Origin of the sequence: Sphingomonas sp. Leaf38, assembly GCF_001421825.1 — a bacterium.
In the GTDB taxonomy this organism is placed as follows: Bacteria; Pseudomonadota; Alphaproteobacteria; order Sphingomonadales; family Sphingomonadaceae; genus Sphingomonas.
Genome location: NZ_LMLD01000011.1, coordinates 656,443 through 699,393 on the forward strand (window position 1 = coordinate 656,443; position 42,951 = coordinate 699,393).

Annotated in this window: 35 protein-coding genes and 1 pseudogene; 19 read left to right on the plus strand and 17 right to left on the minus strand. The window is 67.0% G+C overall.

Going from position 1 to position 42,951, the window contains the following annotated elements:
• Positions 1–196: 196 nt before the first annotated feature.
• From ASE88_RS10410 to ASE88_RS10420, 3 genes are all read right to left on the minus strand, one after another.
• Positions 197–721 carry a thioredoxin family protein gene (locus ASE88_RS10410; protein WP_056477954.1) on the minus strand — a complete coding sequence of 175 codons (525 nt, stop codon included), beginning with the start codon at positions 719–721 and terminating at the stop codon, positions 197–199.
• The gene (locus ASE88_RS10415; RefSeq protein ID WP_056477956.1) at positions 721–2,364 is read right to left on the minus strand and encodes a DEAD/DEAH box helicase; all 1,644 of its coding nucleotides are present in this window, start codon (positions 2,362–2,364) and stop codon (positions 721–723) included. The genes ASE88_RS10410 and ASE88_RS10415 overlap by 1 nt, the downstream gene beginning before the upstream one ends.
• Positions 2,365–2,754: 390 nt before the next feature.
• Positions 2,755–3,222 (minus strand): hypothetical protein, encoded by a 468-nt coding sequence (locus tag ASE88_RS10420; RefSeq protein WP_055873530.1) that lies wholly within the window; start codon positions 3,220–3,222, stop codon positions 2,755–2,757.
• Positions 3,223–3,329: 107 nt separating this feature from the next.
• Here ASE88_RS10420 and ASE88_RS10425 point away from each other — a divergent pair, with 107 nt between their 5' ends.
• The 3 genes from ASE88_RS10425 (at position 3,330) to ASE88_RS10435 (ending at position 6,189) form a co-directional block, all read left to right on the plus strand.
• Complete coding sequence (locus ASE88_RS10425; protein WP_056477957.1) at positions 3,330–4,757, plus strand: FAD-binding oxidoreductase; 1,428 nt, start codon at positions 3,330–3,332, stop codon at positions 4,755–4,757.
• Between the two features lie 61 nt (positions 4,758–4,818).
• Positions 4,819–5,604 carry a SapC family protein gene (locus ASE88_RS10430; RefSeq protein ID WP_056477959.1) on the plus strand — a complete coding sequence of 262 codons (786 nt, stop codon included), beginning with the start codon at positions 4,819–4,821 and terminating at the stop codon, positions 5,602–5,604.
• Positions 5,605–5,613: 9 nt separating this feature from the next.
• Positions 5,614–6,189, plus strand: a complete 576-nt coding sequence (locus tag ASE88_RS10435) for a cytochrome b (protein ID WP_056477961.1) — start codon at positions 5,614–5,616, stop codon at positions 6,187–6,189.
• 372 nt (positions 6,190–6,561) lie between these two features.
• On the opposite strand, the gene ASE88_RS10440 is transcribed toward ASE88_RS10435, so the two are convergent.
• The 8 genes from ASE88_RS10440 to ASE88_RS10475 all read right to left on the minus strand — a co-directional run bounded on the left by ASE88_RS10440 (position 6,562) and on the right by ASE88_RS10475 (position 16,120).
• Positions 6,562–7,632, minus strand: a complete 1,071-nt coding sequence (locus ASE88_RS10440; protein WP_056477963.1) for an AI-2E family transporter — start codon at positions 7,630–7,632, stop codon at positions 6,562–6,564.
• Between the two features lie 97 nt (positions 7,633–7,729).
• Positions 7,730–8,014, minus strand: coding sequence for a hypothetical protein (locus ASE88_RS10445; RefSeq protein ID WP_056477965.1), 285 nt, complete (start codon positions 8,012–8,014; stop codon positions 7,730–7,732).
• Positions 8,015–8,094: 80 nt separating this feature from the next.
• A complete protein-coding gene (locus tag ASE88_RS10450) occupies positions 8,095–9,360 on the minus strand; it encodes a multidrug effflux MFS transporter (RefSeq protein ID WP_235527902.1) in 1,266 nt (421 codons plus the stop codon).
• Positions 9,361–9,472: 112 nt separating this feature from the next.
• Positions 9,473–9,745 (minus strand): hypothetical protein, encoded by a 273-nt coding sequence (locus tag ASE88_RS10455; protein ID WP_056477968.1) that lies wholly within the window; start codon positions 9,743–9,745, stop codon positions 9,473–9,475.
• A gap of 25 nt (positions 9,746–9,770) precedes the next feature.
• A complete protein-coding gene (locus tag ASE88_RS10460; protein ID WP_056477970.1) occupies positions 9,771–10,889 on the minus strand; it encodes a glycosyltransferase family 61 protein in 1,119 nt (372 codons plus the stop codon).
• A 139-nt stretch (positions 10,890–11,028) separates the two neighbouring features.
• On the minus strand, positions 11,029–14,070 hold the full coding sequence (locus tag ASE88_RS10465; RefSeq protein ID WP_056477972.1) for a glycosyltransferase: 3,042 nt from the start codon (positions 14,068–14,070) through the stop codon (positions 11,029–11,031).
• A gap of 126 nt (positions 14,071–14,196) precedes the next feature.
• Positions 14,197–15,354 carry a polysaccharide biosynthesis/export family protein gene (locus ASE88_RS10470; RefSeq protein WP_056477974.1) on the minus strand — a complete coding sequence of 386 codons (1,158 nt, stop codon included), beginning with the start codon at positions 15,352–15,354 and terminating at the stop codon, positions 14,197–14,199.
• Positions 15,355–15,448: 94 nt separating this feature from the next.
• Positions 15,449–16,120: an ABC transporter ATP-binding protein gene (locus tag ASE88_RS10475; protein ID WP_055873498.1), complete on the minus strand. Its 672-nt coding sequence runs from the start codon at positions 16,118–16,120 to the stop codon at positions 15,449–15,451.
• 92 nt (positions 16,121–16,212) lie between these two features.
• Here ASE88_RS10475 and ASE88_RS10480 point away from each other — a divergent pair, with 92 nt between their 5' ends.
• The 7 genes from ASE88_RS10480 to ASE88_RS10510 are packed head-to-tail and all read left to right on the plus strand — an operon-like array spanning position 16,213 to position 24,870.
• Positions 16,213–17,400: a glycosyltransferase family 4 protein gene (locus ASE88_RS10480; protein ID WP_056477976.1), complete on the plus strand. Its 1,188-nt coding sequence runs from the start codon at positions 16,213–16,215 to the stop codon at positions 17,398–17,400.
• A complete protein-coding gene (locus ASE88_RS10485; RefSeq protein ID WP_056477978.1) occupies positions 17,390–18,736 on the plus strand; it encodes a glycosyltransferase family 4 protein in 1,347 nt (448 codons plus the stop codon). The genes ASE88_RS10480 and ASE88_RS10485 overlap by 11 nt, the downstream gene beginning before the upstream one ends.
• Positions 18,737–18,796: 60 nt before the next feature.
• Complete coding sequence (locus ASE88_RS10490; RefSeq protein ID WP_235525563.1) at positions 18,797–19,540, plus strand: ABC transporter permease; 744 nt, start codon at positions 18,797–18,799, stop codon at positions 19,538–19,540.
• 54 nt (positions 19,541–19,594) lie between these two features.
• Positions 19,595–20,758 carry a lipopolysaccharide biosynthesis protein gene (locus ASE88_RS10495; RefSeq protein WP_200910202.1) on the plus strand — a complete coding sequence of 388 codons (1,164 nt, stop codon included), beginning with the start codon at positions 19,595–19,597 and terminating at the stop codon, positions 20,756–20,758.
• Entirely contained in the window at positions 20,748–22,298 is a 1,551-nt protein-coding gene (locus ASE88_RS10500) for a hypothetical protein (RefSeq protein WP_082466481.1), read from the plus strand. Before ASE88_RS10495 ends, ASE88_RS10500 begins: the two co-directional genes overlap by 11 nt.
• Positions 22,298–23,587: a capsule biosynthesis protein gene (locus ASE88_RS10505; RefSeq protein ID WP_056477982.1), complete on the plus strand. Its 1,290-nt coding sequence runs from the start codon at positions 22,298–22,300 to the stop codon at positions 23,585–23,587. Before ASE88_RS10500 ends, ASE88_RS10505 begins: the two co-directional genes overlap by 1 nt.
• Before the next feature lie 23 nt (positions 23,588–23,610).
• Entirely contained in the window at positions 23,611–24,870 is a 1,260-nt protein-coding gene (locus ASE88_RS10510; protein WP_056479370.1) for a glycosyltransferase family 4 protein, read from the plus strand.
• 26 nt (positions 24,871–24,896) lie between these two features.
• Here ASE88_RS10510 and ASE88_RS10515 read toward each other — a convergent pair whose 3' ends face one another.
• A complete protein-coding gene (locus ASE88_RS10515) occupies positions 24,897–26,225 on the minus strand; it encodes a class I SAM-dependent methyltransferase (RefSeq protein ID WP_056477983.1) in 1,329 nt (442 codons plus the stop codon).
• A 152-nt stretch (positions 26,226–26,377) separates the two neighbouring features.
• On the opposite strand from ASE88_RS10515, the gene ASE88_RS10520 reads away from it, so the two are divergent.
• Genes ASE88_RS10520 through ASE88_RS10535 form a run of 4 tightly spaced genes read left to right on the plus strand, consistent with a single transcriptional unit; the run spans position 26,378 to position 34,302 of the window.
• Positions 26,378–30,655: a glycosyltransferase gene (locus ASE88_RS10520; RefSeq protein ID WP_056477985.1), complete on the plus strand. Its 4,278-nt coding sequence runs from the start codon at positions 26,378–26,380 to the stop codon at positions 30,653–30,655.
• Positions 30,652–32,814 (plus strand): glycosyltransferase, encoded by a 2,163-nt coding sequence (locus ASE88_RS10525; RefSeq protein ID WP_056477987.1) that lies wholly within the window; start codon positions 30,652–30,654, stop codon positions 32,812–32,814. Before ASE88_RS10520 ends, ASE88_RS10525 begins: the two co-directional genes overlap by 4 nt.
• A 52-nt stretch (positions 32,815–32,866) precedes the next feature.
• Positions 32,867–33,691 carry a formate/nitrite transporter family protein gene (locus ASE88_RS10530; RefSeq protein ID WP_056477989.1) on the plus strand — a complete coding sequence of 275 codons (825 nt, stop codon included), beginning with the start codon at positions 32,867–32,869 and terminating at the stop codon, positions 33,689–33,691.
• The gene (locus ASE88_RS10535; protein ID WP_055873472.1) at positions 33,691–34,302 is read left to right on the plus strand and encodes a phosphatase PAP2 family protein; all 612 of its coding nucleotides are present in this window, start codon (positions 33,691–33,693) and stop codon (positions 34,300–34,302) included. Before ASE88_RS10530 ends, ASE88_RS10535 begins: the two co-directional genes overlap by 1 nt.
• Before the next feature lie 148 nt (positions 34,303–34,450).
• Here ASE88_RS10535 and metK read toward each other — a convergent pair whose 3' ends face one another.
• A complete protein-coding gene (gene metK, locus ASE88_RS10540; protein WP_056477991.1) occupies positions 34,451–35,668 on the minus strand; it encodes a methionine adenosyltransferase in 1,218 nt (405 codons plus the stop codon).
• A 71-nt stretch (positions 35,669–35,739) separates the two neighbouring features.
• Positions 35,740–37,299 (minus strand): apolipoprotein N-acyltransferase, encoded by a 1,560-nt coding sequence (gene lnt, locus ASE88_RS10545; RefSeq protein ID WP_056477993.1) that lies wholly within the window; start codon positions 37,297–37,299, stop codon positions 35,740–35,742.
• Between the two features lie 280 nt (positions 37,300–37,579).
• Here lnt and ASE88_RS10550 point away from each other — a divergent pair, with 280 nt between their 5' ends.
• A complete protein-coding gene (locus tag ASE88_RS10550; protein ID WP_056477995.1) occupies positions 37,580–37,999 on the plus strand; it encodes a VOC family protein in 420 nt (139 codons plus the stop codon).
• Positions 38,000–38,010: 11 nt separating this feature from the next.
• A complete protein-coding gene (locus tag ASE88_RS10555) occupies positions 38,011–38,313 on the plus strand; it encodes a polyhydroxyalkanoic acid system family protein (RefSeq protein ID WP_055873460.1) in 303 nt (100 codons plus the stop codon).
• Positions 38,314–38,315: 2 nt separating this feature from the next.
• Here the strand turns inward: ASE88_RS10555 and ASE88_RS10560 are convergent, their stop codons facing one another.
• Genes ASE88_RS10560 through ASE88_RS10570 form a run of 3 tightly spaced genes read right to left on the minus strand, consistent with a single transcriptional unit; the run spans position 38,316 to position 41,073 of the window.
• Positions 38,316–38,843: a biliverdin-producing heme oxygenase gene (locus tag ASE88_RS10560; RefSeq protein ID WP_235525557.1), complete on the minus strand. Its 528-nt coding sequence runs from the start codon at positions 38,841–38,843 to the stop codon at positions 38,316–38,318.
• Positions 38,834–39,022, minus strand: coding sequence for a YbdD/YjiX family protein (locus ASE88_RS10565; RefSeq protein WP_056477997.1), 189 nt, complete (start codon positions 39,020–39,022; stop codon positions 38,834–38,836). Before ASE88_RS10565 ends, ASE88_RS10560 begins: the two co-directional genes overlap by 10 nt.
• A complete protein-coding gene (locus tag ASE88_RS10570; RefSeq protein ID WP_056477999.1) occupies positions 39,019–41,073 on the minus strand; it encodes a carbon starvation CstA family protein in 2,055 nt (684 codons plus the stop codon). The genes ASE88_RS10565 and ASE88_RS10570 overlap by 4 nt, the downstream gene beginning before the upstream one ends.
• Positions 41,074–41,251: 178 nt before the next feature.
• Between ASE88_RS10570 and ASE88_RS10575 the strand changes: the two genes are divergently transcribed.
• From ASE88_RS10575 to hslV, 3 genes and pseudogenes are all read left to right on the plus strand, one after another.
• Positions 41,252–41,788: a glycoside hydrolase family 108 protein gene (locus ASE88_RS10575; protein ID WP_056479373.1), complete on the plus strand. Its 537-nt coding sequence runs from the start codon at positions 41,252–41,254 to the stop codon at positions 41,786–41,788.
• 92 nt (positions 41,789–41,880) lie between these two features.
• Positions 41,881–42,108: pseudogene (locus ASE88_RS10580) on the plus strand (3TM-type holin); the annotation flags it as partial.
• Positions 42,109–42,309: 201 nt separating this feature from the next.
• A complete protein-coding gene (hslV, locus tag ASE88_RS10585; protein ID WP_055875241.1) occupies positions 42,310–42,852 on the plus strand; it encodes an ATP-dependent protease subunit HslV in 543 nt (180 codons plus the stop codon).
• The last annotated feature ends 99 nt before the right edge of the window (positions 42,853–42,951 follow it).

The following is a 42,951-nucleotide window of genomic DNA, read 5'->3' on the forward strand; positions in this document are numbered from 1 at the left end:
GAAAGTCAGGATCCAGAGCCCCGCGCGCTGGCGGTTGCTACCTTGGATCCTGACTTTCGTCAGGATGACGGCAGGTCGGACATCGAAGTCGGACGCATCGAGCCTCATCCGGCCCAAGCAGCAGCACGGCAATCCCGCTCAAACACACGTGAAGAGCCGGCCCAAAGCCAGCCCCGCACCCGTCAGCAAACCCCGATCAGGCCGCCCATTTCGCCAGCCAGTCGGCCAGCGCCTGCGGTCCCATCGAGCGCGCATCTGCCAGCTCGGTCTCGTGCCCCGCGTTCAGCAACCGGTTGCTGCGCGGATCGACCACGAGCACGGCAGGAACGCCCTTCAGCCGCCCCTTGACGCCGTAGCGTGCCGCGACCTGCCCGTTCTTGTCGAACCGGCCGATATCGACCGTGACGACGACGAACTTGCTGTCGACGAACCGCTTCATCTCGGGAAGGTCGATCGTCCCCGCGAGCAGCCGGCAATCGAGGCACCAGTTGCCGCCGAGATCGATCAGCAGCCGCTTGTGCGACCGTACCGCGCGCGCCCGCGCCGCCGCGACCTGCGCGTCGGCATTCGCCTTCTCGTCATAGGGCAGCGGCAGCGGCGTCGGCAGCCGGTCGAAGCTCGTCGCGCTGATCCGCGGTGCCGAGACCGCACCGCGCGGCGCGGCAGGCGCTGCAACGGCGGTGGCGAGCAGCGCGAGCGTGGCAAGACGCTTGATCAACATTATTCATATCCTCCGATGACGGCATTGAGGAAGCTCGGGAACGGCCCGTTCCAGCGGTCATCGGCCGCCGGGTTGACCGGCTCGCGACGACCACGGTTCGCTTCCCCCTGCGGCGCACGGACGGGCTCGGCCCGCGGCGCGTCCTGCGGCGCGGCCTTGGAGCGTACCGGCTCGGCGGGCACCGTCACAAAGCGCGGCGTCGCGACCGGAGCGGGGGCGGGGGCAGGGGCGGGCGCGGGTGCGACTCGAACCGGCTCCACCGGAATCGCGACGGGCGCGGCCACGGCACGCGCGGGCACGATCGCCGCGACCGGCTCGTCGATCGGCGTACGCTGCCACCGCGAGCGTTTCACCTCCGGCACGGGCACGGCCGCAACCGGCTCGGCGGCGGCGGCCAGCACCTCGGCGACGATCGCCGGCGCGACCGTATCCGCGCGCGGGGCACGACGGTGCCGCGACCGCTCGCGACGCGGCGCCTGCACGTCGTCCTCGACGACGGGCGCAGGCGCGGCGGTCTTGGGCTCGCCGCCCATGCTCAGCCGCTCGATCGTCTGGCCGGTCAGCTTCTCGATGTTCTGGATATTCTCCGCATCGTCGGGCGCGACGAACGTGTATGCGGTGCCGCTGGCCCCGGCGCGGCCGGTGCGGCCGATCCGGTGGACGTAATCGTCGGGATGCCACGGCGCGTCATAGTTGAAGACCGTCGACACGCCCTTGATGTCGAGCCCGCGCGCCGCGACGTCCGATGCGACGAGGATCGTCACTGCGCCCGTCTTGAACAGCTCGAGCTCGGCGAGACGCTGCGGCTGTTCCATGTCGCCATGGATCTCACCCGACTTGTAGCCCGCCTGCTTCAGCACCTTGTTCAGGTCGCGCACCGTCGTCTTGCGGTTGCAGAAGATGATCGCGTTGGTGACCTCTTCCTGCGCAAGGATGCGGCGCAGCGTCTCGCGCTTGGCGGTCTGGCTCGGCACCGGCACCAGATACTGCTTGATGTTGAGGTTGGTCGACGCCGGGCGCGAGACCTCGATCGTCTTGGGATTGGTCAGGAACTTGTCCGCCAGCTTCTTGATCGGCGGCGGCATCGTTGCCGAGAACAGCAGCGTCTGGCGCTGTTTCGGCAGCTTGGTGCAGATTTCCTCGATGTCGGGGATGAAGCCCATGTCGAGCATCCGGTCCGCCTCGTCGATTACCAGCATCGAACAGCCGTTGAGCATGATCTTGCCGCGCCCGAACAGGTCCATCAGCCGGCCCGGCGTCGCGATCAGCACGTCGACACCCTTCTCGAGCGCCGCGAGCTGGTCGCCCATCGACACGCCGCCGATCAGCAACGCCATCGAGAGGTTGGAATTCACGCCGTATTTTTCGAAATTCTCCGCCACCTGCGCGGCGAGTTCGCGCGTCGGCTCGAGGATCAGGCTGCGCGGCATCCGCGCGCGGCTGCGGCCATGCGCCAGGATGTCGATCATCGGCAGCACGAACGACGCGGTCTTGCCGGTGCCCGTCTGAGCGATGCCGATGATGTCGCGCATCATCAGCACGGACGGGATCGCACCCGCCTGGATCGGGGTCGGCTCGGTATAGCCGGAATCGGTGACTGCCTTGAGCAGTTCGTCGGAGAGGCCGAGATCGGCAAAACTCATGCAAATGTCCGGTAAATGGAGGGTGAAATGCACTGCCCTCAAGCGTTCCGGCGCTCGCTGATTTGTCGACAAATGTCAAGGAAACGTCGGTGGATTGCGACTGACGCGGATATCGCGGCACCGTCCCGCGGCGCCGCCATTCCCGATGATGGCCGGTCCCGATGATGGCCAGCCCCTATGATGGTCGGTCCATCCCCTCGCCGCGACGAAGCCCCGTCATCCTAACGAAACGCCGTTATCCTGACGAAAGTCAGGATTTAGCGCCGCGCACCTCCAGCTTTGGTTACCCCGAATCCTGACTTTCGACGGGCTGACGGAGCGAAGACGGGGAGTGCAGGGGGCTGTGCTGCTGCCAATGCTGCAGGCTATCGTTCTCCGATGTGCCCCGCGTTATTTCTTTGGCCGCAAGCTCTTGAATCCGTCGATCTCGCAGCGCGCGCCGGATCGCATCCGGATCGCATCGCGATCCTTGCAGATCAGACCGTCGGGCCCCGGCCTCAGATAGAATCCCGAATAATAATCGAGCGGCTTGCAGTCGCCGTCGAGCCGCGCGCGCAAGCGCGTCTGGTCGTCCATGACCAGATCGACCGCGCCTTCCTTGTTCAGCATGGCGCCGGCGATCTCTGCGACCGCGATGCATTTCGGGCCCTTATGCTCCTTCCATTCCCGCGGCGGCGCATAGGTGCGCGCGGGCATCCGGCTCATCCGCGGCACGCGGATGATGACGCGTTCGTGGATCGAAAGCTGCGTGATCTGCACCCCCGCCAGCGAGCCGGCAGGGGGCGGCACGTCGCGCATCGCCGCGGCGAACGGTCCCGCAAGGGCGAGCAGGGTGGCGGGAATCGCGGGATGGATCATGTTGACGTAACCGTTAGGGCCAATCGTTGAACGCGCGATGAATTTTGTCTAGCACTTCGACCGTGCCGCAAAATCAGACAGCAACCCTGACATCTTCGCAAGCCGCGATGCTGGCCGCACTCGCGCCGCTGCTCGACGCCAAGGCGATCGTCACCGACCCCGCGGCCATTGATCCCTGGCTGCACGACTGGCGCGGCCGGTTCCACGGCGCGGCACCCGCGATGCTCGCGCCCGGCTCGACCACGGAGGTCGCGCTGATCGTCAAGGCGGCCGCCGCGCACCGCGTGCCGCTCGTCGCGCAGGGCGGCAACACCTCGATGGTCGGTGGGGCGACCGCGCCAGCGGATGGCCATGCGCTGATCCTGTCGCTCCGCCGGATGAACCGCATCCGCCGCGTCGACGCCGACGCCGGGCTCACGATCGCCGAGGCGGGCGTCATCCTCGCCGACCTCGATGGCGCGGCGCAGGGGCAGGGGTGGCGCTTCCCGCTGACGCTCGGCGCACGCGGGACCGCGACGATCGGCGGGCTGGTCTCGACCAACGCAGGCGGTACGCAGGTCCTTAAGTTCGGCACGATGCGCGGGCTGGTCGCGGGCGTCGAGGCGGTGCTGGCCGATGGCAGCATCCATGACGGCCTGTCCGCGCTCAAGAAGGACAATCGCGGCTATGACCTCGATCAGCTATTCATCGGCGCGGAGGGGACGCTGGCGATCGTGACCGCCGCCACGCTGCGGCTCGCGCCCGCAATCGCCGCGCGCGGCACCGCCTGGGTCGGCATCGACTCCCCGCAGGCGGCGCTGCGGCTCCTGCGCAGGATGCAGGCACGGACCGACGCGATCGAGAGCTTCGAGATCCTCCCCGCCGAATCGCTCGACGCAGCGATCGCGCACCTCCCCGACGCCCGCGCGCCGCTCTCCGGCCGGCACCCCTGGCATCTCCTGATCGAGGCGACCTCGCCGACTACCGCGGGCGAATCCCCGTCCGCGCTGCTCGAACGACTGCTCGGCGACGCGCTCGCCGATGGCGCGCTCGCGGATGCGACGATCGCGGCGAGCGAAGCCCAGTCCGCGGCGTTCTGGCTGCTGCGCGATTCGCTGTCCGCGGCCGAGCGCGCGCTGGGCCCCGCGACGCAGCACGACATCTCGATCCCCGTCGAGACGATGCCGGACTTTATGATCGAGGCGGCGGCGGCGTGCGATGCGCGCTTCCCCGGCACGCATGCGAGCGGGTTCGGGCATCTCGGCGACGGCAACGTCCATTTCCACGTCCGCGCCGCGCCCGGCACCGACCCCGCGCGCTGGTATGCCGAGGATGCGCCGGTCGTCACCCGCTTCGTCGGCGATCTCGTGACCGCGGCGGGCGGGTCGATCTCCGCCGAGCACGGCATCGGCCAGATGAAGCGCGACGAGCTCGAACGGCTGTCGTCGCCCGCGCGGATGACCGCACTCCGCGCGATCAAGGCCGCGCTCGATCCGCTCGGCATCCTCAACCCGGGCAAGCTCGTCACACTTGCACGCCCGCCCGGCGCACCATAGAGCCTCGCCCCAATCGGTGGCACCAGCCACCGGCGTTTGAACGACCGATCCGGAGAGTAACATGGCCAGCACCGCGCAGCTTCCGCTTTTCTATAATGGCCTCGAGCCGCTCTCGAGCGATACGCACGCCAACTACAAGGTCCGTCCGCAGGACAGCGCGCCGTTCCTGGTCGGCCAGCACGCGATCCCGATCACCGTCGACGAGTTTCCGCTGGTCCAGCGCCACATGCCGATCGTCTTCTCGACCGGCGACGACGCGATCCCGCTCGCGCTGATGGGCCTGAACGAGGGCGTCAACGTGTTCGTCGGCGACGACGGCAAGCTGACCGAGACCACCTTTTACGTCCCCGCCTATGTCCGTCGCTACCCGTATATGCTCGCGCGCCTGCACCCCGACGCGCAGGAGCTGTCGCTCTGCTTCGATCCGACCTCGCCGACGCTCGGTGAGTTTGAGGACGGCGATGCACTGTTCGAGAACGGCCAGCCGACTGAGCTGACCAAGAACATCCTCGGCTTCAATGAATCGTTCGAGCAGGCCGGCGCGCGCACGCAGAACTTCATGAACGAGCTGCGCGAGCTCGAACTGCTGATGGACGGCGAAGTCACGATCCAGCCCGACGGCGCCGATCAGCCGTTCGTCTATCGCGGCTTCCAGATGATCAACGAAGAGAAGCTGGTCGACCTGCGCGGCGATGCGCTGCGCAAGATGAGCAAGTCGGGCATGCTCCCGCTGCTCTACGCGCACCTGTTCTCGCTGTCGCTTATGCGCGATATCTTCGCGCGCCAGGCACAGCTTGGCCAGACCCCGCAGCCGCAGATGGCCGCACCCACGCCGTTCAACGTCTGAGGACTGGCCATGGCAGCGCAGGATCGTTCGGACCGGTCTTCGCCGGAACGCTATTCGAGGGTGGCGATCTGGCTCCATTGGACGATCGCGCTGCTGGTCATCGTCAACCTTGCGGTCGGGCTGTTACACGAGTCCGTGCCGGCTTTGCGTGCCTGGATGGGCGCGCACAAGGCACTCGGGATGCTCGTGCTCGTCCTGAGCCTCGCGCGGCTCGCCTGGCGGGTCGCGCATCGCCCGCCGCCGCTGCCAGCGCCGATGCCTGCGTGGGAAAAGGGGATCGCGCACCTCGCTCACGCTGTCCTTTACGGCATGATGATCGGCATGCCGCTGACCGGATGGCTGATGGTGTCCGGCGCGGCCAGGCGCGGTCCGTTCAATTGGTTCGGCCTGTTCGACATTCCGTATCTGCCGGTGTCGACCGCGACCGGGCGCTTCGGTCACGAGGCGCATGAGATTGTCGGCTGGATGATGCTCGCGCTGATCGTTGCCCATAGCGCCGCGGCGTTGCGCCATCACCTGGTGCTGCGCGACGAGATCCTGGCACGGATGGCCCCGGCCTTGTCGCGGACGAAACCGCGGGTTTGAAAAAAATCTGCGGTGCGGCGCAACAAGGGTTGAACCAAATCGGGGCTCACCCATTTAGATCCTGTACGGCATCGTGTCCCCCCCTTTCGCGGCGCCGTACGGTACGCTTCTAGCGTACCTCCTCCCTGAACCTAGGCCACTCCGTGCTACGCACGGGGTGGTTTTTTTTGCGTGATTGCAATCGAGCGAAGGCGCGCGCCGCGCGTTCGGCAACGGCGCGAGTGGATAGGGCGCGAGTGGAGAGGGCGCAGGAATTGTACTGAGGGCGGGTTCCGTCGGGCCGCGCCCGTCACCGCGCTTGGGCGGGCAATGACACACCGCCTTGTCGATTAGCTTGTTGCAACGCCGGGGCCATGCTCCGGCGCGCGCTGGTCAGGCCTCCGGCGCCGCCTCGCCCAGTCGCTGTTCGGTCAAGATCTGCCAGCCCGCCAGGAACAGCGCGGCGACCAGCGGTCCGACGACGATGCCGCTCAAGCCGCAGACCTCGATTCCACCCAGCGTGCTCACCAGGACGATGTAATCGGGGATGCCCGTGTCGCGCCCGACGAGGATGGGCCGCAGGATATTGTCGGCAAGCCCGATCACAACGATGCCCGAGACGATCACCGCGATCCCCTGCCAGATGGCCCCGGTCGCGAGCAGATAGACCGCCACGGGCACCCACACGATCGCCGGTCCCAGCGCGGGCAGCAGCGACGTCAGCGCCATCAACAGGCCCCACAGCAGCGCCGCGGGGACGCCGACGAGCCAGAAGGTCAGCGCGCCGAGCCCGCCCTGAACGAGCCCGACGATGACCGAGCCCTTGATCGTTGCGCGAACCACCGCGACGAACTTGCCGACCAGCCGCTCGGTTACCGAGCGTTCGAGCGGCAAGCTGCGGCAGATCGCCGGTCCGATCCGATCGCCGTCGCGGAGCAGAAAGAACGTCACGTACAGCGCGATCCCGAACGCGAGCAGGAAACCGGCCGCGTTGCGACCGATCGACAAGGCCTGCCCGGCGATCGTCCGGACGCTGTTACCCAGTGCGTCGGATACGCGCGCCTGCAGCCGTTCAAAGCTGGTGAGCCCGGACTTGTCGACCAGATTCTGGAGGCGCTCGGGCAGGGCGTCATGGATCTGCTGGAAATAGGCGGAGAAGTTGATCTGCCCGCCCTGCATGCTGGTGTAGACGGAGGTCGCCTGGTCGATCATCATGCTGGCGATCAAGAGTGTCGGCACGACGACGGCGACGAAGATGATCAGCATCGCCAGCGACGCGGCGAGATTGCGGCGGTCTGGGTTGCGCGCGAGCAGCCATTGGTACAGCGGCTGGAACAGGATCGCCGCGAGCGCGCTCCACAACAAGGCGGCGGCGAATGTCGACACCACGATGCCGAGTGCGATCGTGATGATCGTCAGAAAGACGAGGAATCCCCCCGTCTCGATCCGGCCCCGGTTTACCATGTCGCCTTACCCTGTTCGTCCGACCCGGCTAAATGTCCGGTGCCAGCGTCTCAATTCATTCGAAAAATCCCCCCGGATGCATCCGGGGGGATCATAATCAGCGCAGCTTCTCAGAACCGTTGATCAGCGCGGCCTTCTGGTCTGCGGGCATCGCCTGCGCGTTGACGTCGGCGTCGTCGATCGCATCCGCCTGCTGGTCGCCGCTCGTGCGGACGGCCTCGGCCTGGTCCTCGAGATTGTCGGCGGCGGCCTCCAGCGCGTCGGCGCGGTTGTCGGCTGCTGCCTCGACATTGCTGCCGAGCTTGTCGTCACCCTTGCCGCCGCAGGCTGCGAGCGAAACGGTGAGAGCGGCCATCATAACCGCGGCGGTGAGCTTCTTCATTATCGAATTATCCTGTTGGTGTGTGACGACGCAAACCGTCACGGTGACGTAACGGTTCCCGACGCCACGATCGTTCTGTTTTAGTGTGATCTTTTTGCAATAGGCGAGCGCGGCGCCGCGTTGCGCGCCTGAAACCAGAAGCCGCCTTCGACCAGATAGACGCACCCCAGCGCACCGAGGCCGATGCCGAGATAGCCGATCGCGAGCGGGACGGTGGAGCCGTCATACGCCTGGCCGATCAGCGATCCGACCGCCACCGCACCGAGGCTGGTGATGAACCCCTGCACCGACGATGCGGTGCCGGCGATATGCCCGACCGGCTCCATCGCCATCGCCCCGAAATTCGACCCGCACAGGCCGATGCAGGTCATGCTGAGCGCCTGGATCGCGATAAAGGTCCACAGCGTCTCGATTCCGCCGGCGATCACCGCGAGGTGCACCAGCGACAACGCGATCAGCGCGAACACCCCGGCCTGCGAGATCAGCCGCGTGCCCAGTCGCTCGACCAGCCGGCTGTTGGCGAACGATGCGCAGCCCATGGCGAAGGCGCAGACCGCGAACAGCACCGTGAACCGATCGCCCGCGCCGAACTGCTCGCCGAAGACCTGCTGTGCCAGCGATACGAACGCGAGGATTCCGCCGAACGTCAGCGACGCGGCGACCGCATAGCCGATCGAACTGCGATTGGTGAGCGTCAGGCGATAGGCGCTGCGCAGCGATCCCAGCGAGAGCGCGGTCCGTCGCTCGACCGCGAGCGTCTCGGACAAGCGTATCGCCGCCCATGCCAGCACGAACGCGGCGAACCCGGCCAAGACGTAGAAGATGAACCGCCAGGGGCCGAACGCGAGCAGCACCTGCCCCAGGCTGGGGGCGAGGATCGGTACCAGAAAGAAGATCATCTGCGCGATCGACAGCGTCTTTGCCATTTGTCGGCCGGAAAACCGGTCGCGGACGATCGCGACGGCCAGGACGCGGGTCGATGCCGACATCAGCCCCTGCAGGATCCTGGCGCAGATGAGCGCGGTGAAGGTCGCCGAACTCGCGGCGAATATGCTCGCGCCGACGAACCCGGCCAGCGTCGCGAGCAGGATCGGGCGGCGGCCATAACGGTCGGCGAGCGGCCCGTAGACCAGCTGGCCGATCCCGAAGCCGAACATGTACGCGGAAATGATCCACTGTCGCGAATTGGCGGTCGCGGCATGCAGCTCGGCGCCGATCGCGGGCAGCGCGGGAAGCATCAGGTCGACCCCGAGCGCATTCACCGCCATCATCGCGGCGATGAAGACGATGAATTCGCGGCGGCCCAAGCCGGCCTGGGCAGTTGCATGGGGAGTCGGGTGCATCATCGCTTGCGCCTAGGGGTTTATGCCGCACCGCACCATGCCAGATCGCAGCGCGAGCTAACTCCGCCGAGACGAGGAGGATCGCATCGACGCGGCGGCGGGCGATCGGCTCGCCTCACCCCGCGATAGGCGTCTCGGTCCGCTCGACCGCGACGATATCGACATGGTGGCTTTTCCAGCCCCGCGTCGCCGCTGCCTCGACGGCAAGGTTCTGGGTCCTCTTGGCCTCGGCGAGCGATTTGCTGTGCCCCCAGAAGACCTCGGTCTTGCCGCTCGCGAGCACGGCGACGACCCGCCAGTAATGCGTCAGCGCGAGCGCGGTCGGGCCGATCGTCTTGACGTACCCGTCTGGCAGGCGGGCGGTGAGATAGACTTTACGCTTCGCCATGATCGCTCCGCTACAGGCGCCGTGGTCAGTCGAGCTGAGCGAACAGGTCTCGCATGATCTCGACATCGATCGCGAACTCGCGGCGGTCGATCGGCCGGGGATCGTCCGCCACCGTCGGGCCGACCGCGGCGAAATAGTCGAGCTGGCGATGATGCGCGAGATTGGCGAACAGCGTGGCATCGCCTTCGCGGCCTTCGGGCGCAATCTCGATAAACGCGCTGCCCGGGTGCATGAAGACCGCATTGGCCAGCCCCGCGCCGAGCGGACCCGCGATCGCATCGGCGCCCGAAAACAGTTCGACCTGCTCGCGAAAGCTGAGATATTGCGGTTCGATCGGCTCGAAGCCGTGCTCGGCGGCGATCGCCATGACGGCAGCCTCGTTGGTCAGCTTGCGCGAGGACGCAGTGCTGCGGCTGATGAAGAAGCGACGGCCCGAGCGGGTTTTCGTCGCATAGCGATCGCGGATATCGTCCGCCATCGCGAAGGCGTGTGCGCTGAACGTATGGATGTTGGCGAGCCCGCGCGCGGGCATCAGCAATCGCTCGCACCGGGTGACGCTGTCACCCTGCGTGGCGATCCGGCCGATCGGCGGCAGCGCGTTGAGCATCTGATCCATCCACGGCCGCAGCGGTGGCAGCCAGATCGTCGCATCCGCGGCGAGCCCCTGACGTTGCGCCAGCCAGAGCCGCGGCAATGCCTCGAGCAGCCAGTGGAAATAATTGAGGTTGGTCTGGATGCCGACGACCAGATGCGTGCCCGGCCGTTCGGCGCTCTCGGGGAGCGCGCTCGAGAAGACACGATCGGGATGCTCCTCGAACCCGTACCGCGCCAACGATCCGAACGCACGGAAGCTGTCGCTGAGGATGCGATTGTCCTGATCGGCGACCAAAAACCCCTCGGTCAGGATCGCGCCATGCGGGAGGGCTACCAGGAATGACGGCGCCAAGCGGGTCGTGCCGGTCGCCCCGGATCGTACGTCATGTTCGCGCGGTGTATCGACGACCCTTGGATCGACCGCGAAGAATACCGGCGCCTGTCGCGCGATCGGTGCATCACCCGGCAGGATAACCTGCACCGCCGCTCCGGTCGCAGAGGACAGATCATCCGTTGCCGGGATGCCGTCGCGATGGAACAATCGGTACATGGTACGAGTAACGAGTAGAGGCGCCGTAATCTTCGGTTCCTTGTAAAAAAAACCAGTCTTACCCGTGTCTAGCGGTGTCGTCCAATCCCAAAAAAGCGGCATGTACGCCGCTTGAATAGGCGACCATTCAAGCGCCTGTTCAAGCAATTCGCTCGTCGCTGATCGTATGTTCGTGATCGGCGAAGGTCAGGCGGTTGCGGTTCACGCGTCCGTACAAGGCGACGTAGCGATCGGCCATCGCGCGCGTGTCGTAGTGCCGACCGACCTCGTCCTGCCAGCGCTGCGTCGCCGCGCCTGCCGCATCGATCGCCTCGGGCAAACCGGCAAGGTGCGCGAGCCACTGCGCGAGATCGGTGGCCGGAATACGGACGTCATGCAGCCACCCCGCGCCCGACTCGCGAATCCGGTCGCCGACCGCGCCGACGTCGAAGCCGACCACCGGCAGCCCCGCCGCCCAGAGTTCGGTCAGCGTATGGCAATAGGTTTCTGCCCAGATCGAGAAGATCGCCCCGACATGCGGCGCGATCTCGGCGACGCGGTCGGCGAACGCGTCGCGCTGATACCGGCCATGCAGGACGAGTCCCGGTCGCGCGGTCATGTGGCCCGAATCGCCGAGCACGTGAAACTCGAAACGACGGCCGGCATCGATGTCCGCGGCCGCCTCGATCAGCGCCGCGCCTTTCGCGGCGGATATGTTGCCGGGCACCAGGATCCTCAGCGGGGCGCCCGGTTCGCGCGTGGCGGCGGTGGCGAAGCCGGTGAAGGTGCGACCATGCGGGATGATCTCGAACGGGCGGTCCGCCAGGGCGGGCAGTGCGTCGAGGATGATCGTCCGCGCGGTCGGACTGGTCGTCACATAGGCATCGCACTGCGTCAGCGCCGCGGTCATCATCGCGCGCCAGCGATGGACGAACTCGTGCTTGAGGTGCGGGAACGCATCGCTCGGCCATAGTTCGGGGCGGCACCGGCCTGGTCCCGGCGTGCACCGCCCGCCGCAGAATACCATGTCCTGATCGAGCAGCTTGACGGTCGGGCAGACGGTATAGAAATCGTGGAACGAGAAGATCGTCGGAATGCCCAGCCGGCGGCAGGTTTCGATCAGCGTGGTGCTGTGCCAGGCGATATGCCGGATATGGACGATCTCGATCGCGTGCCGGGTGAGCATGTCGGCGACGACCATGTCGTATTCGCTCGATCGGTGGACGAGCGGATCCAGCCCGCGGTGCAGCTCCGCGGTTTCGACGGGCACGAGCGTGCCGTCCTGCAGGCGCGACATCTCGACCTGCACCGTGTCGCAGCGTAGCAGCCACGGGTCGAACCGGTCCGACACCGCGCTCATCAAATCCTGGTTGGTCTGCGGGGTGCCGCCCGATTGCGTTGCGATGACGTACAGGATGCGCGCACGCGGCGGCGCCGGCGTCGCGCCGACCGCGCGGCGGATCCGCCACCGCATCGCGAGCATGTCGCGCCCGCGCGTGAACACGCCGATCCGCGCCTTGTATTCGGGGTAGCGGTCATCGATCACCGCGCGTCCCGCCGCGTACAGCGCCGCCTTGGTCTCGCCGAAGCTGGCCGATCCCTCGTGATGGACGAAGGTCCGGTCGTCGATCACGTTGCGCAGCCCGGCATGATCGGCGCGCATCGAAAAGTCGTTTTCCTCGCCGTATCCGCGCGGAAATGCGGCGTCGTCGAGCGCGCCGATCCGGTCGATCGCATCACGGCGGATATACATGCAGAAGCCGTTCCCGGTCGGCACCTCGGGACGCAGCGTCATGGCCGCCTGCCGCACCAGCCGGCCCATGTCGTCGAACGAAAGCTCCGCTGGAACCGGATTGGGAACGCCCGGCTCGGGCACCGAAAACGCTCCGGCATTGTCCGAGACCGCCGTGGCGGAGGCGACCGTGCGACCGCTATACGCGGCCAGCCGCAGACCCTGCAGCCAGCCGGGCGTGACCTGCGTGTCCGAATTGAGCAGGACCACGTCGTCGCTGCCCGCCAGTGCGATCGCGCGATTGACGGTGCGCGTGAAGCCCAGGTTTTCGGAATTGCGATGCACCGCGACGTTCGGCATCTGCGCGGCGGCGTCCAGGATCGCGTCGATCGCGCGATCGGTGCTGCAATCGTCGATCAGGATCAGCCGGCACGGTAGGTCGGTGCCGCGGCGCAGCGCGTCGATACAGGCCGCGGTATCGCGCGCCGCATTGTACACCGGCACGATGATCGTCACGCCGCGCTCGGCAACGTCGGGCAGGATGTCGAGCGCGACCGACGGCAATGCCGCGCGCCGGTCGGGGATCGGCATGTCGATCGCGCCGCGAATCGGTGCGGACTGACCGCTTGCATGGACCGCGACGCGCGCGCTCGTTCCACCGGTCATGCTGACTGTCGGCATCTCGAAGCGAAACCCGCCGCCGGCAGCGACGATACCCTTGGCGAGCAGGTCGGCGCGATGCCGGTTGGCGATCGTGGTGGCATAGCGGATGCCGTCGATCCGTAGTTCGATCGGCAGCATGCCGTCGGAGCGATTGACGTCGGCCGCCCAGCCCCGCGCCTCGCTGGCCGTGACGCGTTCGAGCTTGCCCTGGACCAGTTGCGTGCGGATGATCGTCTTGTCGTCGACGATGACCGCGCCGGCGCGCAGCACGATCATGTCGGGCCCCAGCGGCGCATCGGCCGACGGCGTGGCGCGCGCGCGCAGATCGCGCAGCGAGACGCGAAAGCCGTATTCGGGTTCGGCCCCGGGCAGGATGCCGGCCAGGTCGGGGCGGTGGATCGAGGGCATGATGGTCGCGCTCAGCACGCCGTCGAACTGGAGCGTCACCGGCATCCCCACCGAAAATACCCAGCCCGCGATCTCGTCCCCGCCGGCCACGTCGATATGACCGAGCGGCGCCATCGTCCGGATCGCATCGCTGGCGATCTCGAGCGGCGTGCCCGCGATCGCGGCGGTGACATGCACGCCGGTCCCGATCGCCACGGGCAGCAGGACGCGGAATGCCCGTGCGTCGATCGCGGCGAGATCGCCACGGTAGGACGAAGCCGCGATCCGGATCACGGGCTGTGCGACACCATCGAGCGACAGCGTGAGTTCGCCGGACTGGAGCAGCGCGTTGGTCGCCCATCCTTGGACGATTGCGCCATCCCGCATGCATTCCAGTGCTTCGATATAGCCTGCAGTCATAGGTCGTCGTCGCTCCGTCCGTGCGATGTGGACCGGGCGGACGCAGCGCCGACGATCGGTGTCGTCACGGCTCGCACGCCCGATCGTCGGTGTCTCGCGTTGCGCCAAGGCGCATGGTCGCCAATCCTAGCGCGTCAGGCTGCGGCCGATCGCCAGCGGCGTGAAGAGCTGCCCGATGATCTGCGTCATCTTGGCGGGCGCATTGGCGGCGGCGCTCGAGACGTAGATGACGTCCTTGTCCTGCATTTCGACGCGCTGCGACAGGAAATAGCTGTCGGCACGGATCATGTTGAGGCGGTAGATGATCGGCTTGGGCTCGGCACCGAGCGACGTGTCGTAGCGGAACAGATAGACCGCCGCCGGGTCCGCAGTGCGCTCGCTCGGGCCACCGATCCGCGCCATCGCTTCGGCCAGCGACAGCGCGCTGGCGCCGAATGCGACCTGCGATACCTTTTCGGTCGCGCCGAACACCAGGAAGGTCCGCGGCCGGTTGAACAGCTCGATCCGGTCGCCCGGCAGCAGCGCGATGTTCTGCGCGCCCGACGCGTCGATCTCGCTCAGCCGCGTCTCGGCGGAGCGCGTCCCCCGCGTGACGCGGACGATCATGTCGTTGGGCTGGTTGGTCGTTCCGCCCGCGCGCGCGATCGCATCGAGCAGCCGTTCGCGCGGCAGGCCCAGCTCGAACCGCCCCGGCGTCCGGATATCGCCCGAGACGTAGAAGACGTTGAACGCATTGGTCTTGACCGACACGACGACCTGCGGACGTTGCGACAGGCCGACCATCCCGCGCTCGATCGTGCGCTCCACCTCGCCGGGCGTCTTGCCGACCACCGAGACCCGGCCGACATAGGGCAATTGCACGTTGCCTGCCGAATCCACCCGGACGGTGAGGTCGGTGCCCGACGCGGACGGCGTGAAGCTGCTTTGCGCGGTGGCGCCGTTGCCGCGCGAGAACAGCGTCACGCCGACCTCGTAGATGCCGATCGACAGCGTGTCGCCCGGCCCCAACGTGTCGGTGCGGCCGACCTCGTCGAGCGTGGCGAGCGGCGCCGCAGCGATGGCATGCGCAGCAAGCCGCGCGGTCGTCGTCGCATCGATGTCGACGATCTGGAAACCGGTGCTGTTGTCCTTGGTTTCGGCCCGCCGGATCTGCGCGCTCGTCGGCCCCGCGGCAGGCAAGGTCGAGCACCCCCCGAGCAGCGCAAGACCAACAGATATCCCGGTCATCCGGCCGAGAACTTCCGTGTATCGCCGACGCGCATTGTAATTTTCAAACGATGGCATCGATCAATCTTCCAGTAAAGCAGGGGCAGCGGGAGAGCATTGCGCCGTCAATCGGCGCCATCGTTAAATGAGCCCGAAGTCGAACACAATCGAGTCAGCGCGGTGCTGGCGGAAAGCTTTGCAATCTGTGATGGACATCGGCGGCTTCTTGGATCGTATCGTACAATGTGACGACGCCACCGAACACGACCGCCCCGCGCTCGCAGTAGCGGAACAGCGCATGCGTATCGTGCGAGACCATCACCAGCGTGCCCCGCTCGCGCCGGGCGGTAAGTGCTTCTTCGGACTTGACCCTGAAGCGTTCGTCGCCGGCACCGGTTATTTCGTCGACGATGTAGCAGTCAAAGTCTATGGCGAGCGAGACGCCGAAGGCAAGTCGGGCCGACATGCCCGCGGAATATGTGTTGACAGGCTCGTGAAGATAGGACCCGAGTTGCGCAAAGTCCTGGACGTAGTCGAGCATTTCTTTGGGATCCCGGCCATAGATCCGCGCGATGAAGCGGGCATTGTCGGCACCGGTCAGTCCAGGCTGGAACGCGCTGGAATATCCGATCGGCCAGGACGTCGTCATGGTTCGCCTGATCACGCCAGAGGTCGGGCGCTCGACGCCAGAGATCATCCGCATCAGCGTCGACTTGCCGACCCCGTTGGCACCGCAGACGCCGATGCTGTCGCCACGTTTGATCACCAAGTTCACATCGTTGAGCACAGCATTTTCAAACCCGCGCCCGTGATATTTCTTGTAGACGTTTTCGAAGGCGATCACGGCGTCGAATGCTCCACATGACAGGAATGACGTCTCCGGCTGTACGCGACCGTCGCGTCCATCAAAAGGTCCAGATTGGGGTTGATGCCAGATTGGCAGAATCTACCGGCACCGGCGTCGCCAGCTATCGTCACGCGGTACTTGGCGCACTGGCCGCGATCGGTCGGTCTACAGTCGATCTGCGTGATATTACGGTCGGTCGTTTCGGCGAGCCAAGTTCCCGGCTGGAGGCGCTGACCCGGTGGTTGGCGGCATCCTCGTCGCATCCGCGCAAACTCTTGGCGCAGGCCACCGATGCCGGGTCCGATATGCTCTGGCGGCGCGATATCTTCCGGCTCGCGCATGTCCATTTCCGTCGCCACGGCACGCTGTTGCGGCTGACCCCGCCGCAGCCGGTCGGCGTGATGCACTGGACGTACCCGTTGCCGGCGATCGTCGACGGGTGGATCAACCTGCATACCGTCCATGACGCGATCCCGATGCGCCGGCCCGATCTGTCGCCGGTCGATCCGGCCCGGCTGAGGGCATGCCTGACGGCGATCGCGGCACAGACCGACGGGATTGTCACGGTCTCCGACTGGGCGCGACGCACGATCCTCGAATCGCTGGCGATCCGCCCCGACCTGGTCACCAATTGCGGGGGCGGGCTGGCCGGACTCGTCGGCGCGGGTGGCCGCCTGCCGGCGGGGTTGAAGCGCGGCGGATACCTGCTGTTCTGCGGTCTGATCGAGCCGCGCAAGAATCTCGTGCGGCTTGCCGCTGCGTGGACGTCCGCGACCGGGACGGCGGGCGGGTACGCGATGCCGCTGGTGGTGGCGGGCCCCGATGGTGCAGGCTGCGGCGCGTTGCGCAGCGAACTGGAGGCCGCCGGCGTCGTGGTGCTGCCCTATCAGGACAGGCCGGTATTGATGGACCTGATCGGGCAGGCGCGCGCGTTCGTGTTTCCTTCGCTCGAGGAGGGGTTCGGGCTGCCCGTCGCCGAGGCGATGGCGCTGGGTACGCCGGTGTTGACCGCTGACCGCGGTGCGTTGCAGGAAATCGCGGGCGGCGCGTGTCTGCTCGTCGATCCGACCGACGAACAGTCGATCGCCGACGGAATACGGCGGATCGTCGCCGACGATGCGCTATGCGCCACGCTGACCGAGCGCGGTGCGGTCCGCGCGCGCGCGTTCGCGCCGACCGCGTTCGGCGCGCGCCTGGCTGTCCTGTACGATCGGTTGATCGATGCCCGGATCGCCGATGGCCTATGGCCCTATTTGGAGACTGCGGATGAGATCTGACGTGCGGATCGGGATCGATGGATTCAACCTCGCCATGCCGCACGGCACCGGCGTCGCGACCTATGGTCTGGCACTGGGCGAGGCGATCAAGTCGCTCGGGGCGCAGCTCGACGGGGTGTTCGGCATCCCCGTCGGCGTCCGTCCCGAACTGCGCGAGATCCTGTTCTATGAGGCGCTCGGGCGCGGGATACCGCAGGAGGCGGGCCTGCCTGCCGTGCGCGCGGTGCGACGGTGGATCGGCCAGTTTCGCCGGACGCGGGTGTTCGACGTGGCGAAGAGCGGCCTGATCGTCCAAGGCGCGCTGGAACGGCGGCTGCCGCAATTCGATCGGATCGTGAGTTCTGCCCGGCTGTTCGAGAAGGCGGACCGGCATTTCGCTCGGACCGGACGGTTTTTGACGCTGCGCCTGCCCGATCCGCCCGCGATCATGCACTGGACCTACCCGGTACCGATCCGGATGGCGGGCACGAACAACGTCTATACGCTGCACGACCTCGTGCCGCTCAAGCTTCCCTACGCGACGCTCGATCGCAAGCGGCTCTATTACCGGATGATCGAGACGATCGTGCGCGATGCCGAGCATGTCTGCACCGTGTCGGAGTCGAGCCGGACAGACGTCATCGAGCAGTTCGGTATCGCCGCCGATCGGATCACCAACACCTATCAGAGCGTCTCGACCGCGCAGCCGGTCGGCGACCGGCGCGGGGACGTCACCGCGTTGTTCGGGCTCGAGCCGCGCGGCTATTTCCTGTATTTCGGCGCGATCGAGCCGAAGAAGAATGTCGGCCGGCTGATCGAGGCCTATCTGGGCAGCCAGGTCGACACGCCGCTCGTGCTGGTCGGCGCGCGCGCGTGGCAGGCCGACGAGGATCTCCGCTTGCTGAGCAGCGGGCTGGCGGGATCGCGCAACGTGTTCGGCAACCATGTCGCCAGTCATATCGTCCAGCTCGAATACCTCCCGCGGGCGCTGCTGCTGCGACTGATCGAAGACGCGAAGGGGGTGATCTTCCCGTCGCTATACGAGGGGTTCGGGCTGCCCGTGCTCGAGGCGATGCAGCTGGGAACGCCGGTGATCACGTCGGACCGGAGTTCGTTGCCGGAAGTGGCAGGCGCCGCGGCGCTGGCGGTCGACCCTTATGATGTCGGTGCACTGACCTCGGCGATCCAGCGGCTTGATCGCGACGATGACTTGGCGCGCCGACTGGCCGCGGCGGGTACCGAGCAGGCGCGGCTGTTCACGCAGGACCGCTATCGGGAACGGCTGTTTACGATGTACGACATGATATTGGCGAAGAACAGGCGTACGCGCAGCACTCCGCACATGGGATCGAAATAGATGGCGACGCTCAATCTGAAACCCGGAAGTCTACGCCGCGGGCTGAAAGTCCAGGGCAATGTGCTGGGCGCGCTGGTGATGCGCGAGCTGCACACGCGCTATGGGCGCGACAACATCGGCTATGTCTGGCTCATCCTCGAGCCGATGATGCTGGCGACCATGATCGCGCTGCTGCACCAGCAGACCGGCGGGCATTTCGGTAACGACGTCAAGCCGGTGCCGTTCGCGCTGATCGGCTACTGTATCTTCATCATGTTCCGCAGTATTTTCGGGCGCGCAGAGGGGGCACTCGAAGCCAATCTGCCGCTGCTCTACCATAAAACCGTTACAATTTTCGACGTCCTGCTCGCAAGGGCATTGCTCGAAGCGGCCGGATGCATATTGTCGTTTCTGATCCTGATGGGGCTGGCTATGGCGACGGGTCTGGCGGACCTGCCGGCACGACCATTGTACGTTTGTCTGGGTATTGCCTGCATGTTCTTTCTGGCGTTCGGTCTGTCGCTCGTCGTGTGTGCGTTCACATTCGACAATCGTGCGATGGGCCGGCTGGTTCATCCGCTGGCCTATATCATGTTGCCGCTGTCCGGTGTCTTCGTGATGATGCAATGGGTGCCGGTAAAGTTCAGGCCGTTCTTTTCGGTAATTCCGATGTCGCATATCTTCGAGATGTTGCGATATGGCTGGTTCGTCAGCGCGGTGCCATATTTCATCGACGGCTGGTATCTTGCCGGCTGGATATTTGGATCGACGTTGATTGGACTGCTGGCGATCGCCACGGTCAAGGGCAAGATCCATATGCCGTGACGAGATCATGCGGCTATACTCGAAGTTTAGGGGTCTCTACCCCCGGAGAAATTGATGGTGCACGGTTTCATGTCCCCGGCAACGGCCGAGCCGGAGGCGCCGCCAAGCCTTTCGGAACGGTGGCACTATGCGCGCACCCATTATGGCTGGTTCTTCGTCGTCGTGGCGTTGCCGTGTCTGATCGCGGCGATTTACCTCTATGGCTTTGCCGCCGACCAGTTCGAATCCGAGGCGCATTATCTCGTCCGCGCCCAGGGCGCGCCGGCATCGAGCGGGTCGGGGATCGAGAAGCTGCTGGGCTCGGGTGGCGGCGCGGGCGGGCAGGGCGAGGCCAATAGCGTCGCGGACTTTCTGCTGTCGCATTCCGCCGTCGCCTCCCTGACGAAGCAGAGCGATCTGATCGATCGCTTCCGTCGTCCCGAAGCCGACGCGTTGAGCCGTTTGCCGACCGCCGATCCGACCCCCGAGGCGCTGCTCAAATATTACCGCAAGCAGGTCGACGTCCATTACGACACCGACACCGGCATCACCTCGCTGAAGGTCCGCGCGTTCCGACCGAACGATGCCTATATCATCGCGCGCAAACTGCTCGCGCTCGGCGAGGGCCAGGTCAACACGATGAACGTGCGGTCCTATACCGATGCGGTGAAGCTGTCGCGCCAGCAACTCGCCGAAGCCGAGCAGGCGCTGAGCCAGGTCCAGACGCGCATGACGAGCTTTCGTCAGAGCAACCGCGACGTCAATCCGCAAGGCACCGCCGAGGCCCAGATCGGCCTCGTCTCGAAGCTTGAGGCCGAACTGTCGGCGGCGCGCTCGCAACTGGCCACCACGGTACAGCTGATCGGGACGCGCAATCCGCAATATGCCGCGCTGTCGCAACAGGTAAGGTCGTTGCAGGCGCAGGTCGCCGCGCAATCGGGCAAGCTGACCGGCGGCGGCGATGCGATCGCCGCGGGGCTCGGCGATTATGAGCGCCTGCGCATGCAGCAGGAGTTCCTCTCGAAGCGCTATGACGCGGCATCGGCGGCGTTCGAGGCGGCCCGTCAGCAGGCCGTACGACAGCAATTATATATCGTCCGGATCGTCGATGCGAACATGCCGGTCCGCTCGGAATATCCCAAGCGGGCGCTGTCGCTGCTCACGCTCTTCATCGCGCTGATGGTTCTGTACGGGCTGGGCTGGCTGATCGCAGCCGGCGTTCGGGAACATGCGAGCTAGCATCGGTCGCCTGCCATTGTCCGGCGTCGGCGACCAGACCGCGTCCGTCGTCGAGCCGTTGCTGCGGGCGCCGCCGTTTCCCTGGGCGGCCCCGGCGTCGATCGCGCGGCCGGCCCCTGACCCGGCCGCGAACGATGCGGCGATCCGGCATGACGGCGTCGAGCGCGTGTTCGCGGCGTTGCGGCAGGCGCGGGTCGGCGGTGCGTTCTGGCAGGGCGAGGACGATCCCTGGATCAGGGTCGGGCAGCTTGCGGTCGTGCGTGCCGATCCCACCGAGGATGTGGCAATCGTCGCGTGGCTCTCGGATGTCGCGGTCTGCGATGCAGCGGGCACGTCCGTCGATCCGGCGCGGATCGAGCGGGCCTGCCTCGCACGGCTCGCCGGTTTCGCCTATCGCGATCCGTTCGAGGGGCGGCCGGCGACGCTGCTGGACACGATCGCGTTGCTCGCGGCGTGGCGGCGCACGCTCGATGCCAATCGCCGGATCGGCGTGATGACCGGAATGGCGGCGTGGAAACGCGCTGCGATCGGTCGGTTCCTGTGGGACGGACGCCGCGTTCCGGACAATCTCCCGCCGGACAAGGCACGGATCGCCGCGCGTCGGTCGGGACATGCCATCGCCGGCTGGGCGTCGCGCATGCCGCCGAATTTCGTGGCGGAGGCGCGGGCGGCAGGCGACGCGGTTCATATCGTCGAGGACGGCTTCGTCCGGTCGAGCGGGCTCGGCGCGGATGGCCATGTGCCGAGTTCGATCACGGTCGACGCGTGCGGTGTCTATTATGATCCCGCGCAGGCCTGCGATCTCGAGACGCTGTTGCAGACGCAGCTGTTCTCGGATGACCTGATCCGCCGGGCGCAGCGCCTGCGCGCGCAGATCTGCCGCCTCGGTATCGGCAAATACGGGATCGATGCGGGCGTGGTGACCGCCTTGCCCGACCGCCGCTGCGTGCTCGCGATCGGGCAGGTCGAGGATGACCGGTCGGTCTTGTGCGGCGGTGTCGGGGTGACCTCGAACGTGCAGTTCCTTTCGCGGGTCCGGGCTTGCGAACCCGATGCCTTCATCGTCTATCGCCCGCATCCCGACGTCGCCGCCGGGCATCGCAAGGGGCATGTGTCGGCCGCCGCCGCCGCGGCATGGGTCGATCGGATCGACCATGACAGCGCGCTTCTGCCGCTCGTCGCGCGGGTCGATGCGGTGCATGTGCTCACCTCACTCACCGGATTCGAGGCGCTGCTGCGCGAACGGTCGGTGACCGTGCATGGCCGACCCTTCTTTTCGGGATGGGGGCTGACCCAAGACCTTGTCAGCCAGCCCGATCGGCGTCACCGTAGCTTGACGATCGATCAACTTGTTGCAGGCGCTCTTATTTTATATCCGCGATATATCGACCCGGTTACCGGACTGTTCTGCGAAGTCGAAACCTTGATCGACCGCATTGCCGCCGGACAGGCGCGATCGAATACTGTGTTTACGCTGTTTCGCCAGATCCTCGGTCGCGTGCGTCACAGTGTGACGCGGATTTCGGCGGGCATCCGCTAATGCCCGAATCCGAGAATAAGCGGACGTTTCTGTTTCTGCAGGGGCCACACGGGTCGTTGTTTGCGCAATTGGCCTCCGCGCTCGCGATGCAGGGGTATGCGATACGGCGGATCAACCTCAATGGCGGCGATCGGGCCGACTGGATCGGCGTGTCGACGGACTATCGCAGTTCGCTCAAGGGCTGGCCGTTGTTCTTCGACGATTTCGTCGTCGATCATGGTGTCACCGACGTCATCCTGTTCGGCGACTGCCGGCCGCATCACGCATCGGCGCACGGCATGGCCAAGCTGCGCGGGATCCGCGTCCATGTCTTCGAGGAAGGGTATATCCGCCCCGATTTCATGACGCTGCAGGAAGACGGCGTGAACGGCAATTCGACGCTGCCGCGCGATGGCGACTGGTATCGCGACCAAGCCGAAAGCCTGCCCGCGCTCGCGCCGGTCGAGCCCGTGCCCTCGAACTTCATGCGACGCCTGCGCGAGACCAGCCGCTATACCGTCATCAGCGCGCTGACGCGGCCGCTCTACCCCTTTTATCGCTCGCATCGCTCGGCGACGATGCTCAGCGAGGCGCTGGGCTGGGCGATCCATTTCGCCATCAAGCGCCGCGAGCACGTCCGCTCGGCGGCGACGATGGCGGCGATCGGCGACACCCCCTATTTCGCGCTGCCGCTGCAATTGAACTCGGATTACCAGATCCGGGTCCATTCGCCGTTCCGCGACATGCGTGCGGCGTTGCGCTTCATCATCAAGAGCTTTGCCCGCGCGGCACCGCCGGGGGTCAATCTGATCGTCAAGCGGCATCCGCTCGATGGCGGACTGGCGAGCTGGCGGCGGTTCGTCCGACGCGAGGCGCAGCGCTACGGCGTGGCGGAGCGGGTCTTCTACATCAGCGACGGCGACATCTCGGATCTGGTCGCCAACGCACGCGCGGTCGTCACCGTCAACAGCACGGTGGGCACGCTCGCGCTCAACTCCGGCGTGCCCGTGGCGGTGCTGGGCGAGGCGATCTACGATATCGAGGGAATCGTCCGGCGCGTGCCGCTCGACCGCTTCTGGACCGATCCGCGGCCGGTCGACACCGATCTGTACGAGGCGTTCAAGCGCGTGCTGATCGATCGCTGCCTGATCCCTGGCGGGTATCTGAGCGAGGAGGGGATCGCGATGCTCGTCACGCACGCGGAACGTCGCCTGACATCGGGGTCCAGCGCGGGCCACGCGACACAGCCCGCCCGCGACGGCGCGATCCCGCTCGAGTCCGACGACCGCGGCGAGTATCACATGTGCTGAAGCCATTCCGTGCGTTCGCCCCGATGCTGCTCACGCGGACGCTCGTCCCGCGGTGGCTGGGGGGGCGCCCGACCATCGACGCCGAGGTCGTGTTCGATCTCTCGCGGTTGCTCAGCCGATCCTACCACCTTACGCCGACCGGGATCGACCGCGTCGAGTTTATCTATGCGCGCGAGTTGCTCAACCGCCTTCCGGACCGGCTTGCCTTTGCCGCGGTCCATCCGGCCGGCGGCTATTACGGGCGGCTGCCGGTCGGTGCGGTGCGCCAGTTTCTCAGCTTCACCGATGCCCGGTGGCAAAATCGCGACGTGCTCGATCCGCATGCGGTGCGCGCCGCCGCCAACCGGCATCTGCTGGCGCTGCGACCGCGGCCGGTGCCGACCGCGGACCGCCAGCGCATCTATCTCCAGGCCTCGCACCATCATCTCGAGGATACCGATCTCGTCGCCGCGATCCTCAAGCGCGAGCGCGCGCGGCTGATCGCGCTGATCCACGACGTCATCCCGCTCACGCATCCCGAATTCGCGCGCGCCGACGGCCAGACGCGGCATCTGAAGGTCATGCGGACGATCGACCAGCATGCCAGCGGGATCATCGGCAATTCGGCGGCGACGGTCGACGCGGTCACCGCGCACCTGACCGCCGCGCGGACCGACCGCGTCATCCGCGTCGCGCATCTCGGTACCGATCCGGTCGATCTTCAGCCGACGACATCGCAAATCCCGGACGGTACGTATTTCGTCTGCGTCGCGACGATCGAGCCGCGCAAGAACCATCTGCTGCTGCTCAATGTCTGGCGCCGGCTGGCGGAGAAGCTGGGGGCGGCCGCTCCGAAGCTGGTCCTGATCGGCCGGCGTGGGTGGGAAAACGAGAACGCGATCGACATGATCGAACGGTGCGCCGCGCTGTCGGGCCACGTGATCGAAGCGTCGAACATGTCCGATCGCCAGATGCAGGCGCTGCTCGGCGGTGCGCAGGCGTTGCTGCTGCCATCGTTCGCCGAAGGATTCGGGATGCCGGTCAGCGAGGCGCTCGCCGCCGGGCTGCCGGTGATCTGCAGCGATATCGCCGCGCTGCGCGAAGTCGGCGGCGATTCGCCCGAGTATCTCGATCCGCTTGACGGGCTGGGCTGGCTGGCGGCGATCATCGACTATTCGGTGCCGCAGTCACCGCGCCGCGCCGCGCAGATCGCCCGCATGACGCGGTGGCGGCCCGTCACGTGGCATCATCATCTCGACGTGGTCGAGGCGACCATCGATGCGGTCGCTGCGATGACCCGCTGACGCCCACCGGATCGGCAGGCGTCCGGTCAGGTGTCGCCGCGGCGGATGATGATCCCGAACGAGGTCGTGACATACTGGCCGAGCGCGAGCTTCAGATGATTGTCGTCCGAATAGGGCGGTACGTCGACATAGGCGTCCTGCTGCGTGTCGCCGAGGTCGTATTTGATCTGCGCGACGAAATGCCCGCGCGAGACGAGATCGACCGCGAGCCGTTCGAAATCGCGGCGCCGGAACAGGACGGTGCCGCCGCTGTCGATCGTCGCATCGTTCGAGGTCAGATTGAGTTCGGTCGTATGCACCGCGAGCCCGCCGGGGTTGAGGCACTGGACCGCGTTGCGGACAAAATCGAGCCCGGCCTCGATCGATCCGAGATGCTCGTACGCGCAGGACGACCAGGTGAAATCGAACCCGCGCAGGTCGCTGGGAATCAGGTTCATGTCGGCGACGCGGAACGCGACGTTCCGGTCGAAGACGTCGTTCGCGCAGATGTCGGGATAGCGGAGCTGGTCGAGCCCGTCGCTATGCTGGTTGGTGAGCGACCAGTCGCGACTGCGTTCGTCGTCCCCTGCGAGATCGGTCGCGACGACCGAACAGCCCATCGCCGCCATTGCCGCCGGCAGCGGTTCGACGCCGACGCCGAAGCCCAGGCCGCGCGCGCCTGCCTTGAGCATCCCGTAGCGTTCGAGCGCCTGCAGAATATAGACGAACTCCCACTGTTTGCGGTGGCGGTGCTTCGCCAGCTTTAGTCGTTCGAGCCACTGATCATAAGCGGGCTCGTTGAACTGCGTCGCGGTGCAGGTCTGCGACACCGGATCGGCGAGCGTCGCCTTGCCCGGCGCGAGCAGGCGCGACGCGCGGCGGAACACGCGCTGCCCAAAGATCGACTTGCGTGCCGCCTCGACCTGCTGCTCGAAATGCGGCTGGCGCACCGTGGCGTCGAGCTGGAGCGTGAACGCTTCGGCGGCGGCGTCGGTCTCGGTATAGAGATGCCCGAGTAGGGCATATTGCATGCCGTCGACCGCATCGAAGCTTACCCGTGTCGTGCCGCCGCCCGCGACGATCTCCTTCACCGCGATCGACCAGGTCTTGATCGTCTCGGCGGGGCGCGATCCGTCCACCGGCAGCGCGTTGACGCGAAACACCACCGAGCCCATCGTCGCGGTCAGTCCCGTGAAGATGAGCGCACAACGTACCGTGCTGCTGTCCATCGGGACGTAGCGCGTATGGAAGACATATGCGGGATCGTCTGAGGGTTCGCTGCCGCCAAGCCCCTGTATCCGGCTGGCGCGCGACGGCCAGAAATCGAACGGGCTGAGATTTATTTCGCCGGACAGCGTAGAATTCGGGCTCTGCATCGCTCAAGCCGTAGCGAGCAAGCACGAACGCGTCACTCGTTTTGCGGAACATTACCGGCAAATTGTACGACCTGTACACCCGTCGATCCTATCCTTGCGCGGTCTTGATCGTATAGTACGCCGCGTCACGAGCACCCAAACAAGAGAAACCGATGAGCAACTTCTTCCGCGCGGGCTTTGGGCGGCTGATGGGCGTAGCCACGCAGGCAGGGGCGGGCTCCCAGGAAAGATCGGCGGATCGGATCGCGGGGGACGCGTTGCGCGATGCGCGCGACTGGACCGGGGCGATCGATGCCTATCGCCGGCATCTCGACAGCTTTCCGGGCGACTTCGCGATCTGGGTGCAAGCGGGCCACGCGCTGAAGGAGATGCGCGACTTCGATGCGTCGATGGCGGCCTATCACGCGGCCTACAAGCTCGATCCGCGCAATTCCGATCTCCTCGTCAACATCGGGCATCTGCACAAGATGCGCGGCCAGCAGGCGGCGGCGTGCTTTGCCTATGTCGTCGCGCACGATATCGACGCCAATGTCGATGCCGCGACCGAACTCGCCGATCCGAACCTCGCGGACGATATTGCGGTCGCGCGCGGCGTGTTCTTCGCCGACCCGACACGCGATCCGGTCGGGCTGACCGCGGGCAAGTCCGTCGACGTGCCCAGCGACGGCGACGAGTCCGCCGCGGCGCTCGGCGACGCCATCGGTACGACCGGGCTGTTCGACGAGGCGTGGTACCGGCAGCGCTATGCCATTCCCGCCGGCATGGATGCCGCGCAGCATTATGCGTCCGTCGGCGCAGCGGAAGGCAATGAGCCGCACCGCCTGTTCGACAGTCGCTTCTATGTGGCGCAGGTCGAGAATGGCCTGCCGCTCGGCGCCAATCCGCTCGACCATTTTCTCAAGGTCGGGGGGCCGAGCGGGCTCGATCCGCATCCGCTGTTCAGCGGCGAGTGGTACCGTCAGACCTCGTCTGCCACGGCATCTGACGGCGAACGCGGCAGCGCGATCCCGATCGTCCAGTATCTGGCGGAGGCGACCCGGCGCGATGTCTCGCCGACGCCGTTGTTCGATGCACGAAGCTATCGCGACCTGACTCCCGATCTGGATCCGGCGGGCAACGCTTTCATCCATTACCTTGATAATGGCGATGCGCACGGCGTCGCACCGATCGCGGGCTTCCAGTCCGGTCGGGTCCTCGAAACCTTTGGTGGTTCGCCGGTCGGCGGCGAAAGCGCGCTCGAGCTGTACGCGCATTTCATCGGCCGCGATCAGGCGTTGGCCTGCGCCACCTTCGATCAGCTCCAGCCCGAAGACTTCGGCGTCCGCCCGCCGCCGTTGCAGCCGCTTCCCTCACCGTCCGCCGACGAGCGGATCGTCGCCGCGAGCCGGGTGATGCAGCGCCTGGCCGGGTACAGCGCGATCGGCGACGACGATCGCTCGGCGGACCGCTACGCGATGGCAAAGCTCGAATTGTTGCGCCGCGAGCCTATCCTGTTCGACGCGGCGATCGGCGATCTGCGCGACGCGACGGTTGCCAACGCGACCGAGGCGGTGGCGATGTTCGGCGTCCTGCCGCTGCACGATGTCGCGCGTGGCGACGGGGAGCGTTTCCCGCCGCTCGGCCTGCTCGAACGCTATCGGACACGCCAGCTCGATCTGGCGCGCCGTTTCAGGCTCGATCACGACCGTGTCGGGATGGTGAAGGACGGCGCCAAGATCTCCGTCCTGCTGCCGGTCTATCGCTCGCCGGTCGTCTATCTCGAACGCGCGATCCTGTCGGTTCTCGCGCAGACCTATGCCAATTGGGAATTGTGCATCGTCGACGATTGTTCGCGCCGCAGCGCGCTGACCGATGTCATCAAGCGGTTCTGCGCGGCCGATCCGCGGATCACGTTCGCGACCTCGCGGCGCAATGGCGGGATCGCCGACGCGACCAACCGCGCGCTCGAACTCGCCACCGGCGATTATGTCGCGCTGTTCGACCATGACGACATGCTGACGGTCGATGCGCTCGAGATCATCGCCGCGCGGATCGACACCGCCCCCGAGACCGATTGGCTCTATAGCGACGAGTGCAAGATCGGCATCGACGACGAGCCCGACGAGTTGCTGACCAAGCCCGACTGGAGCCCGGCGCTGCTGTTGTCGGTGATGTATACCGGACATTTGTCGGTCTACCGGACGGCGCTGGTGCGCTCGGTCGGTGGCTTTCGCAGCGCCTACGACTTTTCGCAGGACTATGATCTCGCGCTGCGCATCTCGGAAACCGAGCCGAACGTCCATCATGTCCGCGAGGTGCTGTACGGCTGGCGGATGATCGACGGGTCCGCCGCCAGCGGTGGCAAGCCCGAGGCGCGCCGGACCAATATCGGCGCGGTCCAGGCGGCGATGGATCGACGCGGCTGGAAGGGGCGTGCGGTCGCACTACCCGCCTCGAACCGGCCGCGCGCGAACTATGCGCTGTTCGATCAGCTCGTCTCGATCATCATCCCGTCCGACAATGCCGCGCATATCGCGCAGGCGGTGATGTCGATCGTCGCATGGACCGCCTATGACCGGTACGAGATCATCATCGTCACCAATTCGCGGACCGCGGCGCAGTGTCGCGAATGGCTCGACGGCGCGCGCATCCGGTTCGCGATCTTCGACGCGCCCTATAATTTCTCGGCCAAGTGCAACGCCGGCGCCGCAGTCGCGCGCGGCGACTATGTCGTGTTCCACAACGACGACGTGCTGGTCCTCACGCCCGACTGGATCGAGGCGCTGCTGGAACAGCTCGTCCGGCCCGGCGTCGGCGGCGTCAGTCCCAAGCTGCTCTACGAGAATGGCCGCATCCAATATGCCGGCATGGCGGTCGGGCTTCGTCGGCTGACGGGGACGACGTTCCATGCGTTTCCGCGCAACACGTCGACGCATTTCAACCTGGCGCAGTCGACCCGCGAAGTCGGGCTGATGTGCGGCGCGTGTTGCGCCATGCCGACCAGCCTGTTCCGGACGCTGGGCGGATGGGACGCGGTCAATGTCGGCATCGCGCATTCGGACGTCGATCTCAGCCTGCGCATTCGCGAGGCCGGCTACCGGCTGGTCTATACGCCGCATGCCGAGCTGATCCATATCGGCCATGCATCGATCGGCAACGATGTCGAACTGCCCAAGGGATCAAGCTGGAAACGCAGCAAGGCGGATATCTTCCTGCTCAAGCGCTTCCCCACGCTGATGGCCGACGACCCGTATTTTCCGTCGACGATGAGCGGGATCAGTTACGTCGATTCGCAGGAGCCCTACCGCGTCTATCCGGCCAAGGCCGCCTATACCGGCACGGGCCCCGACATCCTGATCGTGTCGCACGATCTGACCAACAGCGGCGCGCCGCGGGTCGCCGCGGACATGGCGATCGCGCTCAAGCAATCAGGCGCGTTCGTCGTCGTCACCTGTCCGACCGACGGACCGATGCGCACGCGCCTGACCGATGCCGATATTCCGGTGATCATCGACGCGCTTGCGCTGACCGGCCATGCGAGCTTCCACGACTTCGCGCGCAACTTCGACACCGTCATCGTCAACACCGTGATCGGCTGGCGCGCGGTGAAACAGCTCGACGACGAGACCGAGGTGCGCTGGTACATCCACGAATCCGGGCTGATCGACGAGATGGTCCGCGACGTCGACGGCTTCCGCGACGTGCTCCAGTCGGCGCGGGACATTCTTGCGGTCAGCACGCGCACCGCGACGTTCCTGCGCAAGCACGGCGCCAGCGCGCGACTGCTGGAGACCGGGATTGCCGATCCGAGCGGACTCTACCCCGTGCCCGCGCGGTCGGACGTCGTGCGGATCGGCGTGTTCGGCTCGTTCGAACCGCGCAAGGGGCAGGATATCGCCGCGCAGGCGTTCGCGATGCTCGATCCGCGGACGCGCAAGAAGGCCGAGCTCAATTTCTTCGGCCGCGACCACGATCCCGACTTCCAGGACAAGGTCCGCCGCACCTGGAAAGATCAGCCGGGGCTGCATTTTCGCGGTGAGAAGGGGCATCCCGATTATTGGTATTGCCTGGCCGACATGGATATCGTGCTGGTCCCGTCGCGTGACGATCCATTGCCGCTGGTTGCCTCCGACGCGCTGGCGTTGGGCAAGACGATCGTGTGCAGCGACAGCACCGGCACCTCGGATTATATCGAGCATGAGGTGTCGGGCTTTGTCTTCCCGACCGAACGCGCGGCCGATCTTGCGGTGCTGCTGGCCGAGCTGATCGAGGATCGCGGCCTGCGCGAAGCAGTCCGCGGACCGGCGCGCGCGGTGTATGAGTCGATGTTCACGATGGCCGCGTTCGTCGATCGACTGACCGACCGGATCGCACCGCGATCGGGTGCCGTGGATGATCCGCGGACGGCGTCCGCCGGCGACGTCCTCGCTGCGCCCGTGCTGGTGTCGTGATCGCGACCGATCGGGAGGCCGAAGACCTGATCGCCCGCGCCGATGCCGCGCGCGATCGCCGCAACTGGCTGGCGGCCGCGGACGCGTATCGCGCGGTCGTCCGGCTCCAGCCGCGTAACGCCGGGCTGTGGGTGCAACTCGGTCATGCGCTGAAGGAATCGGGCGGGATCCAGGCGGCGGGCGACGCCTATCGGCGCGCGCTGGCGATCGATCGGGGCAATGCCGATACGCATCTCCAGCTCGGCCATCTGCTCAAGATGCAGGGCGATCGTGCGGCCGCGGTGATGGCGTATGCGCAGGCGCTGCGGCTCGATCCGACGCTCGACCCGGCTTTGCGCGAACTCGTCCACCTCGGCGCGCGCGATCATATACCCCTGCCGACGATCGACCGCCAGGCGATGTGGGCTAGGCTGGATGCGGTTGCCGAGGCGCTCGCCGATGCGAACGGTGCGCTGCGCGCGTGGATCGGCACCTCGGCCTATCCGATGGCGGCCTATGACCGGTTCCGGTCGGATGTCGCGGTCCAGCCGCCGCCACCGCTCCCGATCGAGGCCGCCCCGTCGATCATGCCGTCGATCACGTTGATGGTCGATTGCGGAGAGGCGACGCCGTCGTCGGTCCGCGCGACGTTGACCGCGTTGCTCGACCAGTCCGATCCGTCGTGGCAGGCGCATCTCGTTCGCGCCGCCGGGATCGTCGACCATCCGGTCGCCAGCATGGCCATCACCGACCCTCGGATCGGGTTCGCGGCAACGCGCGACGCGCAGGCCGGAATGACGGTCAGCATCGATGCGGGGACGATCCTGCATCCGCATGCGCTGGCGTGGCTGCGCTATGCCGCCGCACGGACCGGGGCGGCGGCGATCACCTGCGATCACGATCGCGCCAAACGCCATTGGGTGCGCGGGCAGCGGCATGCCGATCCGGTGCTGTACGCCGTCGACGATCCGCATCTGCGGGCTGCCGTGCCGCCGCCGCTGGTCGCGATGCGCGGCGATGGCATGGCGAGCCTGTCCATGACGCAGCCGGGCGCGGACCTGCGCGCGGCGATGATTGGCGCCGCGCGGTCGCGATCGGCGGTCGCGCATGTCCCCCGCATCCTCGCCTCGCTGCTCGACCGTGCCGAGGCGCCGTCCGTGCCTGCGCGCAGCCCCGACCGCAGCCCCGACCGCAGCACCGACCGCAGCCCCGGCCCCAGCATCGACCGCGATCGCGACGCCGACCGCGACGGGCGTCGGTCGCGGATCGCGGTTATCGTGCCGACCCGCGACGGGGCAACGATGCTCGCCGAGGCGATCGACAGCCTGCTCGCCACTGCCGACGCCCCCGACCGGATCGTCATCGTGATCGTCGACAACCGCAGCCGGCAGGCGGCGACGCATACGCTGCTCGACGACCGTGCAACGCGGCCGGGGCACGCCGTTGTCGTCATGGACGAGCCGTTCAACTGGTCGCGCGCCAACATGCTCGGGATCGCCGACCCCCGCGTGGCGGACTGCGACCTGCTGCTGTTCGCCAACAACGACGTCGTGATGCTGACGCAAGGGTGGGACAGCGCGCTGGACGGGCTGCTGCGCGATCCGGAAACGGGCATCGTCGGCGCGCGTCTCCTGTATCCCGACCTGACCGTCCAGCACGCGGGCATCGTGCTCGGCGCGGGCGAAGGCCTGCCGTTGCACGAGGGACGGCACGCCGCGTTCGACGATCCGGGCCCCGGCGGGCGCTACGTCACGCAGCATGACGCGGCAGCGGTGACCGGCGCCTTCCTCGCGATGCGCCGCGTCGTCCTTGCGGAGATTGGCGGGTTCGACTGCGCGCGGCTGCCGATCGCCTATAACGACATCGACGTCTGCCTGCGCGCGCGCGCCGCGGGCTACCGCGTGCGCTATTGCCCGCAGATCGAGCTGATCCACCATGAATCGAAGACGCGCGGACGGACCCGGACCGAGGACGAGGTGGCGTGGGACGATGCCGAGCTCGCCGATCTCTACGCCAGCTGGGGCGAGGCGCTGACCGTCGATCCGGGGATCAATCCGCAATGGGCGCTTGGCGGCGCGCCGTTCGACGGCCTGCGCGAGCCGGGGGCGAGCGAGGTGCTTGCGTTCATCGACCGCTCCGCCCGCGTCGATCCCTGGCGCGTGACGAAGTCCGACGCGTGACGCGACGCATCGGATGGGAGCCAAACCGCCGGCAAGCCGTTACACTGGCGTAATGGCCAAACCCGACTCCACCCCGCCGCAGGATGATATCGACGACCTCAAGGCCGCCGATGCGCAGGATCTGCACCGCGCGGTCCGCGAGGAAGGGCAGGACGAGCTCGACCGGCCCTTCTCGTCGCTGTTCTTCTCCGGCCTCGCGGCGGGCATGGCGATCGCGAGCTCGCTGATTGCCGAGGGCGCGCTCCACGCCGCGCTGCCCGACACGGCGTGGCGGTCGCTCGTCGTGTCGTTCGGCTATCCGATCGGATTTCTCGTCGTGATCCTGGGGCGGATGCAGCTATTCACCGAGAGCACGATCACCGCGATGCTGCCGCTGGTCACGCGGCCGTCGCGTTGGGCGATGCGGCGCACGCTGCGGCTCTGGACGATCGTGCTCGGCGCCAACCTGCTCGGCACCGCGCTGGCGGCCGCGATGATCGCGGCGGGCCTGCTCGGCGACAGCGAACTGAGGACCGCGATGCTCGCGGTCTCGGTCGGGATCACCGAATTGTCGGCCGGCGCGACGTTCGTCAACGCGATCCCCGCCGGGTTCATGATCGCGATTCTTGCCTGGTTGCTGCCCAATGCGCGGGAACAATCGTTCCTCGTCATCCTGGCGGTCACCTATGTCGTTGCGATTAGCGGGTTCAGTCATTCGATCGTCGGGTCTGCGGAGGCGTGGCTGCTGCTGTTCGCCGGCAAGACCGGTGTCGTGCAGACGCTCGGCGAACTGATCCTGCCTGCGGTGCTGGGCAACCTGTTGGGCGGTGCGGGGTTGTTCGCGTTGTTGGCGCATGCGCAGGTGCGTGGTGAGATGAACGGGCAGGACGAGAGCTGATGGGTGAGATCGAACGCGCCACCAAGACGGTCGTGGCGGCGGATCGCGATGTGACGCTGAAGGCCGCCGAACAGCGCGACCGACCGGCCGTCAAGGCGGTCGGATTCCTCGCCGAGATCGGCGATCAGCCGCAACTCGTCGCGACATCGATCGGCACCGCGGTCATCGGCATGATCGCACGCCGGCCCGACATGATCCGCGGCGGCCTGAGGATGCTTGCGGCGCACGGCGCGGCGACCTTCGTCAAATCCGCGATCAAGCGCTCGGTCGACCGCACGCGCCCCGAAAAGGCGATCGAGGACGGCGAGGCGAAGTTCGAGCCCGGCGACAGCCACGATCACGCACAGACCTCGTTCCCGTCGGGCCATACCGCCGGCGCGGTCGCGGTCGCGCGCGCAGTCTCGCGTGACATTGGCGGGGCAGGGGCCCCGGCCGCCGTCATCACCGGGATGGTCGCCGCCGCCCAACCGATCAACGGCAAGCATTATCTGTCCGATCTCGTCGTCGGCGCGGCCGTCGGCTGGATTGCGGAGGCGCTCGTCAGCGCGGTGTTCGACCGGGTCGCGCCGGTCGTCGAGCATCAGGTCGGCAGCGTCCTCAAGACCGGCTGACGGACAGGAGGCGCGTCAAAGACCGCATGGAGCGCGTCGAAGCGAGGCTGCTGGTGATCGCTATGGTGCACGAAAAAGCCTCGCCCGATGGTTCGGACGAGGCTCCTTACGTCTGCGATCCTCCCCTTGCGGAGGAGGATGACGGCGATCAGGCGACGGCGGCCTTCAGCGCGTCGACCAGGTCGGTCTTTTCCCAGGTGAACGTGTCACCCTCGGGATCGCGACCGAAATGGCCATAGGCCGCGGTCTTCTTGTAGATCGGGGCGTTGAGCTTGAGGTGCTCGCGGATGCCCTTCGGCGTCAGGCGAACGAGCTTCGGCAGGACCGCCTCGAGCTTGGCTTCCTCGACGGTGCCGGTGCCGTGCGTGTCGACATAGACCGACAGCGGCTCGGCGATGCCGATCGCGTAGCTCAGCTGGATCGTGCAGCGACGGGCGAGGCCGGCAGCGACGACGTTCTTCGCCAGATAGCGTGCGACATAGGCTGCCGAACGATCGACCTTCGTCGGATCCTTGCCCGAGAACGCGCCGCCGCCATGCGGTGCCGCGCCGCCGTACGTGTCGACGATGATCTTACGCCCGGTAACGCCTGCGTCGCCATCGGGGCCACCGATCTCGAACTGGCCGGTCGGGTTGATGTAGATCGCGGTCGCGTCGGTAATGAAGCCGTCGGGCAGCACGTCCTTGAACACGCCCATGACATAGTCACGCAGCACGGCGTACTTGGCGGGATCGGCGTTGTCGCCCTTCTCGCAATAGCCCGGCGCGTGCTGAGTCGAGACGACGAGTGCGGTCGCGCCGACCGGCACTTCGTTCTCGTACGATAGCGTCACCTGGCTCTTGGCGTCGGGCTCGAGGAACGGCGCTGCGCCGGAATGGCGGTCTTCGGCCATCCTGGCGAGGATCTTGTGGCTGTAATACAGCGTCGCAGGCATCAGGCCGGGGGTCTCGTCGGTGGCGTAACCGAACATGATGCCCTGGTCGCCAGCGCCCTCATCCTTGTTGCCGCTCTCGTCGACGCCCATCGCGATGTGCGCGGACTGGCCGTGGAGGTTGTTCTCGAAGCGGAACGTCTCCCAGTGGAAGCCGGTCTGCGCGTAGCCGATTTCCTTGACGGTGTTGCGGACGGCCGCCTCGATCTCTTCCAGCACGCCATCGGCCCACTGGTCGTTCTCGTAGATGCCCTTGCCGCGGATCTCGCCGGCCAGAACGACGAGCTGCGTGGTCGTCAGCGTCTCGCAGGCGATGCGCGCCTGCGGATCCTTGGCGAGGAACAGGTCGACGATCGTGTCGCTGATCTGGTCGGCGACCTTGTCGGGATGACCTTCGGAGACCGACTCGGAGGTGAAGAGAAAGGACTTGCGCATGAAACCTCTTCGCAAAGGCTCACCGGTAGAGGGCCGGGGAGCGACATATAAGGAAAGCTTTATATGTCCTTCTAGCGCTGGCGGCGGCGCAGGGCAACTGCGGTTGCGAGCATGATCGCGGCAACGATCGCGGCCATCGCATTCCCGACGCGCGAGAACAGCGTCGGGGGGAGAGCGGACGGCATCGGCTGCTCGATCGCGCCCGCGGTCTCGTGCGGGATGGTCGCGACGAGGTGGCCATCGGCGGCGATGATCGCCGAAATGCCCGTCGGGGTGGCGCGCAGGATGGGCAGCCCTTCCTCGATCGCGCGCATCCGCGCCTGGGCGAGGTGCTGCGGCGGGCCCCATTTGCCGAACCACGCGTCGTTGGACGGGTTGAACAGGATGCGCGGGCGGTGCGCGCGGTCGACGACCTCGCCCGAGAAGATGATCTCGTAGCAGACCTGCATCCCGATCGCGCCGAAGCCGGGCAGCGTCAGGTTCGCCGGGCCCTTGCCCGAGGTGAAGTCGATGTCGCCGGGGACGAGCCGCGCGAGCCCGAGTGGCTTCAGCAGCCACGGCATCGGGAGGTATTCGCCATACGGCACGAGATGCGCCTTGTCGTACCGCCCGCGCAACCGCGCCTGCGCGTCGAGCGCGAACACCGAATTAGCGGCACCGGATATCTGATCCTTGGCGTTGAATTCCAGCGCGGTGCCGCCGATCAGCAATATGTCCTGCGGCCCCAGCAGCCGCGCCATGCGGCGGCGCAGGTAGAGCGGGCTCGACCAGCCATAGGCATAGAAGGGATACCCGTCCTCGACATAGTCGCGCACGACCCCCTCGGGCCAGACGACGAGGCGCGGCGGCGCGCCGGTCCCGCGATCATCGGCGCCGGAGAGCTTTTCGAGCGCGGAGAGGACGCGTTCGCCATCGGTTTCGCTGCGGTCCTCCTGGCCGATGTCGGGCTGGACCACGCGCACCAGCGGCGTGCCGGGGGCCGGCGGTGGCGCATCGGTCCACAGCGCGGACAGCGCCGCGAGGGCCAGCACGGGTAGCACGATCGCGGGCAGCATCCAGCGGCGCAGCGCGAGCATCGCCAGCGCCCCCGCCGCCAGCACGGTCACGCCCGACAGCGCATAGGTGCCGATCCACGCCGACAGCCGCGCGACGCCGATCGCGGGCAGCCAGACGATGCTCAGGGGATCCCAGGCATAGCCGGTGAACAGCGTCGCGCGCAGCCATTCGGTGGCGATCCACGCGGCGGCGAAGACCAGCACATAGGTCGCGTCCGGCGTGCCGGGTCGCCGCGCGATCCGCCATGCCAGCGCGCCCGCCAGCATCGGGAAAAGCGCGAGGTACAGAGCGAGCCCGACCGCGGCGAAATAGCCGAGCACCGGCGGCATCGCGTCCTGAAAGTCGAACGCGTGCTGGAACCAGTTGTTGTTGACGGTGAAATGCCCGAGCCCGAACAGCCAGCCGCGCCAGAGCGCGCCCCGCAACGTCGCCGCGCGGTGGACGAGCATCATCCACACCGCGAACGCGACCAGCGTCAGCGGCCAGAGGTCGAGCGGAGCGAACCCCGTCGCGGCGAGCGCGCCAAGGAGGATGCAGGCGAGGGCGGGGTAGGCGGGGGCGGAAAAACGGGTCACGCGGGCGCTATGACGTGGCGGGGGGGAGCGGGCAATATCTTAGCCGGGATCGGACGATCGCCCGCCACCTTGCACCACCCCGGCGGAGGCCGGGGCCCAATCGGAGAGGTCGCAGTAACGAAGCGCAGCCCGGAGTTTGCGCCGCTCCCCAATTGGGCCCCGGCCTCCGCCGGGGTGGTATGAAGGGGACGCGGTTATCCGCCTAAAGCCTGCCTCCCCGCGAAAGGCGCATTACCGCAAAAGCGTGACGAACCCGCGTTCCCGACCTATCGTCGCCCTCATGACCCTGCGCCCCTTCCACCTCGCCTTCCCGGTCCACGACCTCGACGCGGCCCGCACCTTCTACGGCCGCACGCTCGGCTGTCCGGAAGGGCGCTCGAGCGACCACTGGATCGACTTCGACCTGTTCGGCCACCAGATCGTCGCGCATCTCGATCCTGCCGCCAAGCCTGTCGCGGTCGCCAACGCGGTCGATGGCCATGCCGTCCCCGTGCCGCATTTCGGCGTCGTCCTGACGATGGACGACTGGACCGCGTTGTCCGAACGCGTCACCGCCGCCGGCGTCTCGTTCGGGATCGCGCCCTATATCCGCTTCAAGGGCCAGCCCGGCGAGCAGGCGACGATGTTCTTTTGCGACCCCTCGGGCAACGCGCTCGAGTTCAAGGCGTTCGCCCACGACGACATGCTCTTCGCCAGTTAAGGATCAGAATTATGGCCACGCCCGTCACCGTCGACATCCCCCACACGCTCGGCAAGGCCGCAGTCCGCGCCCGGCTCGATGGCGGAATCGACAAGATCAGCGCGAGCATCCCCGGCGGCTCGGTGACCGATCACCGCTGGGAGGGCGACACGCTGCATTTCACCGCCAAGGCGATGGGCCAGACGATCGCCAGCGCGGTCACGGTCTATGAAACCAACGTCCATGCGGTGGTCGACCTGCCCGGGATCCTCGGGCTCTTCGCCAGCAAGATCCAGGAGTATATCGGCAAGGAAGCGCCCAAGCTCCTGCGCTGAGCTCAGGCCGAGGGCGCGCGTCCGTAGAGATCGAACGCCGCCTTCGCCCCGGCGATCGCTGCCGCGATCCACGCGTCGTCGGCAGATTGCGCATCGATGGCCGCGAGCAATTCGCGCCACTCGCCGGGCAGGTGCTTTGCACCGAGATAGGCCGACGGCATCCCCGCCGGGACGGTGCGCGACAGCATGATGCCGCCCAGCCGCGAGCCCTCGACCACATACATCGCGCCCCATCCGGCGGCGGCGCTGCGCAGGGGATCGAACGTCATCGGCGCGGGCATCGCCTCGCCGAGCGCCGTCAGATCGGCCGCGAGCAGGTCCGCCCGATCCCGAAACGCGGGCAGGCCCGAAATGCGCCGCAGCCACGCCTCGACCGCTGGCAGCGCCCTGGCATGCGCGATCAGGAACGCGCGATACTCGCGCGGATCGGTCAGGTCGTACCGCCCGAACCCCGCATCGACCGCATCGTGATCGCTCGCCGTCGCCGCCCGCAGCCGGGCGACATTGGTGCCCGACCTGGTCAACAGCACCGCCCCCCGCCCTTGCTCCCGTACCGCGCCTCCTGCCGATCGCGGAAGAACGTAAGTTCGTCCATCGGCGCGTGATCGGGGTGCCGCTCCGCCATGTGCTGGCGGTAGGCGGCATAAGACGGCACGCCGACCATCAGCAGCGCAGTCTCACGCGCCTTGGCATAGAAGGCGCGGATCATTTCGCGGCCACCAGCTGTGGCGGCACTTCGGTCACCGTCGGCCGGTCGATCTTCAGCGCCGCGAGGCAGGTGCGGATCCCGAAGACCACGATCGACAGCACCACCGCCAGGAACAGCGCGCACAGCCCCGCGTCGATCCGGTCGTTGAAGATGATCCGCTGCATCTCCGCCATCGTCTTGGCGGGCGCGAGCAGCTCGCGGCGCGCCGCCGCGTCGGAGAACTTGGCCGCATGCGCGAGGAAGCCGACCTTCGGATCGCTCGCGAACAGCTTCATCAGCCCGGCGGTGATCGTGCACAGGCACAGCCACGCGGCGGGCAGGATCGTCACCCACGCGTAACGCTGGCGCTTCATCCGGAACAGCACGACCGTCGCCAGCACCAGCGCGACCGCGGCGAGCATCTGGTTCGAGATCCCGAACAGCGGCCACAGCGTGTTCACCCCGCCGAGCGGATCGGTGACGCCCTGGTACAGGAAGAAACCCCAGGCGGTGACGCACAGCGCGGTCGCGATCAGCCCCGGCACGATCGCCGATGCATTGCGGAACGATGGCACCGCAAGGCCGATCAGGTCCTGCAGCATGAATCGCCCCGCGCGCGTGCCGGCATCGACCGCGGTCAGGATGAACAGCGCCTCGAACAGGATCGCGAAGTGATACCAGAACGCTTTCATCGCCTGCCCGCCGACCAGGTGGCTGAAGATCTCCGACATCGCCACCGCGAGCGTCGGTGCGCCGCCCGTCCGCGAGACGATCGTCGTTTCACCGACGTCCTTGGCGGTCTGCGCGAGCAGCTCGGGCGTGATCGGGAAGCCCATCGCGGTGACCGCGCTCGCCGCCGAGGCGAAGTCGGTGCCGACCACCGCCGCCGGGCTGTTCATCGCGAAATAGACACCGGGATCGAGGATCGACGCGCCGACCAGCGCCATGATCGCGACGAAGCTTTCCATCAGCATCGCGCCATAGCCGATGAACTGCGCGTCGCCTTCGCTGGCGATCAGTTTCGGCGTGGTGCCGCTGGCGATCAGCGCGTGGAAGCCCGAGACGGCGCCGCACGCGATCGTGATGAACAGGAACGGGAACAGCCCGCCCGACCAGACCGGGCCGCTGCCGTCGATGAACGGGGTGAGCGCGGGCATCCGCAGCGGCGGCGCGACGACCGCGATGCCGATCGCCAGCGCGACGATCGCGCCGATCTTGAGGAAGGTCGAAAGATAATCGCGCGGCGCCAGCAGCAGCCACACCGGCAGCACGGAGGCGACCGCGCCATAGCCGACCATCAGCACGCACAGCTGCACCGGCGTCAGCGTGAACAGCGGCGCGAGCGTCGGCGAGGCGGCGACGGTGCCGCCATAGACGATCGCGGCGAGCAGCCCGATGACGCCGAGCACGGAGACTTCGCCGACCTTCCCCGGCCGGATCCAGCGCGTGTAGATCCCCATCAGGAACGCCAGCGGGATCGTCGCGGCCACCGTGAACAGCCCCCACGGGCTGCCCGCGAGCGCGCGGACCACGATCAGCGCGAGCACGGCGAGGATGATGACCATGATCGCGAACGCGCCGACCAGCGCGATCACGCCGGGGATCGCGCCCATCTCCATGCGGATCAGCTCACCGAGCGATCGCCCGTCGCGGCGCATCGAGATGAACAGGATCATGAAATCCTGCACCGCACCCGCCAGCACGACGCCGGCGAGGATCCAGAGCGTCCCCGGGAGATAGCCCATCTGCGCGGCAAGCACGGGTCCCACGAGCGGCCCTGCGCCGGCGATGGCGGCGAAATGGTGGCCGAACAGGACGTTGCGGTCGGTCGCGACATAGTCGAGCCCGTCGGCACGGCGAAGCGCCGGGGTCTTGCGCGACGGATCGAGCTGCATGACGTGCCGCGCGATGTAGCGCGCGTAGAAACGGTAGGCGATCAGCTGCACCGAGACCGCGGCGGTGACGATCCACAACGCGTTGACAGGCTCGCCACGTTGGAATGCGACCACGGCCAACGCGCAGGCGCCGAGCAAGGCAAGCGCGCCCCAACCGATCTTCTCGCGTAGTGTCATTGCGTTCGCTCTCCCGTGCGGTCCGTCCGTGCGACATCGCGTATTCGGCGACCGAGCGCTAGCCCCGATCCCTTGCGTGGCATCGCTCTTGCCCGCGCGAGAAGGCGGGTCGGAAAATCCCTGTCCTACAACGAACCTATATGGTTCTCTGTGCGCCCAACAGCGCGGGATCATGCTCATGACAATCGACTTCCTCATCGACGCCGTCATCGACCGCGAAGGCGGCTACGCCGACCACGCCGCAGACCGCGGCGGCCCCACCTGCTACGGCATCACGCAGGTCGTCGCCCGCGCCAACGGCTATGTCGGAGCCATGCGCGCCTTTCCCCGCGCGCAGGCCGAAGCGATCTATCGACGTCTCTACTGGACCCGCCCCGGCTTCGACCAGATCGCCGCGCGCGCGCCCAGGATCGCCGAGGAACTCTTCGATACCGGCGTCAACATGGGGCCGGCGGTCGCCGCCACCTTCCTCCAGCGCGCGCTCAACGCGCTCAACCGCGGCGCCACCGACTATCCCGACATGATCCTCGACGGTCGCATCGGCCCAGCGACACGCACCGCGCTCGACGCGTTCCTCGCGCGTCGCAAACCCGGCGGCGAAACCGTGCTGCTGAAGGCGATCGAGGCGCTGCAGGGCGAACGCTATGTCGCGCTCGCCGAGACGCGTCCCGCCAACGAGGCCTTCCTCTATGGCTGGCTCGCCAACCGTATTTGACCTGGGCGGAGACGCGCGCAGCGTGTGAACTTTGTGAACTTCACTTTTGCCGGAGACGCCCGATGACCCCGCAACCCCTTGATCCAGCACAAGATCCCTGGATCACCCGCGCCCGCCCGACCTTTCTCTACGTGATGTACACGCTGCTGCTCGGCGCGATCCCGGCCGGCCTGATCGCCGCGGTCCGCCCGCAGACCGCGCAGGCGATCGCCGCGGGCATGGCGGCCTATCTCAACGCGATCCCCGAACCGCTCTACGCGCTCTTCGGCACGGGCTATCTCGGCTACACGCTGGCGCGCGAATGGGGGAAGGGGCGCTAACCCCGCCTCCCGCCCCGCGTAATTCCCGCGCAGGCGGGAACCCATACTGGCTGACCTCGGCGGCGACGCGACATGGTCGCCAGTCTGGATCCCCGCCTGCGCGGGAATGACGAAGGATGAGGCGGGGGAAGAGACGGGCCGGGGCGTTGCACCCCCGAAACCGCACCCTACATCGCTGGCATGAGCAACGACCCCCACGCCATGCCGACCTGGCACGGCACCACCATCCTCTCGGTCCGCCGCGGCGGCAAGGTCGTCGTGATCGGCGATGGCCAGGTCTCGATGGGCCAGACCGTCATGAAACCCAATGCGCGCAAAGTCCGCCGGCTCGGCGACGGCTCGGTCATCGGCGGGTTCGCCGGCGCGACCGCGGACGCCTTCACGTTGTTCGAACGCCTCGAACGCAAGCTGGAGGCGCATCAGGGCCAGCTCCTGCGCGCCGCGGTCGAGCTCGCCAAGGACTGGCGCACCGACAAGTTCCTGCGCAACCTCGAGGCGATGATGATCGTCGCCGACAAGGACGTGACGCTGATCCTGACGGGCAATGGCGACGTGCTCGAACCCGAAAACGGCGTCGCCGCGATCGGCTCGGGCGGCAACTACGCGCTCGCCGCCGCCCGCGCGCTGGTCGAGTACGAGACCGACGCGGAAGTCCTGTGCCGCAAGGCGATGCACATCGCGTCCGAACTCTGCGTCTACACCAACGACCGCCTCACGGTGGAAACGATGGACTCGACCTCGTAATTCCCCTCCCGCTTGCGGGAGGGGTCAGGGGAGGGGCCGACATACACCCCACCCACGCCTTCCGTTGCGGCCACCCCCCCCCCCCCCCCCCCCCCCCCC

Bases quoted from the DNA above. Each gene is read 5' to 3' on its own strand.
- ASE88_RS10410 (WP_056477954.1), bottom strand. From the start codon at position 721: ATGTTGATCAAGCGTCTTGCCACGCTCGCGCTGCTCGCCACCGCCGTT.
- ASE88_RS10415 (WP_056477956.1), bottom strand. From the start codon at position 2,364: ATGAGTTTTGCCGATCTCGGCCTCTCCGACGAACTGCTCAAGGCAGTC.
- ASE88_RS10420 (WP_055873530.1), bottom strand. From the start codon at position 3,222: ATGATCCATCCCGCGATTCCCGCCACCCTGCTCGCCCTTGCGGGACCG.
- ASE88_RS10425 (WP_056477957.1), top strand. From the start codon at position 3,330: ATGCTGGCCGCACTCGCGCCGCTGCTCGACGCCAAGGCGATCGTCACC.
- ASE88_RS10430 (WP_056477959.1), top strand. From the start codon at position 4,819: ATGGCCAGCACCGCGCAGCTTCCGCTTTTCTATAATGGCCTCGAGCCG.
- ASE88_RS10435 (WP_056477961.1), top strand. From the start codon at position 5,614: ATGGCAGCGCAGGATCGTTCGGACCGGTCTTCGCCGGAACGCTATTCG.
- ASE88_RS10440 (WP_056477963.1), bottom strand. From the start codon at position 7,632: ATGGTAAACCGGGGCCGGATCGAGACGGGGGGATTCCTCGTCTTTCTG.
- ASE88_RS10445 (WP_056477965.1), bottom strand. From the start codon at position 8,014: ATGAAGAAGCTCACCGCCGCGGTTATGATGGCCGCTCTCACCGTTTCG.
- ASE88_RS10450 (WP_235527902.1), bottom strand. From the start codon at position 9,360: ATGATGCACCCGACTCCCCATGCAACTGCCCAGGCCGGCTTGGGCCGC.
- ASE88_RS10455 (WP_056477968.1), bottom strand. From the start codon at position 9,745: ATGGCGAAGCGTAAAGTCTATCTCACCGCCCGCCTGCCAGACGGGTAC.
- ASE88_RS10460 (WP_056477970.1), bottom strand. From the start codon at position 10,889: ATGTACCGATTGTTCCATCGCGACGGCATCCCGGCAACGGATGATCTG.
- ASE88_RS10465 (WP_056477972.1), bottom strand. From the start codon at position 14,070: ATGACTGCAGGCTATATCGAAGCACTGGAATGCATGCGGGATGGCGCA.
- ASE88_RS10470 (WP_056477974.1), bottom strand. From the start codon at position 15,354: ATGCCATCGTTTGAAAATTACAATGCGCGTCGGCGATACACGGAAGTT.
- ASE88_RS10485 (WP_056477978.1), top strand. From the start codon at position 17,390: ATGAGATCTGACGTGCGGATCGGGATCGATGGATTCAACCTCGCCATG.
- ASE88_RS10495 (WP_200910202.1), top strand. From the start codon at position 19,595: ATGGTGCACGGTTTCATGTCCCCGGCAACGGCCGAGCCGGAGGCGCCG.
- ASE88_RS10500 (WP_082466481.1), top strand. From the start codon at position 20,748: ATGCGAGCTAGCATCGGTCGCCTGCCATTGTCCGGCGTCGGCGACCAG.
- ASE88_RS10505 (WP_056477982.1), top strand. From the start codon at position 22,298: ATGCCCGAATCCGAGAATAAGCGGACGTTTCTGTTTCTGCAGGGGCCA.
- ASE88_RS10510 (WP_056479370.1), top strand. From the start codon at position 23,611: ATGCTGCTCACGCGGACGCTCGTCCCGCGGTGGCTGGGGGGGCGCCCG.
- ASE88_RS10515 (WP_056477983.1), bottom strand. From the start codon at position 26,225: ATGCAGAGCCCGAATTCTACGCTGTCCGGCGAAATAAATCTCAGCCCG.
- ASE88_RS10520 (WP_056477985.1), top strand. From the start codon at position 26,378: ATGAGCAACTTCTTCCGCGCGGGCTTTGGGCGGCTGATGGGCGTAGCC.
- ASE88_RS10530 (WP_056477989.1), top strand. From the start codon at position 32,867: ATGGCCAAACCCGACTCCACCCCGCCGCAGGATGATATCGACGACCTC.
- ASE88_RS10535 (WP_055873472.1), top strand. From the start codon at position 33,691: ATGGGTGAGATCGAACGCGCCACCAAGACGGTCGTGGCGGCGGATCGC.
- metK (WP_056477991.1), bottom strand. From the start codon at position 35,668: ATGCGCAAGTCCTTTCTCTTCACCTCCGAGTCGGTCTCCGAAGGTCAT.
- ASE88_RS10550 (WP_056477995.1), top strand. From the start codon at position 37,580: ATGACCCTGCGCCCCTTCCACCTCGCCTTCCCGGTCCACGACCTCGAC.
- ASE88_RS10555 (WP_055873460.1), top strand. From the start codon at position 38,011: ATGGCCACGCCCGTCACCGTCGACATCCCCCACACGCTCGGCAAGGCC.
- ASE88_RS10565 (WP_056477997.1), bottom strand. From the start codon at position 39,022: ATGATCCGCGCCTTCTATGCCAAGGCGCGTGAGACTGCGCTGCTGATG.
- ASE88_RS10570 (WP_056477999.1), bottom strand. From the start codon at position 41,073: ATGACACTACGCGAGAAGATCGGTTGGGGCGCGCTTGCCTTGCTCGGC.
- ASE88_RS10575 (WP_056479373.1), top strand. From the start codon at position 41,252: ATGACAATCGACTTCCTCATCGACGCCGTCATCGACCGCGAAGGCGGC.
- hslV (WP_055875241.1), top strand. From the start codon at position 42,310: ATGCCGACCTGGCACGGCACCACCATCCTCTCGGTCCGCCGCGGCGGC.